The following is a 54,950-nucleotide window of genomic DNA, read 5'->3' on the forward strand; positions in this document are numbered from 1 at the left end:
CCCGAGGGGAGAGGGGCTTTACGCCGCGTCGCGCGGATGCGCCACGACGGCCTGGCGTTGCTCGCCCAGGCCTTCGATGCCCAGCCGCATCACGTCGCCCGGCTTCAGGTACACCTGCGGCTTCTGCCCCAGGCCCACGCCCGGCGGCGTGCCGGTGCTGATCACGTCGCCCGGCAGCAACGTCATATAGCGGCTGATGTGGCTGACCAGCTCGGCCACGCCGAACACCATCGTGCGGGTGCTGCCGTTCTGGTAGCGGTGGCCGTTGACCTCCAGCCACATCGACAGGTTCTGCGGATCCGGCACCTCGTCGGCGGTGACCAGCCACGGGCCGATCGGGCCGAAGCCGTCGCAGCTCTTGCCCTTCACCCACTGCCCGCCGTGCTCGAGCTGGAACGCGCGCTCGGACAGGTCGTTGATCACCGCATAGCCGGCGACATGCGACAGCGCCTCGTCCACCGACACGTCGCGCGCGGTATCGCCGATCACCACGCCCAGCTCCACTTCCCAGTCGGTCTTGAGCGAACCGCGCGGGATCGTCACGGTGTCGTTGGGGCCGCTGATCGCGCTGGTGGCCTTCATGAACAGCACCGGCATCTCCGGCACCGCCATGCCCGACTCGGCGGCGTGGTCGGCGTAGTTCAGCCCGACGCAGATGAACTTGCCGACGCGGCCGACGGCGGCGCCGTAGCGCACCTCGCCGTCCACCTGCGGCAGCGTGGTCGGATCGAGCTCGCGCAGCCTGGCCAGGCCGGCGGCGGTGAGATGCTCGCCGGCGACGTCGTCGATCACCGCCGAGAGGTCGCGCAGGTGGCCGTCGGCATCGAGCAGGGCCGGGCGTTCGTGGCCGGGTTCGCCGTAACGCAGCAGTTTCATGGGGAAATCCTCTGTCGAAAAGGGGAAGGCGCGGTCAGTTCGACCAGCCGCCGTCGATGATGTGGGTCTGGCCGGTGGTGAACGAGGAGTCGTCCGAGGCCAGGTACACCACCAGCTGCGCGATCTCGCGCGGGTCGCCCAGGCGGCCCATCGGCTGGCGGTCGGTGAAGCTCTTCCACACCGCCTGCTCGTCGCCACCCAGCGCCTTGACCCGCTCGCCCAGCGACGGCGTCTTGATCGTGCCCGGGCAGATCGCGTTGCAGCGGATGCCCTTGGCCACGTAGTCGGCGGCGATGGCCTTGCTCAGGCCGATCACCGCCGCCTTGGTCACGCCGTAGGCAAAGCGGTTGGGCACGCCCTTGATGCTGGACGCCACCGAGGACATGTTGACGATGCTGCCGCGGCCCTGCGCGAGCATGCCCGGCAACACCGCCTGGCACAGGTAGTACATCGCATCGACGTTGATCGCGAACGAACGCTTCCAGGCCGGCGCGTCGCAATCGAGGATGCTGCCCTGGTGCACGTAGCCGGCGCAGTTGAACAGCACGTCGAAGGTCGGCTGCGCCGCCACCAGCGCCTGGATCGCGGCGGGATCGGTGACGTCCAGCGTCTGCGTGACGATGCCGTCGGATTCCGCGGCCAGCGCCTGCAACGCGGCGGCGTCGATGTCGGTGGCCAGCACCTGTGCGCCTTCGCGGGCGCAGGCCAGCGCGCTCTCGCGGCCGATGCCGGCGCCGGCGGCGGTGATCAGGCAGCGCTTGCCTTGCAGACGGCCGCTCATGCGCGGCTCCCGAAAATGCACGCGAAGGTGGTCATGGGGCGGGACTCCAGGTGGGGGAGGAAGCAATCGGATCGGACAGGCGATAGACGCGCCGCGCAGTGCCAGCGAACACCGCCTCGGCGTCATCGACGGCATGCTGCGCGACCCAGGCCTGCGCCAGCGCCATCCACGCGGCGTAGTCGGCGCGCTGGGTCAGCACCGGCCAGTCGCTGCCCCACAGCAGCCGCTGCGCGCCGAAGCAGGCGAACAGGTGCGCCACGTAGGGGGCAAGCGCAGGATCGTCGATGACGGCGCCGGCCGGCAGTTCGGTGAGCAGGCCGGACAGCTTGCACACCACGTTGGGGTGCTGCGCCAGTTGCGCCACGCCGTCGGCCCAGGCCTGGAAATCTGCCCCGCCGATGGACGGCTTGGCGGCGTGGTCCAGCACCACGCGCAAGTGAGGGTGGCGCTGCAGCCGTGCCAGCAGCGCCGGCAGGTGCGGCGGACGCACCAGTGCGTCGAACGCCAGGTCGTGCTGCAGCAGCGCGTCGAACGCCGCATCCAGCTGCGGCCGCGCCAACCACTGCGGATCGGCCAGGCCCTGCACCATCGGCCGCAGCCCCTTGAGGAGGCCGGCGCCGTCGGCGCACAGCGCGGCGATGCGCGCGGCGACGTCGGCCGCCTCGAACTCCACCCAGCCGACCACGCCGACGATGCGCGGCTCGGCCCGCGCCAGTTGCAGCAGGTAGCGCGTTTCCGCCTCGCTCTGCGCCGCCTGCACCGCCACCAGCGCGGTCACGCCCTGCGCGTCGAGCGTCGCGGCCAGGTCCTCGGGCAGATAATCGCGGTACAGCACGCCCAGGTCCGGGGTCAGCCAGGCATAGTCGCCACGCGCCAGGCGCCAGAAATGCACATGGGCGTCGATGATGGTCACGGCGTCGGCACCGGCGCGCGCAGCAGGTCGTCGTCGCGCAGTTGTTGCCACAGCGCCGCGGGAATCGCCGCGCGCAGGCGCGTGGCGGCGCTGGCCACTTCGGCCGGCGTGCGCATGCCGGCGACCACCGCGCTCACCGCAGGATGCGCAAGCGGGAACTGCAGCGCCGCCGCGCCTACGTCCACGCCGTGTGCCGCACAGGCCGCGAACAGGCGCTGCGCGTGCTGCAGCGTGGCTGCATCCACCGGTGCGTAGTTGTAGGTCTCGCCCGGCCCGCGCGCGTCGCTCAGCAGGCCCGAGCTGTACGGCCCGGCGACCAGGATGCCGATCTGCCGCTGCAGCGCCTGCGCCATGATCCGCTGCGCGGCGTGCTGTTCGAGCAGGGTGTAGCGGCCGGCCAGCATCACGCAGTCGAGCGGGAACAGCGGCATCAGTTCCACCGCCACGTCTTCCTCGTTGACGCCGATGCCGATCGCCCGGCACGCGCCCTGCGCCTTCAGCGCGGCCATCGTCGGCAGCGCTTCGTCCAGCGCCTGTCGCAGCATCGCCGGATGGCGCTCGCCGTGGGTCAGGCGGCCGATGTCGTGCAGCAGCAGCACGTCGATGTGATCGGTGCCGAGCCGTTGCAGGCTGCTCTCGAAGGCACGCAGCACGCCGTCGCGGCTGTAGTCGAACTCGGCGCGGCGCCCGGCCACGGCGAAGCCATCGCGCCCGGGCGCGGCCGCGGCATCGTCGTAGACGCAGCGGCCGACCTTGGTCGAGAGCGTGTAGCTGGCGCGCGGCAGCCCGCGCAGGCCCTGCCCCAGGCGTTGCTCGCTCAGCCCGTAGCCGTAGTACGGCGCGGTGTCGAAATGGCGGATGCCGGCGGCATAGGCGTCGGCCACCGCGGCCAGCGCCACCGCGTCGTCCACCTCGGCGTACAGATTGCCGATCGGCGCGGCGCCGAAGCCCAGGGTGGACAGCTGCACGCCACTGCGGCCCAGCGCGCGCGGCGCCAGGGCGGCGTCGGCGGCGACAGCGCTCAGCGCCATGCGCGCACATCCGGAACGACGGCCACAGCGGATCGCCCACGGACGCGCGAGGGACGGAAGTGGCTGGGGTCACGCATGGCACGCCTCTGCCCGGGGTCGGGCGCGATGAAGGAAGGCCGCAGCATGCACGCCCGGGATGGCGATGGCACGGCGACTGTTCGCATATGAATATAGCAATCACAAGTGAACAATCAACCTGCAGCGCAGCAATTCCGCTCGGCGTTCGGCCGCGCCAGCCGGCGTATGGCGGGGCCGACGTCCGCCCGATGGCACTCGGCGCCCCTGGATTCCGCGGCGTCGGTGGCGGCGCATGCCACTGGCACGCCGAGGACAGTGGGATGGCGCGAGGACGTGATCCACAGGTCCCTTCGCCCCGTGCGCCTCCGACGGTCTGCTTGCGCCGATAGGCTCAGCGCGCAGCCGGCCGCGTGCCGAAGGCCAGGCGGGTCGCCTTGCGGTCGAACTGCAGCGCCACGCGAATGCGCCCCTCGGTCATCGGCCGCACGATCCAATGCACCTGCGCCTTGCCGAAGCCGGACGTCACCACCGGAATGGCCAGGAACCCGCTCGGTCCCGGCCCGACGCAGTACCAGAACGCATCGGCGGTCTGCAGCGCGGCATCCGGCGCGATCGAATACACGTGGCCGTCGCTGCTCTCGATGGTCTGCCTGGATCGCTTGACCACGGTCAGGTCGCTGCCGCGCAGCGGGCCATGCGCGCCAGGAAACGCCTGCGCGCGGAACGAAGCCTCCAGCAGGTCGGTCACCTGGCGGCGCCCCATGCGATACACCGCTCCGATCAGCGTTGCGGCGCTGCCGAAAAAGACGATCGCGATCGCCGCACCGATCGCGTAGGACAGCCACATCAGCCGTCTCCGCTCATGGCCGCGCCTGCACCGCAGGCGGCTGTGCGCAGGCATCCGGGCCAAGCACCAGCGCCGACAGCGCGGCCGGCCGCTGCAGCAACGGCAACGGGGTATGCGGCTGCAACGCGGCCGGCAAGGTGTAGCCCCAGGCCACGCCGGCAAACGCGATGCCGGCCTGGCGCGCGGCCTCGGCATCGCGGATCTCGTCGCCCACGCACAGCGCCCGCGCGGCGGGAACGCCGCAGGCACGCAGGCTGGCGCGCAGCTTGCGGCGCTTGCCCAGCACCGCCGCGCCGCAGCGCACGTCGCGGAACTGCGCGAGCAGCGCGGGGCCGAGCACCCGCGCGACGTTGGCGCGGCTATTGGACGTAACCAGGGCCAGGTGCACGCCGGCCTGCGCCAACTGCGCGAGCAACTCGGCGACGCCGTCGAACAGCGCGATGCGCTCGATCTGCGCGCTCATCAGCGTGCGCATGCGTTGCGCCACCGCCGGCACCCGCCACCAGCGCAGGCCGCTGCGCGCCATCAGCTCGCGCGCGCTCAGGCTGCGGATTTCGTCCAGTCGCTCCACGTCGAAGCGGCGGAAGCCGAATTCGTCGGCGACGCCGTTGATGGTCGCCAGGAACCAGGGAAACGAGTCGGCCAGGGTGCCGTCGAAATCGAAGATGACCAGATCGTAGTGGCGCATGCGGCGCCAGCATGCCGGAGCGCTGGAGTCGGCGCCAGCGGCGAGCGTGCCAATCGCGATGGCAAGGCGCACGCATCGGCCCGTCTTTCATCCGTCCTTGGCATGCGCTTCACCCGCACGCGCTGCCATGGCGCGCACGCTGGAGCGCCATCGCACGGAGAGGCTCATGCACATGCAATCCCCCAATCCTGGCCAGGACCCGCAGCAGCCACCGAACGAGGTGCCGGGCCAGGTGCCGAATCCGGGCGTGGATCCGACCCCGGACCGCCCGATCGATCCGATCCCCGACCAGCCGACCGATCCGACCATCCCGCCGATCCAGGACCCGGTCGGCGACGTCGACTCCCCGGTGCCGGGTCCGCGTGGGCCGACGCAGTACGTCTGAATCCTTCGCCGTTGCCGGGAGTGCGCGCAGGCTCGGCCGCAGCGGCGTTTGAACGACGGTGAGCGGCCTTTCGCGAGAGCGCCCGGCGCGGCGGAAGCCGCTCGCACAGGGAAGGGGCAGGACACCTTGTGGGAAAGGCACCCTTGTGGGAGGGACTTCAGTCCCGACGACGGAAGGTGTCCATCGGCTTTCGATTTCGCGTGTCGCAGCGGCATCACCGCTGACGCCCACCAGGTTCGGTGCGGCGGCTGGCGACTGCCGCCTTCGGCAGTCGCCTCGCACAGGGAAGGGGCAGGACACCTTGTGGGGGGGGACTTCAGTCCCGACGACGGAAGGTGTCCGTCGGCTTTCGGTTTCGCTTGTCGCGGCGGCAGTCGCAGCGACGAACAACGCCTCGGCCCACAGATGCAAAGGAGCGGACGCAGCCCCCGACTGCCCTGCGCGACCGCCTCAGCGAATCCGGAACCCCATCGTCGCCTCCACCGCCTGCTGCCAGCCGGCATACAGCGCTTCGCGACGCTCGGCCGGCATGTCCGGCTCGAAACGGCGGTCCACCGCCCATTGCTGGGCGATCTCCGCACGGTCCTTCCAGAAGCCGGTGGCCAGGCCGGCCAGGTAGGCCGCACCGAGCGCAGTGGTCTCGGCCACCTCCGGGCGCAGCACCGGCACGTCCAGGATGTCGCTCTGGAACTGCGCCATGAAGTCGTTGGCGATGGCGCCGCCGTCGGCGCGCAGTTCCTTCAACTCGATGCCCGAGTCGACCTGCATCGCGGTCAGCACGTCGCGCGTCTGGTAGGCCATCGACTCGATCGCGGCGCGGATGAAGTGCTCCTTGGTGGTGCCGCGGGTCAGGCCGAACACCGCGCCGCGGATGTCGCTGCGCCAGTACGGCGCGCCCAGGCCGACGAAGGCCGGCACGAAGTACACGCCGTCGTTGTCGCCGGCACGCTCGGCGTAGGCCTGCGAGTCGCTGGCCTTGCCGAGCATGCGCAGGCCGTCGCGCAGCCACTGCACCACCGAACCGGCGACGAAGATCGCGCCTTCCAGCGCGTACTCGACCTTGCCGTCCACGCCCCAGGCGATGGTGGTGAGCAGGCCGTTCTTCGACGCCACCGCCTTCTCGCCGGTGTTCATCAGCATGAAACAACCGGTGCCGTAGGTGTTCTTGGCCATGCCCGGTTCGAAGCAGGCCTGGCCGAACAGCGCCGCCTGCTGGTCGCCGGCGATGCCGGCGATGGGCACCGCATGGCCGTAGAAATACTGGCCCTGGGTGTTGCCGTAGATCTCGCTGGACGAGCGCACCTCCGGCAGCATCGAGGCGGGGATGTCGAGCAGTTGCAGCAGTTCCTCGTCCCAGCGCAGCTCGTGGATGTTGTACAGCAGCGTGCGCGAGGCGTTGGTGTAGTCGGTGACGTGGACCTTGCCGCCGGTGAGGTTCCAGATCAGCCAGCTGTCGATGGTGCCGAAAGCCAGTTCGCCGCGCTGCGCGCGTTCGCGCGCGCCGTCGACGTGGTCGAGGATCCACTTGACCTTGGTGCCGGAGAAGTACGCATCGATCAGCAGGCCGGTCTTGGCCCGCACCATGTCCTCGTGGCCGTCGGCCTTGAGCTGGTCGCAGATGTCCTTGGTCTGCCGCGACTGCCAGACGATGGCGTTATAGATCGGCTGGCCGGTGGCACGATCCCACACCACCGCGGTCTCGCGCTGGTTGGTGATGCCGATGCCGGCGATGGCGCTGGCGTCCACCTGGTGGTTGTTGAGCAGCTCGGTGATCGTGGTGTAGACGCTGGTCATGATCTCGCGCGGGTTGTGCTCGACCCAGCCCGGCTGCGGGAAGATCTGCGAGAACTCGCGCTGCGCCATGCCGACGATGCGGCCCTGGCGGTCGAACAGGATCGCGCGCGAGCTGGTGGTGCCCTGGTCGATGGCCAGGATGAACTGCTTTTCCATCGGAGACTCCTGCAGGATGCACGCCGCGCGCACGGGCGCGGCGCCAACGGGGAATTAGGGAGGCGCGCACGCCGCGCGCGGAAACGAACGCGCTGCCGGCGCGCTAGCCGCGGCGCGCGGCGGCCTGTTCTTCTTCCAGCGCTTTCACCCGCGCCGGCAGGAACGGATAGATCAGCCACTGGTAGGCGGCACCGCCGATCACGCCGCCGATCAGCGGGCCGACGATCGGGATCCACCAGTAGTTGTCGGCCGACGGCAGCGCCGAGGAGCCCCAGCCGGCGACGTAGGCGAACAGGCGCGGGCCGAAGTCGCGGGCCGGATTGATCGCCCAAGCTTCCAGATAACCCATCGAGGCACCGATGGTGGCCACCAGCAGGCCGATGATCAGCGCACCGGAATTGGCGGTGGGCGCGGCCTCGTTGTAGCGCTCGGTGATGGCGAAGATGCCGAAGATCAGGAACGCGGTCAGGATCACCTGGTCGCGCAGCGCGTGCATCGGCGTGATCGCCAGGCCGGGCGCGGTGAAGAACACCCCGGCCGCGCCGCCGCCGGCGCGGGTGAGATGCTGGGCCTGGTTGTAGTGGTCGATCACTGGCGCGAACAGCAGGTAGACGATCCACGCGCCGAGAAACGCACCGATCACCTGCGCCACCCAGTACGGCAGCACCTTGGGCCAGGGGAAGCCGCGGTACAGCGCCAGCGCCAGGGTCACCGCCGGATTGGCGTGGGTGCCGGACACCGAGCCGGTGACGTAGATGGCGATGGTCACCGCCAGGCCCCAGGCGATGCACACGCCCCAGTAGGCGTGCTGGTAGGGGCTGGGGTCGTAGAGCACGTACATGCATGCCACCGAGCAGCCGAAGGCGATGATGATCAGCATCGCGATCGCCTCGGAAATCAGTTCGCCCACCAGTTGCCGGCTCATGCCCATGCCTCCCGGCCTGCCGTCGTTGCCGCTGTCGATCCACCCATGCCTGCCACCCTCCACGGTTGCGTCCAGGTTCCTGCGCCGCGGCGGGGGCCGGGCGCAGCGCGATTGTGCACGCGCCGCCGCGGCCCGAACCGGGCCGGCGGCAGCGTTTTGATCATGCCGGTGCCGCGGCCAGGGTGGCGGGCGCCTGTTGCAGGTAGGCGACCAGGCGCTGGCGTCCGGCGGGGTCCACGCGCAGGCCGAGCTTGCTGCGCCGCCACAGCAGGTCCTCGGCCTCCACCACCCATTCGTGCTCGCGCAGGTAGTCGACCTCGGCCTGGTACAGGTCGGCGCCGAAGTGCTGGCCCAGGTCGTGCAGCGAGGCGGCATCGCCCAGCAGTGTGTCCGCGCGGGTACCGTAGTTGCGTGCCAGCCGCTGCGCGGTGGCCTCGGCCAGCCACGGCCGCGCCGCGCGCAACTCGCGCGCCAGCGTGGCGATGTCGTTGCGCTCGCCGCCCGGCAGCGGCGCACCGTGCGCGGTCCAGGCCGGCGCCTTGCGCCCGGCATGCGCGGTCAGCCGGTCCACCGCCTCCTCGGCGAGCTTGCGGTAGGTGGTGAGCTTGCCGCCGAACACATTGAGCAGGGCCGCACCATCGCGCGTGTCCAGTTCCAGCAGGTAGTCGCGGGTGACCTCGGCAGCGTTGTCCTCCTCGTCGTCGAGCAGCGGGCGCACGCCGCTGTAGCTCCACACCACGTCGTCCGGGGCGATCTGCTTGCGGAAGTAGCGGTTGGCCGCCTCGCACAGATAACGCGTCTCCTCGCCGTCGATGCGCGGTGCGGCCGGGTCGGCGTGGTAGTCGACGTCGGTGGTGCCGATCAGGGTGTAGTCCTGCTCGTACGGAATGGCGAAGACGATGCGCCGGTCCGGCTGCTGGAAGATGTAGGCATGGTCGTGTTCGAACAGCCGCGGCACCACGATGTGGCTGCCCTTGACCAGGCGCAGCGCGTGGTCGTGGCCGACGTGCGCCACCTCGTCCAGGAACTGCACCGCCCACGGACCGGCGGCGTTGACCAGCGACCGCGCGCGCAGTTCCTCGCGGCGGCCGTCGGCGTGCTGCAGTTGCACCTGCCACACACCATCGACGCGGCGCGCGCCGACGCAGCGGGTGCGGGTGAGGATGCGCGCGCCGCGCTGCGCGGCGTCCATCGCATTGAGCACCACCAGCCGCGCGTCCTGCACCCAGGCGTCGGAATAGACGAAACCGGTGCGGAACTCCTCGCGCAACGGCGCGCCCACCGGGTGCGTGCGCAGCGCCAGGCGTCGCGAGCCCGGCAGGGTGCGACGGCCGCGGCCCAGGTGGTCGTACAGGAACAGGCCGGTGCGGATCATCCACGCCGGGCGCAGGTGCGGCTGGTGCGGCAGCAGGAAGCGCAGCGGCCAGATGATGTGCGGGGCCAGCCGCAGCAGCACCTCGCGCTCGGCCAGGGCCTTGCCGACCAGGGCGAACTCGTACTGCTCCAGGTAGCGCAGGCCACCGTGGATCAGCTTGGTGCTGGCGCTGGAGGTATGCGCGGCCAGGTCGTCGCGCTCGCACAGGCACACCGACAACCCGCGGCCCACCGCGTCGCGGGCGATGCCCACGCCGTTGATGCCGCCACCGACCACCAGCACATCGTAGGTCTCACGCATAGCCGACTCCGGAAGTGTCGTGTCCGGCTCGGCAACAGTGGCCGAGCGCAGAACTGAGGACGAAAAGATCGTAAACGAACATTTCCGAACATATCACGCTGCACTGCAGCGTGGCGTCGACGGCATCCTGCAAACCGGCCGTAACCGGCCAGCGGCTTAGCTCAGAGACAGCCGGGCGGGCGCGCGGGGCCGCTGCGGCGCGATGACCGCGCCACATCACGCAACATTAACGAAACAATCCGAACACACGCCCTGTGGCCACCCCGGCGGCGGCAAGGCCGGTCTCGCTCAGTCCGCGGCCGCATCCAGCGCCGGCGCGCCCCGGTCGGCCGCATCGCCCTCGGCGACGAACACGCGGGTGCCGGCCGCCTCCAGCACCGCGGCCAGCTCGGCCGGCGGCGCGCGGTCGGTGAACCAGGCGTGCACCCGCCCGATCGGTCCCAGCCGGACCATGGCGTTGCGACCGAGCTTGCTGTGGTCGGCAGCCAGGAACACCTGCCGCGAGTGCTCGATGATCGCCTGCGCCACCCGCACCTCGTGGAAGTCGAAATCCAGCAGGGTGCCGTCCGGATCGATGCCGGAGATGCCGATCACGCCGAAGTCCACCTTGAACTGGCGGATCAGCTCGATGGTGGCCTCGCCGGTGACGCCCTGGTCGCGGCCGCGCACGCGCCCGCCAGCCACCATCACCTCGAAGCTGGGGTTGGCGCTCATCATCACCGCGACGTTGAGGTTGTTGGTGATCACGCGCAGGCCGCTGTGGCCCATCAGCGCGCGCGCCACGTCCTCGTTGGTGGTGCCGATGTTGATGAACAACGAGGCGTCGTCGGGAATGTGCTGCGCCAGCAGCGTGGCGATGCGCCGCTTCTCCTGCGCCTGCAGCGACTTGCGCGCCGTGTAGGCCAGGTTCTCCACGCTGGACGGCAGGCTCACCCCACCGTGGTAGCGGCGCAGCACGCCGGCCTCGCACAGCAGGGTCAGGTCGCGGCGGATGGTCTGCGGCGTCACCTCGAAGCGCGCCGCCAGCCCTTCCACCTCGGCATAGCCCTGCTGGCGCACCAGCGCCACCAGTTGCTCCTGGCGCGGATTCAGCGCGGACACCGCGCTCGGCTTGGGAATCGAATGGTCCATGCATGGATGATGGCGCATGCGCCCACGGATGCAACCGCGCCGCGTGCACACCCTCGGTGAACCGCAGCCATGGCCCGGGCCTGCGCGGTCTACGCGCCGATGCGGGCCAGCGCCTAGACTAGCGCCCCTCGCCGGGCCTCCCGCACTCCCACACCCGCCATGCTCAACAACGACATCCTGCGCTCCATCCGCTACATGCTCGACCTGAGCGACCAGAAGATCGTCGATCTGGCGCACCTCGCCGATCCCGCATTCCCGATCGACAAGGCGCAGATCCCGGCGTGGCTGAAGAAGGAGGACGAAGACGGCTTCGTCGAATGCAGCGACGCGGTGCTGGCGCATGTGCTGGACGGGCTGGTGTTCCACTACCGCGGCCGCGACGAGAGCCTGCCGCCGCGCCCGGTGGAAGCGCGCATCACCAACAACGTGGTGCTGAAGAAGCTGCGCGTGGCGTTCCAGCTCAAGGACGTGGACATGCACCAGATCTTCGACGCCGCCGGTTTCCCGGTGTCCAAGCCGGAACTGTCGGCGCTGTTCCGGCAGCCGGAGCACAAGAATTTCCGCCTGTGCGGCGACCAGTTGCTACGCAACTTCCTCAAGGGCCTGACCCTGCGCGTGCGCGGCGCCGGCTGAGCCGCGTCCTTGGCTGCACCAGGGCGCGGCCGTCGCCGCGGGACCGGTCTTCCACACGCCGGCCATCGCGAATCGGTAGGATGCGCGCATTCCGCCACCGTGGCGGCGCGGCCGGCTTCCGGTCCTGCCGCCTCCCGTTTCGTTCCGAGGGTCCCCATGAAGCTAGAGGCGCTGTTCGACCAGTTGCACACCCTGCCGACCATTCCCCAGGTGGCGCAGGACCTGATCCTGCAGTTCGATGCGCCGGGCACCAGCCTGGACGCGGTGGCGCGCAACATCGAGCGGGACCCGGTGATCGCGGCCAAGGTGCTGCGGCTGGCCAATTCGGCGCGCTTCCGCGGCGCGCGCGACTCCACCACGGTGGAAGACGCGGCGCTGCGCCTGGGCTTCAACACCTTGCGCACCCTGGTGCTGGCCTCCTCGGTGACCGGCGCGTTCCATGCCCCGGCGCATTTCGACCTGCGCGCGTTCTGGCTGCACAGCTTCGAAGTGGCCGGCGTGTGCCGGCTGCTGGCGCGGCAGAAGGGCCTGGACGCGGAGACCGCGTTCACCTGCGGCATGATGCACAACATCGGCGAACTGCTGATCCAGACCGGCGCGCCCGACTACGCCGCACAACTGCACCCTGACGCCTCCTCCAGCGGCCGCGCTGCCGACGAGACCGTGCAACTGGGCTTCGGCTACCCGGAAGTGGGCGCCGAGCTGGCGCGGCGCTGGCACCTGCCGCAGGTGATCCAGACCGCCATCGCCTTCCAGGCGCGGCCGCTGCAGGCCCCGGAAGGCGAGCCGATGCCGAAGGTCGTCGCCCAGGCCGCGCTGGTCGCCGACGCGCTGGAGCGCCACGGCGGCGCCAACGACCAGGCGCGGCAGGCGGTGACCGGCCCGTTGCTGGACGACGTGGATCTGGACGCGTTGTTCGCCGCGCTGCCGGACGTGATCGAGGCCGATCGTGCGTTTACCGAGATGTTGAAGTAAGGGAAGACGTGCCGCCGCGTCGGTCACACCGCCCGACGGCATAGCGGGAAACTGCGTCTTTCCGATTCTGCCGTACCCTCATCCGGCGCTACGCGCCCCCTTCTCCCGGTGGGAGAAGGGGTGGTTTGCGGCGTTTGCCACCGCGCGAGGGCGTCGGCGGCACCGTGGCGGCAGCGCGCGGCTTGCGCGCTTTCGGCGTCTTGGCGGTTGCCGTTTTTGTTGCGCCTTTCTTTTTTGTTGCCGGCGCTGGCGTCGTCGACTTCGCCTTGGTCCTGGCCGTCGCCTTGTCCTTGGTTCGCGCTGCCGCCTTCTCCGCCAACGACGTCGCGCCAGATGCGGAGGTGCGTGTGGTCTTCTTCGCCTTGGCGCCCTTCGTGTTTCCTTCAGCGCCCGCGTCACCGCGCTTCGGCTTCGCCGGCGACGCAGCTGCACCGCGGGCCGGCGCCGCGCCCAGAGCGACCCAGGTCGGCGCATGGTCGCTGGCATGCGGCAGGTCGCGCACCCAGCGGTCCACGCCAGCATCGCGCAGGCGCGCGGCCAGCGGTGGATTCAGCAGCAGGTGGTCGATGCGCAGCCCGGCATCGCGCTGCCAGTGCTGGCGGAAATAATCCCAGAACGTGTACACGCGGCGCTCGCCGTGCACCTGGCGCAGGCTGTCGGTCCACCCCTGCGCCAGCAGCTCGGCATAGGCCTGGCGGCTTTCCGGTTGCAGCAGCGCATCGCGCCGCCATGAGGCCGGGTTGTAGATGTCCGCATCGGTGGGCACCACGTTGAAGTCGCCGATCAAGGCGACCGGATGCGGCAGCGCCACCAGGTGCTGCGCATGCCGCTGCAGCCGCGCGAACCAGTCCAGCTTGTAGTCGAACTTCGGCCCTGGGCGTGGATTGCCGTTGGGCAGGTACAGACAACCGACCAGCACGCCGTGCGCCATCGCCTCGATGTAGCGGCTCTGGGTGTCGCGCGGATCGCCGGGCAGACCGCGCCGGCTCTCGACCGGATCGCAGCCCCTGGCCAGCAGCGCCACGCCGTTCCAGCTCGACTGCCCCATCCACACCGCGCCGTAGCCGGCGGCATGCAGCTCGGCCAGCGGAAAGCCGGCATCCACGCTCTTGAGCTCCTGCAGCCCGACGATGTCCGGCGCCTCGCGCTGCAACCACTGCAGCAGTTGCGGCAAGCGGCCGCGGATGCCGTTGACGTTGTAGGTGGCGATCTTGAGCGTCTTCATCCAGAGCGCCTGCAGAACCTGCCATCACCTTGGCCCCGCTACCCTCGTCGCATCGTGAAAACGGGAGCCGCCGCATGACCCCGCTCGACAGACCCCTGCGCCGCGCACTGGAGATCGGCGGCGTGCACTACACCCTGACCGTGGACCCGGACGGCCTGAAGCTCACCGAGAAAGGTCGTCGCAAGGGCCTGGACTTGCGCTGGAGTGCGCTGGTCAGCGGCGACGCGGCATTGGCGACCGCGCTGCAGGCCTCATTGGCCGATCGCCCGGGCAAACGCTGAGCGCGAGCGCGGCCGGCGACATGCCCGGGCCACGCGGGCAGGCATGGCCACCGATGGTGCTATCGTCGCGCCATCGGCAACCAGCAGGGAGCGGGCGGATGCGCAAGCGCAGCGATGATGCGTTCGAAAACGGGCACACGCGCCCCCGGCACGCACGATGGGGCATGGGCGCGCTGCTGCTCGCCCTGCTGCCGCTGGCGGCTTACGCCGCGCCGGACGTGCCGGACAGCCTGCGTGTGTCCAGTACCAACACCTACGCCGCGGGCACGCCCGAATGGCGGCAGGTGCGCGATTGGCTGGCGCAGCATCGGCCATCGGACGCCGGCCCGGCGCGGGCCCAGAACCTGGAGCGACTCGGCCCGCTGGTGCTGACCTACGCACGTGCGCTGCACGGCGTGCCGACCCAGGCGCCGGTAGCGCTGCCGCTGCCCGACCAGGGCGCGCCCGGCGACAGCATCGCCATCGCCAGCTGCATCGACGGCCTGCGCCAATCGTGGATCTACGGCGTTGAGGAAGCATCCATGCATGACTGGACGCTGACATCGTTCGCCATCTCACAGCGTGCGGACTGCACACAGGCGACAGCGCGTGCTGAGCCGGCGACCTCAGCAGACTCTGCAGGCGCGGCATCGGCGCACCGCTAGTCACTTGCCATGGCTCGGTGAGCGCGGTTGACTCGCAGGAGCGGCTTCAGCCGCGACGAACGAAGCAGGCCAGCCATCCGTTCCTGAAAGCAGTCGGGACTGAAGTCCCCCCACAGTGCCCCCAGCCAGCACATCGCCAGTCCCTGTGGGAGCGGCTTCAGCCGCGACGCGCGGAGCAAACAGCACGCCGGACCGCAAGCAGGTCACCCGTGGATGCTGAAGTACACACGCCTCGGCTACCATCGCCGCGGGCGCGCCGCCGCGCGTGCCGACCGTGTCCTCACCTGCGATCCCGATGCCTTCCGCTTCGCCTCGACATGCTGCAGACGCCCCGACTGGCCGCGTGCGCGCCATCGTCCGACTCGCCGTCTGCATCGCGGCCAGCGTGCTGCTGATCCCCCCGCAGTGGCTGCTGATGCGCTTCACCCGCGGCCGCGCCGCGTTCGTGCTGCCGCGGCTGTGGTTCGGCTGCCTGCGGCGCGCGTTGGGCATTCGCGTCGAGGTGGTGGGCACGCCGCGCGACGCGGGCGGCACGCTGTTCGTCGGCAACCACATCTCCCACTTCGACATCGTGGTGCTGGGCAGCCTGCTGCGCGCGCGCTTCATCGCCAAGAACGATATGGAACGCTGGCCGGGCATGCGCCACATCGGCGCGCTGGCGCAGACCGTGTTCATCAGCCGGCGCCGCCAGGATGCGGCCGCGGTGGCCGCCGCCGTGGCGGCGCAACTGCGCCCGGATCACGACGTGGTGCTGTTCGCCGAGGGCACCACCTCCTCCGGCGAGCGCGTCGCGCCGTTCAAGTCCAGCCTGTTCTCGCTGTTCCTCAGTGCCGATCCCGACGCGCGGCACTGGACGCTACAGCCGTTCACGCTGGAGGTGCGCAGCGTCGATGGGCAACCGCTGGCGCAGGGCGGCGATCGCGATGCCTACGCCTTCTACGGCGAGATGCAGGCCGGTGCGCACGTCGCGCACTTCCTGCGCCTGTCCGGTGCGGTGGTCAGGGTGACCTTCCACGCGCCGATCGCTGTGGCGCCGGGCAGCGACCGCAAGGCGCTGGCTGCGCAGTTGCACGGCATCGTGGCGTCGGCGCTGCCCAGCGCGCCGGCGGATGCCGCTGCGGCCTCGTAGGCCGCCACTACCCAACACTGGGCGCGCGCTTGGGCAGCGCACGATGACGCGTCAGTGCGAGGTGTCCGGCGCTACCGGCTCCGGCAGGCGCACCACCGCGTACTGCTTGCGGAATTCCATGGCGCCCAGTGCCGGCCAGGTCTCGGCATAACGGCGCAGGCAGGCCACGCCGTCGGGAAAGTCCTCGCCGTTGACCCGGCAGTCGGCCGCGACCTCGCCGTCGGCGTCGCGCGAGGCGAACAGACGGATCCCGAGCATGCGCTGATCCCGCTGCAGCAACGGCATCAAGGCGTCCAGGCTGTTGGTGAACAGGCAGCACGGGCAGAACGCGTGCTCCGTGTCGTCGCCCGCCGCGGCCCGCGCGGCGTCGCCATTCATGTGCGCCACCGGCCCCAGCACCACCGTGCGCCGCAGCGCCGACTCGGCCGTGGCCGAGGCGGGGAACTCCATCTGCAGCGTCATGCAGCGCGCATCGGCCGGCGCGGCCACCGCCTCCGACAGCGCCACCAGATCGGTGCGCGCCCAGGTCGTGAAGCCCGAAGCCAGGCTCGCGTCGGTGTCCTCGCCGATGGAATGCTGGAACTCGACGATCCCGTCGGGGAACAGGCTGCGGTGATGCACGCGAATGCAGCTGGCTGTGCGCACGCCCTTGCGCAATTCGGCCAGATCCACCAGTTCGGTGAGCAGTTGCAGGCCGTTGCCGAGCGCGACCACCTCGTCGTGCAGGGTCGCCGCATGCCCCTCGCGCTGCAGCACCTGCAGCAAGAGCTGCTGCAGTGCATGGCGCGGCTGCGCCTCGGGCGCGGGCTCCGGCGCTGCAGCCTCGTGGGTGGTATCGGCCCCGCGTGGCGAGGTGCGGGACAACAGGCGTCGCAGTCGATCGATCATCCTTGCTCCAGGGCGTCCAACGCGCCATTGATCGCCGGAAGTATGCGCAGTCGCCCGCGGCCACGGCAACCGGCGACGCCACGCCGCCCCGGCGACCAGCGGGCCATGGAACGGCGCCAGGGGCCTTGGCGTCTCTCGCGTCGCACGCCAACCGCAGCACATCCACGGCCACCGCGCCGCGTCTCGCAGCGGCGGACGGCCCCCGGTGCAGCGGCCATCGGCGCGCCGCACCGACACAGCGTCTGTCAGCGCCTGGCCGCCTCGCACAGCTTGCGGTTGAACCAAGTGGACTTGGCGATCGGCAGGTAGGCGTCCCAGTCGCTGGGCGGCAGCATGGTGCTCTGCTTTTCCAGTTCCGCCTGGAACGAGGCCTCGTCGTGGCTGCGGCCGGCCAGGGTGCCGTCCAGCGTCGCCAGGCATTCCTGCGGCCGGCCCAGGCGCAGCAACGTGATGGCGCGGTCGTTGGCGAAGCGGTCGCGATCGAGCCAGTTGAGGAAGCCGCCGCACTCGCCTGCGAACGCCTGCATGCCGGCAAGCGCCTTGTCGTAGCGCTTGCCGCGATAGTCCTGCAGATACGCCTCGCGCCGCCGGCTGCTGGCCGCGGCGGTACAGCCGGCCGGCAACTGCAGGTAGTCGCCCTCGAAGCTGGCGCGCATGCCGCAATAGTCGCGGCAGCTCTCCTCGGTCAGCGCGGCCACGTTGAACCCGCCCGGCACCGGCTTGAAGGCGAGCTTGCACGGCACGTCGCCAGCGTCATTTACCTCCGCCTTGTCGCCCTGCAGCGTGCCCGACAGCGAGCAGGTGTGGCCGTTGGCGCCGACCGACAACAGGTCGAACTGGCGCGCCCCACCCTTGTCGGTGACCCGCATGCTGCCCCAGCCTTCCTTGGTGCTGTATTCGCCGGGGGTCGGGCCGGCCGCCGCCGCGGTGAACGCCACCAGCCCCACCAGCATCGCGCTCCATCCGTATCGCCGTGCCATCGCCTGTTCCTGCCTTCGATCAGAGCCGGCAAGTGTGCGGCATCGCCGCGGCGGCGGACCAGTACCGATATCGCATCCCGACAGCAACGGCCTGTGCGACTCAGCGCAGCGGCACGCGCGAGCGGAACTCGGACAGAAACAGGCCGCGGAGCCACCGGTGCGCCGCATCGTGCTCCAGGCGCGGATGCCACAGCATCGATACGGTGATGGGCTCGGTGACCACCGGCAGCGCGAACCTGCAAGCAGGCTCGCGCAGCATGTCGGGCTGCGCCGCCATGAACGAGGCCGGCACCAATGCGATCAAGTCCGAGCCGCGCGGCTGGGTGCGCACCGACATGGGCGGGCCGCAGGCGCGCCTGTCCATCGACGACAGCATCTTGCCCCTGCTCGACACCATCGATGCCGCCCACGGCCGCGGCGGCCTGCACTACCTGGATTACCTGGGCCGCGTGGTGCCGTGGTAGAGGACGCCGCGTGATCGGCCGCAGGCCTGCATCGGCGAAGCTTTCGATCGATCGCGCCGCGCCTGCAAGGACGAACCGCGGCTCAGCCGGCGTCGGACAGCGCCAGGGCCAGCGCCGCATCCTCCGACAGCGGCCGTGACAGGAAATACCCCTGCACCAGATCGACCTGCAGCTCGCGCAGCGCGTCCAGTTCCTGCGCCGTCTCCACACCTTCGGCCAACACCTGGGTGCCGATCTCGTGGGCGAAGTTGGTCAGCCCCTTGGCCAGCGCGCGGCGGCTGCGGTCGGAATGGATGCACTGGGTGATGCTCATGTCGAGCTTGATGACGTCCGGCTGCAACTGCAGGATGTGACGCATGCTGGCGTAGCCGGCGCCGGCATCGTCCACCGCCACCTGCGCGCCGCGCTCGCGCAGCGATGCCAGCGCCTGCGCCAGCGTCTGGTAGTTGCGCACGATGGCGTGCTCGGTGATCTCCAGGGTCAGCCGCGCCACCTCGGCATCGGCGCCCAGCACGCCCGCCAGCGCCGCGGAGGTCATCAGTTCCGGCGACAGGTTCACGCTGAGCCGGTACTGCGGCGGGAACCGCCGCAGATGGGCCAGCGCCTTGGCCAGCACATGCAATTCCAGGCGGATGCCGACCCCGGCCAGCTCGGCCTGCTGGAACCATTGCGCCGGCCCACGCTGCGGCGCCACGTCGAAACGGGACAGGCACTCGAATCCATGCAGGCGCAGCTCCTGCAGCGCGAATACCGGCTGGAACACGATGCGCGGCGCGCCCGCGGCCAGCGCGCCATCGATCTCGTCGATCATCGCCTGCCGTTCCAGCTTGTGCGCCTCCACCTCGTGCAGGCGCAGCGCGAAGATCTCGGCGAACGCACGCAACATGCCGATGTCGCGCTCGCCCAGATCGTGCCGCGGCAGGAAACTGAAGCAGCACAACGTGCCGTAGATCCGCCCTCCCACCTGGATCGGCACGCTCATGTGCGCACCGATCGGAATCTCCTGCGTCGCCGGAATGCACTGCGCCGCCGGCAGCAGCGAGGTGTCGGGGATGAGTTGCGGCAGCTCGCCCTGCGCCACGCCCATACAGTAGCCATCGGCGAACGGCAGGATCTGGCCCTCGTGGATCGGCCCGTCGGGCGGCCCGTCCACGTGATCGAGCACGCGATCGGTCTTGCGGAAGCGCGACAGGAACGCCACGTCCATGCCCAGATGCCGACGCACCACGCGCAGGCAGCGGCGCAGTTCGCGGTCGCTGATCTCGCCCGACAGCAGCTCGAACAACGGATGCGGTGCTGGTAGATCCTCGGTCGACGCCATCCCGCTTCTCCCCTGAAAGCGTTGCGGCCCGTGCGGCGCGCACCGCGCACGGCGCTGCGCCGTAGGCGAGGTGATCGAGCGGCCGGAACCCGGACCTTCCCCGTTGTCCAGCGGGCGACACGTCCGTGTCATTCGACTCTAAAGCGTGACGTATAGCCGCGAAAGCGCAGGCCCGTTCAGGAATCAAGCTGTCTACGGCAGCGACCGCTTCGGTGAGTCCGCCGCCGCGAATCCAGCCAACGGGCGGGCGACCACCGGCGCTGGAGTGATCAGGCATGGTGGCCGACGCCGTGTCGTCGATGGAATGGGCGGCCGGGCTCGCGCATGCCGACGCTGCGACCAGGCGGTGCACGTCACCCTGCCGGCGCGCGCGCCCAGCGCATCAGACGTAGACCATCAATCCCAGCAAATCCAGCGCGGCATGCGCCACGATCGCCGGCCACAGCCGCCCGGTGCGCGCCACCCACCAGCCCAGGATCAGCCCTATCACCACGATGGCGATGGTGCCGACCGGCCCCTGATAGAGGTGGTACGACGCGCGGATCGCCACGCTCACGTTCACCGCGAATGCCGGGCTGTGCCGCCGCTCCAGCGCGCGGATCACGTAGGCGCAGACGAACACTTCCTCGAAGATCGGATTGAGCAGCGAGACCAGCACCACCACGCCGGCCGACAGCGGCCCGGCCACCATCGCGTCCATCGACGGATTCACCTCGGCCGCCACGCTGTCGTTCAACAGGTTCAACGGATAGGTCGCCACCACGCAGGCGGCCAACAGCGCCAGGCCCACGCCGATGTCGCGCGCCTGCCACTGCAGCCCCAGCACCTGCGCCGTCCAGCCACGGAACCACAGCGTCGGCAGCAACAGCGCCAAGACCAGCAGCTCGTAGAACACCATGCCCCACAGGCTCGCGTCGGAGAACGCAGGCGCCGCCACCGGCGCCAGCACCGCCAGCGCACTCCAGTAGATCGGCAACCCGAACGCCACTGCCGTGACCAGCAGTAGTTCACCCCAACCGCCTGACGGTTCCCCACGTCCCTGCATCCACACCCCCCTGTCGTTCGCTGCGCGCCGGAACGGCGTCGTCGCCGCTTCCCACCAGGGGCGTACCGTAGCAGGGTGGCATGACCGGGGACATCGGTGGCGGCGTCATGCGGCGGCGTGCAGTTCAACCCGGCGCGGCGTTATGCGCGCGGCACGGCGCGCATACCAATCCAGTCAAGCTAGTACAGCGCGTCCCGGGTGCGCTGCGGCAGTTCCCGGTCGTAGGTCTCGGCGTCGAACGCGCCATCGGCCAGATGCGCGTGCATGGTGCCGGGGCTGGGCAGGCGATCGCGCGGCAGGTGCCGCGCTGGGTCCCACAGCTGCGAGCGCACGATCGCCTTGGCGCAGTGGAAGTACACCGCCTCGATGTGCACCACGATCACGCTGCGCGGCAAACGCTCGCCGACCGCGAACCGCACCAACAGCTCCGGATCGACCCGGATCTCCGCACGGCCATTCACGCGCAAGGTTTCGCCGATACCGGGAATCAGGAACAGCAACGACAGCCGCGGATCCTGCAGCAGATTGCGCAGGGTATCGATGCGGTTGTTGCCCGGCCGATCCGGCAGCGCCAGCGTGCGTGCATCCAGCACCTGCACAAACCCGGGCGCATCGCCGCGCGGCGAGCAGTCCAGACCCTCGGTGCCGGCCGAGGCCAGCACCACGAACGGCGATGCGTGCACGAACGCCTGGTAGTCGGCGTTCAGGTGGTCGAGTTGCTTGCGCACCGCGCGCTCGACGGGTTGGCCGTATAGGGCTTCGAGTGCGTCGAGGCTGGTGATGCGATGTGCGGGTCGACCCTGCGGCGAGGTGGGCGATGCCGCCTCGCTCGCGACATCCACTTTGGCAGCACCCGCAGATGCAATCGCCGCAGCAAGGACGCTTTCATAAAGGTGCAGACGCAAACGGAACTGAGCGCCCAGCCAACTGATCATCCACAGGAACGCGGCGAACAGCGCCAGAATCGACAGCCATGCAGGCAAGGCCAGAAGATCGCGCCAATTGCGCAGGACGACGAATAACGACAGGCACAATGGCAACAACCCGAGCTTATCCAGGCTGCCGACCAGCAGCCCGAGCTTGGCAGCCAATCGTTCCTGCGACATGCGCGCGTAACGCAATTGGTCTTCCAACACGTCGCGCGGATAGCCCAACAACCACTGCGACAACTTCCGCAGCTCGCCGACATCATGATCGTGTTGCACGATCAACTGTCGCCGCGCTTTGCTGAATTCGTAAATGATGAGCCAAACCGTGCGCAGGAGATACGGCGCAAAGGCGATCGTAAGCGCCAGCCCCACTCGTGACAGGGTCACCATCCACTGCTGCGGTGCAAGCCATAGCAACAGCAGTGACGGCAGCAAACCGATGACGATTCCTACCCATCCCACCGCATTGAGCACGCGCATCCAGCGCGGCGAAGACAATGCAGACACCGGCCCTTCCGGCATCGCCTCGATCTTCTGCTCGAGCAGCGCGAACGTCAGTGGTGGCGAGGCGGCATCCATGGCGGCGATTTCCTTTAGCCAAGCGGGGGAGGCATGGCTCGTGCGGCATCATCCTACTTCTTACACGCTTCACCCAACAGCTGAGATATGGGCGTCACTCGGCCTACTCTCCTCACCACGAGCAGAACATGCTCCAACTTCTTTTCTTTAGGGGCGGGTGGTTGAAATCCGGTGCACCCTGTACCCCGTTATTCCAGCGACGGTGGTGGGCTCTTCCGGATTGCAATAAATATCAACCGCCTTGGACGTCGCATAGAGACTATAAACCAAGGCAATCATATTCTTTTCATTGGAAGGAATGAAGCAATACGACTCCTGCGACATTTGAATAAAGACCGGATTATCACCCTGCCATTCCATGATCGACAGAATTTTGGCTCCACCAAAGTACGTCAAATCACCCGCATTAGCTTGTCCTACCATCAGCAGAAGAAAAAACAAAAACCAGCGCACAAGCCCCCCCTTGAGAAAATAACCCCTGAAAACATGCACCTTCTATCGACCAATTGATGGCCTCATACAAACCATACGTTGCCCGGATCGGACGTCACGCTAGCGTGGTCGCGCGTCATCCCAAACTTCACCCGCACTTCGAATACCCACAATTCAAGCACGTCGCACACCCGTCCATGATGACCAGCGCCTTGGTATTGCACTTGTGGCACATCGTGGCCGACGGCGGGAAACTCGCGCCGTCGCCGGTGACGGCGATGTCCTCTTCGTGGTCGGCGGTGGAGTCGGCGGACACCGCACCCTCATCCGCCCTGCGGGCACCTTCTCCCGCAGGAGAAGGAACCGCCTTGCCTACTTCACTGTTTTTTTTTGAGCGTTCTTCGTACTGCTTGCGCTTCTCGGCGATCAGCGCGCGCTGGTGGTCGCTCATTTCCGGGTCGTGCAGCAGGCCGATCGACTTCATGTGCTCTTCGACGATGCTGCCCAGTTCGGCGACCAGCGACGGCATGTACACGCCGCCGGCCTTGAAGTAGCCGCCCTTGGGGTCGAACACGGCCTTCATCTCGTCGACCAGGAAGGTGACGTCGCCGCCCTTGCGGAACACGGCGGACATGATGCGGGTCAGCGCCACGATCCACTGGAAATGCTCCATGGACTTGGAGTTGACGAAGATTTCGAACGGGCGACGCAGTTCGTGCTCGGTACCGGCGTTGAGCACAATGTCGTTGAGGGTCACGTACATGGCGTGTTCCACCAACGGCGATTTGATCTTGTAGGTGCTGCCGATCAGCACGTCCGGGCGCTCGATGCGCTCGTGCATGTGGATGATGTTGTCCGCCGGCGCTTCGGCCTCGGCGGTGGCACGGTCGATCGACGAGGCGGGCACCGCGGCAGCGGCGTCGCGCGCCTTGTCCTCGGGGGTGACGACGGCGTAGCCCTTGATTTTCTGGTCGATCTTGATGGCCATGAGGCGTGCGTTCCTGGAAGGCGGAGCGGGACGGGCGTGGGCCCGGCCTCTCTCCCGCGCACGGGAGAGAGGGTGCGACGGGACGGCTTACTTCTTGGCGCGGGTGGCCGCGGCCTTCTTGCCGGCGGCCTTGCGCACGGCGGTCTTCTTCACGGCGGCGCTCTTCTTGGCGACCTTGGCGGTGCTCTTCTTGACCGCCTTGGCGACCTTCTTCACCGCTTTCTTGGCGACGGCCTTCTTCGCTGCAACCTTCTTCGCCGCTTTCTTCACTGCCTTCTTGGCAACGGCCTTCTTGGCGGCGACCTTCTTGACCGCCTTCTTCGGCGCGGCCTTCTTGGCGGTCACTTTCTTGGCGGGAGCCTTCTTCGCAACGGCCTTCTTGGCAGCGGCCTTCTTCGCCGGCGCCTTCTTCGCAGCCGCCTTCTTGGCGGTCTTCTTGCCGCCCTTGGTCAGCGCGGCCGCTTCGGCCTGGGCGCTGGCCTTGGCCGCTTCCAGCTTCTTGCGCGCGCTGGCGACGGTCTTCTTGACGGCCTTGCCGGCCTTCTCGGCGCGCTTGGCCACGGCCTTCTCGGCCTTCTTCACCGCCTTGCGGGTCTTGGCGACCTGGTCCTGCACGCGCTTCTGCACGGTCTCGGCGGTCTGCTTGACCGTGGCGACGGCCTCGCTGGCGGTGGCGGCGATGGTCTCGCCGACGTTGGTGGCGGTTTCTTTCACGTTCTCGGCGACCTGCGTCAGCGTCGCCGTGACGCCATTCCCATTGCTCATAAAACCCTCCTCAGGGTGTCAGTGTTTATGTCACGCGGGCGATGCTATACCGATTGCAGCGAAGCGGGGAGCCGGAAACGGCGACATTCGGCGGACGGTGGGGAAGCGTTGGGGAAGCACGGCGTGCCGCGCTCCAGGGCTTCCACCGCCGCCCTCCCCTCCGCCGGCGCGAAGGGGGAGACGGGACGGCGTCAGAACTTGCCGTAATACCCTTCTTTCAGCGCATCGAACAGGTTGGCGGCGGTGTGCATCTCGCCGTCATATTCGATCTGTTCGTTGCCCTTGACCTCGACCACGCTGCCGTCTTCCAGCTCGAAGCGGTAGGTGGTGTTCTCCAGGTCCGCCTCCTTCACCAACACGCCCTGGAAGGCGGCCGGGTTGAAGCGGAACGTGGTGCAGCCCTTCAGCCCCTGCTGGTGGGCGTAGCGGTAGATGTCCTTGAACTGCTCGTAGGGATAGTCGGTGGGGACGTTGGCGGTCTTGGAGATGGAGCTGTCCACCCACTTCTGCGCGGCGGCCTGCACGTCCACATGTTCCTTGGGGTGGATGTCGTCGGCGGCGATGAAGTAGTCCGGCAGGCGCGCGGCCGCGTCCTCGGCGAACGGCATCGCCTTGGCGTTGACCAGGTGGCGGTAGGCCAGCAGCTCGAAGGAGAACACGTCCACCTTCTCCTTGCTCTTCTTGCCCTCGCGGATCACGTTGCGGCTGTAGTGGTGGGCGAAGCTCGGCTCGATGCCATTGGAGGCGTTGTTGGCCAGGCTCAGCGAGATGGTGCCGGTGGGGGCGATGGAGCTGTGGTGGGTGAAGCGCGCGCCCACCTCGGCCAGTTCCTCGACCAGCGCCGGCGCCACCTCGGCGATGCGCTGCATGTAGCGGCTGTATTTGGCGTGCAGCAGCCGGCCTTCGATACGCTCACCGACGCGCCAGCCGTCGCGGGCCATCTCCGGGCGCTGCCGCAGCATCGCCGCGGTGACCTCGAAGGTCTCCTGCATGATCGGCGCCGGGCCCTTCTCCTTGGCCAGCGACAGCGCGGTCTCCCAGCCGGCCACGGCCATCTCGCGGGCGATGGACTCGGTGAACTCGCACGACTCGGCGCTGCCGTACTTCATGCGCAGCATGGTCATGGTCGAGCCCAGGCCGAGGAAGCCCATGCCGTGGCGGCGCTTGCGCATGATCTCGTCGCGCTGCTGCTGCAGCGGCAAGCCGTTGACCTCGACCACGTTGTCGAGCATGCGGGTGAACACCCGCACCACTTCCTTGTATTCCTCCCAGTCGAAGCGGGCGCGCTCGGTGAACGGCTCGCGCACGAAGGTGGTGAGGTTGATCGAGCCGAGCAGGCAGGCGCCGTAGGGCGGCAGCGGCTGCTCGCCGCAATTGTGGGCGTGCAGGCCGTTGCCGTCGAAGGTGTTGATGCCGGGGACCTGCACGTCGTAGACGTCTTCGATGCCATCGGCGGCCACCGACTGCACGGTCGCCACGAAGCGCTCGCGGTTCAACTGGCGACGGTAGCCGGACAGCAGCGCCTTGAGGCGGTTGGCCTTGGCGGTGTCGGCAAAGCCCACCCGTTGGGCGAAGGCATCGAGGTTGTCGCCGCTGACGACCAGTTCGTGCTGCGCCTTGGTGGCGTAGACACGCGTGCCGCCGTGCCCGTCGGGCAGCAACGCCGTGCCGGCGGAGCGCCGGTCGCGGTAGATCTGCGAGGCGATGCCCAGCCGCAACAGCATGCGCTGTGCTGCCTCCAGCCGCGCCAGGTCGGACTGTGCCAGGCGCACGCTGACGCCCTTCTCCTGGCTGTCCTGCACCGAGCCGTCGGTGTCGAACAGGCCACGCAGGAAGCCGCGATGGAAATCGCTGGAGGTCTTCTCGACGGCCGGGGTGATCGCCTTGTCGCCCGGACGCAGGCCCAGCTCCAGCGCCAGATCGCGCAAGGCGGCCGACTTCAGGCGGTACTCGCCACGGTCGCGCACCTCGCTCCAGCCGGCGAAGTCGGCACGGTGCGGCAGGCTGCGCGCGCAGCGCAGGGCTTCGTCCATCAGCGCCATCGGTGCCAGCGGCGCCGCATTGACGGCGGCGGCCTGCGGCCAGACAGACAACACGGCGGCGTCCTGCTTGAGCGTGCCGTCGCCCACCAGCATGCCGAGGAGGAAACCCTCCTCATAGCTGCGTGCGCCGCCCCACTCCGCACCGGCACGGTGATTGTTGAGCAGCACCCGGTCGCCTGCGACCAGTTGGTCCGCCTGGCACCATTGGGTGTCCAGCGACCAGCGGGTCTGCCGCACCACGCGCCGCACGCGGTGGTCTGCGGTCAGACGCAGCGCGTAACCTTCCTGCGTCTGCAGTCGCACCACCTGCTTGTGCGCGGTCTTGAAGAAACCCTCCGCACCGGTGGCATGGTCGCCGCCATCGACCCGCGCCAGGAACGGCGTTCCCAGCAGATCGGCGACCTGACGCGGCCCCTCGGCGGTCTGCACCCAGGTGTCGGCGGTCACGCAAGGATTGGTCGCGCGGATGTTCTCGCACCACCAGTTGTTGTTCATTTCGTTGACGCGGTCGATCAGGATGAAGCCCGGCTCGGCGTAGTCGTAGGTGGAGACCATGATCATGTCCCACAGGTGGCGGGCGCGGATGTGCCCGTACACCTTGCACGCGACCAGGCCGTCGTCGCGCACGATGTAGTCCTTGTGGGTGGGCCAGTCGCGCCAGACCACGGCGCTGGCGTCGGCCAGGTCGACGTCGGCCTCTTCCTTGCGGTTCACCGGGAACACCAGCGGCCAGTCGGCGTCCTGCTCCACCGCCTGCATGAAGCCGTCGGTGATCAGCAGCGACAGGTTGAACTGGCGCAGGCGCCCGTCCTCGCGCTTGGCGCGGATGAAGTCCTTCACGTCCGGGTGGGACACGTCGAAGGTGCCCATCTGCGCGCCGCGGCGGCCGCCGGCCGAGGACACGGTGAAGCACATCTTGTCGAAGATATCCATGAACGACATCGGCCCGGAGGTGTAGGCGCCGGCGCCGGCCACGAACGCGCCGCGCGGGCGCAGCGTGCTGAACTCGTAGCCGATGCCGCAGCCGGCCTTGAGGGTCAGCCCGGCCTCGTGGACCTTCTCCAGGATGCCGTCCATCGAGTCGGTGATGGTGCCCGACACGGTGCAGTTGATCGTGCTGGTGGCCGGCTTGTGTTCCTGCGCGCCGGCATTGGAGGTGATGCGCCCGGCCGGGATCGCGCCGCGGCGCAGCGCCCAGGCGAAGCGCTCGAACCAGTGGGCGCGCTGCTCCTCGCCGGTCTCGGCATCGGCCAGCGCCCGCGCCACGCGCAGGTAGGTGCCGTCGATGTCGGCATCCAGCGGATCGCCCTGCTTGGTCTTGAGCCGATACTTCTTGTCCCAGATGTCCTGCGACGCCGGCTGCATCGGGATGGGGTCGTGCTTGGATCCGGTCTGGACGACTTCCAGGCGCACCGTACTCATTCTGCTGTGTTCTCCTCGAACCTGTCCCGATGGGGCGGATGGGTGGTCATCCGCCGTGTGTCTTGATCTATATCGCACTTGCGCTGCACGGCAGCGACGGCCGCGGCAGCGCGCGCGGCGCCTGCCCTCGACCGACCGAAATTCCCCGAATCCGCGACGTCCCCTGTCACCGTCCCGTCATGCACTGCCGAGCGCGCCCCTGGATGTGAAGTCCTGGTGAAGAAAACCCTAGTTCTAGTGCCGTACCGAATCGATACCGCTACATGTAGTGGCTAATGCAAGCGTGAACGCTAACGCCGGGCAGGCCGACTGTCAACGTCGTCGCGCGCCGATCACGTGACATCGAGCGGGTGTGCACGCGGGGTGCCGTGGCGGCCTTGCGCAGGCGGCGTCGGAACGCTTTCACTGGCGGTTAAACGCCGCGCGTTCATCTTGATTTACGCGCACGCGCGCCCATCTGCCCCACGTCTCCCGCGTTCCCCGGAAACCGACCTCATGCGACCGCTGCCCACGCTGCTGACCCTGACCGCCGCCGCTGCCTTCGGCGGTTTCGCCGCCACCGCCATCAATGCGCAACTGGACAACCGCGCCGAGGCCGCGCCGGTCGCGGCGCCGCCGCTGTCCGGGGCCGCGCGCCTGCCGTCCGCGGTGGCCGGCGAGCCGCTGCCGTCGCTGGCGCCGATGCTGCAGAAGGTGATGCCGGCGGTGGTGAGCATCAACACCAAGCAAGTCGTGCGGGTGCGCAATCCGTTCTTCAACGACCCGATCCTGCGCCGCCTGTTCCCGGACATCCCGCAGGAGCGCATCAACGAGTCGCTGGGTTCGGGTGTGATCATCGACGCGAAGAACGGCTACGTGCTGACCAACCACCACGTGGTGGAGAACGCCGACGACGTGCAGGTGACCCTGGCCGACGGGCGCAGCTTCAAGGCCGAGTTCATGGGCTCGGACGCGGACACCGACATCGCGCTGATCCGGATCAAGGCCGACAACCTCACCGAGATCCGCCTGGGCGACAGCGACAAGCTGCGCGTGGGCGATTTCGTCGCGGCCATCGGCAACCCGTTCGGCTTCACCCAGACCGTCACCTCCGGCATCGTCTCGGCGATGGGCCGCAACGGCATCCGCGGCCTGGGCTACCAGAACTTCATCCAGACCGACGCCTCGATCAACCCCGGCAACTCCGGCGGCGCACTGGTGGACCTGCGCGGCGAACTGGTCGGCATCAACACCGCCAGCTTCAACCCGCAGGGCAGCATGGCCGGCAACATCGGCCTGGGCCTGGCGATCCCGTCGAACCTGGCGCGCGCGGTGGTCGACCAGTTGATCAAGAACAACGGGGTGATGATCCGCGGCACCTTCGGCATCGAGACGCAGAACCTGACCACGCAGATGGCGCAGGGCCTGGGCCTGTCGGCGCCGCGCGGGGCGCTGGTGACGCGGGTGCTGGCCGGCTCGGCGGCCGCGGCCGCCGGGCTGCAGCCGGGCGATGTGATCACCGGCGCCAACGGCGAGCGCCTGGACAGTGCCGAGGCGCTGCACAACTACGAGGGCCTGCAGCCGGTGGGCAGCACGGTCACCCTGGACGTGCGCCGCGACGGCAAGCCGCTGCAGCTCAAGGCCACGCTCAAGGAACAGCCGCGCGCGATCAGCGGCGAGTCGCTGGATCCGCGGCTGAGCGGCGCCACCTTCGCCGACCTGCCCGAATCGCTGCGCCAGTCCGGCATCTCCGGCGTGCTGATCGGCAACGTGGCGCGGGGCAGCCGTGCGGCGCGCAACGGCCTGGCCAGCGGCGACATCGTGGTGGCCGCCTCGGTCGGCGAGTTCGCCGACCTGGCCAGCTACCGCGCCAACTTCGCGCGCAAGCCGGCGCAACTGGTGCTGCGCGTGGTGCGCGGCGGCGCGCAGGCCGACCTGGTCATGCAGTGAGCCGGCGCGCTCAGTCCAGGCGCGCGGCGTAATCGTCGCGCACGTGCTGGTTCAAGTAGGTGGTGAGACCGCGCCCGGCGGCGGCCAGGCGCTGCATCTCCATGACCTGGAGCAGGCCGGGATGCTGACGGTCGTAGCGGTAGGTGGCGCCGTCGGCGAAGCGCAGCACGATCCAGTCCGGGCCGCTGGCGTAGGCGACCACCCCGGCATGGCCGCTCCGGTTGCCGTACGCGTGCATGACAGTCACTCCGGGACTTGGCCGCTCGGCGGCGAGCGCCGACACTATGGCGCACTGCCTGCGGCGACGAGCTAACACCCCGTACACCCCGCCGATGGTATTGGTGTCGCCCGTTCTGCGCAGCGTCCGCATCGGCGGACGGCAGGCCCCCAAACCCCAGAGGAGACATGCCCATGAATGCCAGCCCGACCAATACCGAGAACCTCAAGGACAACCTGAGCGAAGCCGGCGCGCACCTGAAGTCCGCGGCCAGCTATGCCGGCGATGCGATCAAGGGCGCTGCCGGTGCCGCCGGCGAAGAACTGAAGCTGGGCAAGGCCAACGTCAAGGCCGAGCTGTCCGACAGCGCGCTGTCCGGACTGGCGGCAGCCGAGTTCGGCGGCGCGGCGGCGAAGGAGCAGGTGGACGTGCTGCTGGACAAGGGCCGCGACCTGATCGACAGCGCGGCCGAGCTGATCCGCGAGCGTCCGCTGGCCTCGTTCGGCGTGGCCTTCGCCACCGGCTGGATCATCGCCAAGCTGGCGCGCAGCGGCGGCGACAAGTAAGCCGCGCGTGAGCGAGGAGCAGGCCCGCACCGACGGCGCCCCGGCAGACGCCGCGGCCGCACCGTCGCTGGAGGAATCCTTCCGCGCGCTCGGCACGGCCGGGCGCGAAGGACTCAATGCCACCCTGGACACCGGCCGCGCGCTGCGCAAGCTGGTGGCCGCGGACTTCGCCCTGGCCCGCGCCGCACTGGCGCGGGCACTGGTGTGGCTGACCGTGTCGGTGGCGTTCGGCGCCTCGGCCTGGATGCTGCTGATGGGCGCGATGATCGCCCTGCTGCAGCGCATGGGCTGGTCGTGGCTGGCGTCGATCTCGGCGACTGCGGCCTTCAGCCTGGTGGTCACCGCGCTCGGCGCCTGGCAGGCGCTGCGCTACTTCGACATGAGCAAGCTCGACGCCACCCGCCGCCAGTTGGCCAAGCTGGGCATCGGCGGCGACGACGAGGACGGCGACGAGGATGTCGCCAAGCGCGAGGCCACGCCATGACCCTGCGGCAATTGCAGCACCGCATCGCCCGCGCCGAAGCGGTGCTGGAAGGACGCCAGGAGCAGGTGCGCACGCACTGGACGACCCTGCAGCAGGTCTGGCGCGAAGGCTGGACACCGTGGCGGATCGTGATCGTCGGCCTGGGCACCGGCTTCCTGGTCGGCCGCGCCGAACCGGCGGCGGTGGTCGGCAAGCTCGGCGGCGCGCGCTGGCTGCAGATGCTCAGCGCGCTCTCCAGCCTGATCAACGCCACCACCGCCAAGAGCGCGTCCGATGACGCCGAGCGCGCCTCCGACGATGCCGAGGAAGCGGCGGACACCGCACAGGATGCGGCCGTGGATGCCGCCACCCAGGCCCCGCCTCCCGTTGCACCCGTTCCCCCATCCGCTGTCCGCCCGCAGCCGCCGCGGCCGCCGATGGCCTCGCGCCCCGGGCAACCCGCCGCGGCCGAAGCGGCCACCGACCTGTCCGAGCGCCAGGGCAAGGACTGACGTTCCTGGGATCGGCGCGTGGCTGGCCTGGGCCGCCACGCCGCGCGCACGCGGCGGCCACGCCGCCTTGATATCGCGCCGGCCACGATCCGGCCTACACTTCGCTTCCTTTTCGACGCCGTTCGGCGCGTGCACTGCGGCGCGCGCCGCGGCCACTGCATCGCAGGTCCGATGAGCACAGTTCCCGATCCCGCGGTCGTCGCCGACGACGCCCCGCACGGCCCCCTGCCGCCGCCGCCCGCTCCGCGCCCGCGCGGACCGGTCTCGCTGGTGGTGCTGGCCACCCTGGCGGTCTGCTACACCCTGTGGGCCGCACAGGACGTGATCCTGCCGATCCTGCTCGCCGCCTTCTTCGCCCTGGTCGGCAACCCGATCCTGCGCATGCTGCAACGGCTGTACCTGCCGCGCTTCCTGGCCGCGCTGCTGGTGCTGCTGTCGGGCATGGCGGTGGCGACGACGCTGACCGTGCAACTGGCCGGTCCCGCCGCCGAGTGGGCGCAGCAGGCGCCGGCGCAGCTGCGCCACCTCGCCACCCAGGTGCGCGACCTGACCAAGCCGATGCAGCAGGCCAACCAGGCCGCGGAGAACTTCGCCCGCGCCGCCGGCGGCGAGAGCGGACGCCGCGTGCAGGTGATCCGCACGCAGATGGACGACCCGTACAAGGCGCTGGTGCGGACCCCGCGAGTGGCCGCCTCGGCGCTGGCGGTGGTGTTGCTGACGTTCTTCTTCATGGTGTTCGGCGAGAACCTGCAGCGCCATGCGATCGCGCTGCTGCCCAGCCGCCAGCAACAGAAATTCACTACCGAGATCCTGCGCTCGATCGAACGCGAGGTCTCGCGCTACGTCCTGACCATCACCGTGATCAATACGCTGGTCGGCCTGATCTTCGCCGGCATTTTGATCCTGCTGGGCATTCCGCCGCAGGAAGCGCTGCTGTGGGGCACGGTGGTGGCGCTGCTGAATTTCGCGCCCTACGTGGGGCCGCTGATCGGCGCGGTGCTGATGCTGCTGATGGGCTTCGTCGCCTTCCGCGAACCGCTGAGCGCGGCGCTGCCGGCGATCCTGTACCTGGCGCTGCACACCCTGGAAGGCCAGGTGGTGACGCCGATCGTGCTCGGCCGGCGCATGGCGATCTCGCCGCTGATGCTGATCCTGGCGCTGATGCTGTTCGGCTGGCTGTGGGGCATGATCGGCCTGCTGCTGGCGGTGCCGCTGCTGGTGTGCATCAAGATGGTGCTGGCGCGGGTCGAAGGCATGCAGCGTTGGTCGCGGTTGCTGGAGTGAGGCCGGGATTGGGGAGTCGGGATTGGGGATTGGCGGAAGCGCGCGAGTGCTGTCTACCGGGCCCGGCCCGCGGCGGCGGCGACGCTTGGCGTAAAATGCGCCGGTGACTTCCATGCCCTCCTTCCCCGTCCGCGCGATCACGCTGGATCTGGACGACACCCTGTGGCCGTTCGCACCGATCGGCGCGCGCATCGAGCAGGTGCTGCACGACTGGCTGCTGCAGCACAGCCCGGCCACCGCCGCGCGCTTCCCGGTCGCGGCGATGCGGCAGTTGCGCGAAGCGGTGTTCGCCGCGCATCCGCACCTGCACCACGACCTCAGCGAACTGCGTCGGCTGACCCTGCGCCGTGCGCTGCAGGACAGCGGCGCCGATGAAGCGTTGCTGGAACCTGCGTATGCGGTGTTCCATGCCGCGCGCAATCAGGTGGAGTGCTACCCGGACAGCATCGCCGCGCTGGAGCGCATCGCCGCGCGCGTGCCGGTGGTGGCGCTGAGCAACGGCAACGCCGACCTGGCCACGATCGGCCTGGACCACCATTTCGCCTTCCAGCTCAGTGCCCGCGAACACGGCGCGGCCAAGCCGGACCCGGGCATCTTCCGCGCCGCCTGCGCGCGCCTGGGCCTGCCCTGCGCACAGGTGCTGCACGTGGGCGACCATATCGAGATCGACGTGGTCGGTGCGATGCAGGCCGGCCTGCGCGGTTGCTGGATCAACCGCGAGGCGCAGGCCTGGCATCCGCCGACCCCACCCGATCTGCACTTCGACACCCTCACCGGCCTGGCCGACTGGCTGGACGCGACCCAGCCGGCCGACGCGGCGCGCGCCTGATCCGCGCCCTCTCGCCCACCGGTCTTCTCCCTCTTCCAAGGATCCGCTGATGTCCCTGCCGACCGGCTTCACCGACGCCTCCACCCATGCGCTGCCGCTGTACGTGCTCGACCGCGAGCACCTGGCCGAATGGCGCGCGGCGCAATCGCCCGCGTGGGTGGCGTGGATGGACACCCAGCAGTTCATGGCCGCGCCGGGCAGCGTGCTGCTGCTGCCGGGTGCCGACGGCGTGGCGGCCGCGGTGCTGGGCGTTGGCGATCGCGGCGATGCGTATGCCTACGCGCATGCGCCGTTCGCGCTGCCGGCCGGCAGCACCTGGCGCGTGGACAGCGCGCTGGACGCCGACACGCTGGCGACCCTGCACCTGGGCTGGGGCCTGGGCAGCTATCGCTTCGCCCGCTACAAGCAACCGCCGCGGCTGCCGGCACAGTTGCTGGCCACGCCGCAGACCGAAGTGTGCGACCTGATCGCCGCCAGCCTGCGCGTGCGCGACTGGGTCAACACGCCGACCGAGCACATGGGGCCGGAGCAACTGGAAGAGGCCGCACGCGCGATCGCGCAGGAACACGGCGCGCAGTTCGAGAGCATCGTCGGCGACGCGCTGCTGGAGCAGAACTTCCCGGCGATCCACGCGGTCGGCCGCGCCTCGCACCGCGCGCCGCGCCTGCTGGTGCTGCGCTGGGGCGAAGAGGCGCATCCGCACGTGGCGCTGGTCGGCAAGGGCGTGTGCTTCGACACCGGCGGCCTGGACCTGAAGCCGGCCGACGGCATGCGCAACATGAAGAAGGACATGGGCGGCGCCGCACACGCGCTGGCGCTGGCCGGGCTGGTGATGGCGCAGCGCCTGCCGCTGCGGCTGACCGTGCTGCTGCCGGCGGTGGAAAACGCCGTCGGCCCGAACGCCTTCCGCCCGGGCGAGGTGATCGCCACCCGTCAGGGCACCAGCGTGGAGATCGACAACACCGACGCCGAAGGCCGCCTGGTGCTGTGCGATGCGCTGGCCTACGCCGGCGAGCAGCGCCCCGACGCGATCCTGGATTTCGCCACCCTGACCGGCGCGGCGCGCATCGCCCTGGGTCCGGATCTGCCGGCACTGTTCTGCAACGACGACACGCTGGCGCAGGCCTGGATCGCCGCCGGCGAGCGCACCCGCGACCCGGTCTGGCGCATGCCGCTGTGGCGTCCTTACCTGCGCTATCTCACCAGCTCGGTCGCCGACCTGGCCAACGCCGGCTCGCGCATGGCCGGCGCAGTGACCGCCGCCCTGTACCTGGAGCGCTTCGTGCCAGCGCGGCAGGCCTGGGCGCACCTGGACGTGTACGCCTGGAACGACAGCGACCGCCCCGGCCGCCCGGCGGGTGGCGAAGCACTGGCGCTGCGTTCGGCATATGCCATGCTGAAGGCGCGTTACGCGGGGTAAATCCGGCAGGAGCGCGGCGCGCGACCTAGATCTTGTCGAGCACAGCACCTCGCGCCATCCGTTTCGAATTCCGAGGCGCGGAACCGGTCATGCCGCCAGCGCGTCCATCAGAGATTTAGCTGTCGACACAATCATAAGATCTGCGTTCTCGACCACATCCTCTTTTGTTCCATGGCCGAGACTGAACAAATAGAGTTGCGCGCCTTCCCGACGCGCAAACTTCATTGCAGGAATGAAGTCACTGTCTGCCGTGACAAGTACGATGACTTCCACATGCTTTTTTAGAGTCAAGGCAGCGATATCCATGCCGATACGCATGTCCACGCCTTTTTGCTTGATGACCGGTTTCAGGTCCGAGCTTTTCAGCTTCAACGTGTCAGACCCGGCATCGTAGTTCCCCGCGCTCTTCAGCGACTTGAACTTTGCCATCCAACCATCGTGGCTGCATTCGCCCTGACGAAGCGCAAATGGGGAAGCTTGGCAACATCCCTCACCAAGGCCACGTTGGATTGGAACACAGGCGTCTTGTCGTACTCGATGACCTCGCCAGTGACAGGCTGCTCAACCGATCTTCCAAGTGGCGCAGCGTCGTAGTAGTAGACGCGATGCAGAAGGCAATCCTGAAGGCATTCGTGCTTGCGAATTGCCTCTACAAGTTGCTGTATGCGGTTGGCGGAAACTTCACCGCTCGACTTCAATTTTCTTTTGATGAATCCCGCATCCAGCAGGACGGCAAAGCGCCGATGCATGCCCATCTCCCTAGGCAATAAGATGGCCGGATGCAGGTGGGGGGCAAGCCCCGCTTATATGTCACCTGCAAACGGCCGGTTTTCGGTTCAAATACTGATACCAATCGACGGTACCGTCAAGTGAAACCCTTACCAGTGACGCCGGCAGTTTCAAATCAGGCGACATCATTGGTGGTGCAACCAAACCTCGGACATCCAGAGACAAGTAGCCACGACGTCGGACATCGTCCTTGTCTTACCGCCGTTGACAACAGGAACACAGCTGTCAACCCGCCAACGCCTCCAGCGAATCGCGCTCGATACCGGCGTAGATGGCGAACTCGTCGTGCACCGTCGCGCCCAGCGCCTGCTCGAACGCGGCGCGGTTGGCGTGCGCGGCGTAGGCGCGCTGTTCGCCGCCGCCGAGGTTGGACTGGAAGATGCCGGCGGCGCTGACCGGCAGGAAGTCCTCATAGACGATCGGGTCGGCGCTGGCCAGGCCGTCGGCGATCAGCGCTTCGGCCGGCTTTCCGGCCAGGGCCTCGGCGCCGGCGGCGCGACCGGCGTCGGTCAGTGCGTAGCGGAAGTAGCCCAGGCCCTCGCGGCGCAGGGTGGCGTAATCGTCCGGGAAATCGGCGAAGGCCGCCTGCAGGCGCGTGGCGTAGTCGGCACCGGCGCTGCCGTCGGCGGCGCGTGCGCGTTCCAGCAACGCGTCGTACAGCGCGCGGCCCTTCGGCGTCAGGGCCAGCCCGCGCTGCTCGATCTCGCCGAACCGCGCGGTGTGGGTGCCGGCCTCGGCGTCGTCCGCGCCGGCGGGGAAGCGCACGGTTTCCTCCAGTGCCTTGAAGCTGGTCTGGCGCAGCAGGATCGGGCAGGCGCGACGCGGCGGGCCTTCGATCACCGCCTTGGCATCGATGCCCCGGCGCAGCATTTCCGCCTGCGCCGCGTCGATGTCCAGGGTACGCGGGGTCAGGTGGTTGATGTGCGGGCCATGGAAGCTGACCACGTCGGCGATCAACTTGTGCGCCTCGCTCAGCGCGCGGTAGGTCGGCAGGCTCACGGTCGCGTCGCTGTGCCAGCGGAAGGTTTCCAGCGCCTCGGCGACGAAGCGCTGCGCGTCGGCGTCGGCCAGGCCGCCGTCGCGTTCGCACTGCGCGATCAACGCGAGCGCGCCGTCGGTGAAGATGCGCCGCTTGGCGAGGATCTGCGCCGCCTGCTCGCGCAGCGCCGGGTCTTCGATCAGCTCCAGCCGCAGCAGCGAGGTGAACACGCGGAACGGATTGCGCGCCAGCGCCGCCGCCTCCAGCGGGCGGAACGCGGTGGAGTGCACCGGCACGCCGGCCACCGACAGGTCGTAATAGCCGACCGGCGCCATGCCCATCACCGCGAACAGGCGGCGCAGCGTGGCCAGTTCCTCGGCGGTGCCGACGCGGATCGCGCCGTGCCGCTCCTGGTCCAGGCGCGCGCGTTCGTCGTTGCGCTGCAGCTGCGCCTCCAGTGCCGGGTCCGCGGCCAGGGTCTGCGCATTGACCTGCGCCACCAGCTCCATCAGCGTGCCGTACAGCGGCACCTCGGTGCGGTACATGTCGGACATGGCCTGCGCGAACAGGCTGCGGATAGCGTCGGGCGAAACGAAGGCATTGGTCATCGGGCGGTCCGGGACGGCGGTGGCGCCGGCGGCAGGACCGGCAGAACGCCTATTCTCGCGCTGTGGCGGCGGCGCGGCCAGTGCGGATGAATGCGCGGCGCGTACCGGTGCGGCACGCGAGTGGCCGGCACCGCTGTCTCCTTCTCCCGCCGGGAGAAGGTGCCCCGCAGGGGCGGATGAGGATCCGGGCGCAGCCTTGTGCACCCAAACTGCCTGGGGCGCTGCGCGCCCCGACCCTCACCCCAACCCCTCTCCCGGGGGGAGAGGGGCTTGTGTGCGCTGACGTTGATGCATACCGGTGCCTGCATGCCGTGCAGGGCAACGGGACGTTCGCGCAACGACATGGGCGCACGTGCAGGCGGCCGCTCTGTGTCGTTGTGCTGCACCGCGCTTATTGCGTACGCGTGGATCCGTCCTGCGGCTGTGCCGCGGCGCGATCGCGTGCGGCGCGGTCGCCCAGTTGCCGGCGCAACAGCGCGTCCAGCACGATCGGCCGATCCCAGTGGTCGTAGCTGGCGACGATGGCATGGCGCAGCGCGCGGTAGGCCAGCGAGCCGGGCGGCGCGTCCATGTCGCTCGCCACCACTGCCCAGCCGGCAGGGACGCCGGCCGCGGTGCGGGCGCGCACCACCTCGCGGTAAGGCCGTCCCGCGGCCTTGGCCAGGAACGCGGCGACATAGACATCGCGCGGCGGCCAGCGCCGCTCGCGCAGCAGCACCTCGGCATAGCCTCGCGGCATCTGCGCGTAGCGCGCCACCTCGTCCAGGAAGCTGTCGGGGTAGCGCGCGGCGTAGCGGTCGATGTCCAGCAACTGCCGATCGATCCAGGCATCGTCGGTACCGGGCACCTCGACCGGTGCCGTTTCCCCGCTCTCGAAGGCAGGGGCGCGCGCGGGCGCTACCGTCCCCTGCGCCATGGCCGGGCCGACAGCCAACAGGGCAGCGCACAGGAACAGACCGGCAGGAGACGGAAGCGGAGGCATGCGTCGATTCTGCCGGAGGCAGTGGGCGCTGTCAGCGCGGCAAGCTGGCAGGGATGTGCACCGCAGGCTCGGCGGTGTCGCGGCTGAAGCCCCTCCTACGCGACAAGGCCAGAGGCCGGTACGCCACGCCGCCTGACGCGGCAGCGGCTCAGCCCCGCTGCAGGCTCGCCGCATGCCGGTTGAGATCGGCCACCGCCTGCGGCCAGTCCGCGGCCGCGGCCACTTCGCGCAGGCGCGGTTCGTCGGCCGACAGCCCGTGCTCGGCCTCGTGCGCCCAGGTGGTGGTGTACGGCGTATGGATGCCCCAGCCGCCGAGCGCGATCACCGGCTCCACGTCCGAGCGCAGCGAGTTGCCGATCATCACGAAGCGCTCGGCGCCGATACCGAACTCGGACAGCACCTTGGCGTAGGTCTTGGGATCCTTCTCCGACACCACCTCGATACGCGGGAACAGCTCGCCCAGGCCGGACTGCGCGATCTTGGCTTCCTGATGGAACAGGTCGCCCTTGGTGATCAGCACGATCTCGAACTCGGCCGCGATCGCCGCCACCGCCTCGCGCACGCCGGCGATCACCTCCACCGGATGCTGCAGGGTGGCGCGGCCGATCTCGACGATGCGCCCGATGTCGTGCGCGGAAATGCGCGCCTCGGTCAGCTCGATCGCCGCTTCGATCATCGACAGGGTCATGCCCTTCACGCCATACCCGAAGACCTTGAGATTGCGGCGCTCCACCGCCAGCAGATGCTGCAGGGTGCCGGCGTCCTGCAGGTCCAGGTACTGGCCGAGGATGGCTTCGAACGCGGCCTCGGCGTCGCGGTAATAGTCCTCGCTCTTCCACAGGGTGTCGTCGCCGTCGAAGCCGACCAGGGCGATGGGAGAGGAACGCAAGGCGGTAGGTGTCGGCATCATCCGCCAAGCATAGCAGCGGGTCGCCGACCAATAGACGACAGGCACTGTCCTGCAGCACAACGCACGACGGCGGCCCAAGGCCGCCGTCGTGGTGAAGCGTCAGCGTGCACCACGAGGCTCGTGGTACACCAGGGTCGCTCGTGGTACACCAGGGTCGGCCCCGGCCAGGCGGCGCGCGTCCTCATCGCCGCGCGACCGCCTTGCCGGTACCGCTCCGGTTACTGGCCGCCGTTGCTGTCGCTGCCGGTCGCCGCGCCGCCCTGCTGCTTGGCGACGTAGGCCTTGTACTCGTCCGGGGTCAGCTTGCCGTCGTGGTTGGCGTCGGCCTGCGCGAAGATCTGGCTGAGGCCGGCGTTGACCTGCGCCTCCTGCTTGCTGATGGCGCCGTCCTTGTCGGCGTCCACGTCGGCCCAGGTCTGGGCGCCGCCGGAGGCCGCGCCGGCCTGCCCGCTCTGGCCGGTGGCGCTGGTGGACGACTGCGTCTGCGCCTGCGCGGCGGCATCGGCCTGCGCGTCCTGGGCGAACGCCGGCAGGGCCAGCGCGGCGGCGAGAAGGGCGGCGGTACCGATCAGCGGGGTGCGGGTGCGAATGTTCATGGGTGGATTCTCCTTGGCTCTCTCGGTGTGGCATGTCCGGTCGATTCCGGAACACGGCGCTACCGTGCCGGTCTCAGACTGAATCCATTCCCTGTCGAAATTCGCCGCAAAACGCTTCGTTAACCACGGCGTGCGCGCAGCACGCTACCGCGCTGGTTAGGGATCGGTGAGCACGCGGTAAGGCGACCATTCAAGACGTTTGGATTGCAGAAAGAAAACGTCTGTTTCAGCGTGTTTCGTGACCGCCGTCGCCGGCGTTTTCGCTTGAACGCGCCCTGAATACAACCCACGCGAGGGCCACGCCGGAGAGGGCGCCGGCCACTTCCAGCACCACCCGCGAGCCCAGTTCGTCCGGATCGTGGATGCTGGCCAGGGCGATGCGCGCGTACAGCGGCGACTCCAGGCGCACGATGCTGGTGTAGAACAGGTTCCAGCAGTCGATCCCGGCCGACACCGCCACCGCGATCAGGCAGGCGCCGCCGAGTTGCTGGCCCTCGGACCAGCCCAGCCGCCGGCCCAGCCATTGCCACAGCGCATACACCAGGAAGCCGACCGCCAAGGCGATCAGCCCGGCTTCCAGCGAGCCCAGCAGGCCGAAGTGCAGCGGCAGGTTCATCGGGTGTCCTCGGTCGGCAAGGCCGCAAGTCTAGAGGCTGTCGCGCATCGGCGTGCGCCGCGCCACGTCAGCACGCGAATCAACTGGCGTTTTCGGCGATCGCGCTCACCACCGGCGCGCCGTCCTCGTCCCAGCGCACCGTCATCAGCATCGGCTTGCAGCACACCTGGCAGTCCTCCACGTACTGCTGCACGTCCACCGACGGATCCAGGGCGACGTCGATCCATTCGCCGCAGTAAGGGCATTGCAGGTCGACGAACTGGTGCGTGCCGGTCATGGGTGGTCCGTGGCGAAGACGAGGAGGCGCTAGCGCACCGGCACGTCGAAGGCGACGCCGGGGCTGGGCTCGGGCTGGAAGGTGTAGTGCCACCATTCCATCGGATAGTTGACGAAGCCGCGCGCGGCCATCGCCTTCAGGAGCTGCTGACGATGCCCGCGCTGGGTGGCGTCGATGGCCGGCGTGTCGGTGTGCGCGCTGGGGTCGAAGAAGTCGAAGCCGGTGCCCATGTCCACTGCGCGGCAAGCGCCCTGGCGGCAGTCCAGCAGACCCAGATCGACGGTGGCGCCACGGCTGTGGCCGGAGTGTTCGGCGATGTAGTCGCCGAGCAGCACGCCCTTGTCGAGCTTGGGGTAGTAGCGCGCCTTGGCGACCTGATCCTGCGGATCGCGCGCCCAGGCGACGAAGGCGCGGACCGAGCGCTGCGGCCGATAGCAGTCGAACACCTGCAGGCGGTAGCTCTTGGCCTGCAGGTCGCGTTGCACCTGCGCCAGGGCCTTGGCCACCGGCGCCAGCAGATAGCACTTGGGCGCGTCGTAGCCGGGCACCGGGCGACCGGTGAAGTTGTCGTGGCCGGCGTAGCGGATGTCCATCGCGATGTCCGGCGCCAGCGTGTGCACGTCGACCAGTCCCGCCTGTTCCGGCGTGGTCGCCGGCGAGGTGGTCGGTTCCACCGCGAACGTAGCAGGCACGACGGCGAACGCGAGCGTCAGGCCCACTGCGCGCAGCGCGCCAGCCCGGCGCCCGGGGCGCGACGGAGAAAGGTGGCGGCAGAAGCGGTCATGCGGCATGTGTGCAGCATAGGCCATGGCCGCGGCCGCTGTCCTGCCGCGCGCCTGCAACGACGCGCGATGCGAACTGCGCAAGGCAGGGCGGCCAGCGGCGCGTGCCGATGACCGCCCTGCGCGGGGCGACTCAGCGCCCGGGGGCTTGCGACTGGGTCTGGGTGCGCTGCTGGTCCTGCACCTGCCGCTCCTGCGCCTGGCGCTGGGTCTCGGCCGCCAGTTGCTGCTGGCTCTGCTCCAGCGGCACGGTCGCCGCCTGCTGACGATCGACATACGCGCGATGCACGTCGTGCGCGTTCTCCGGATTGCGCTGCACCGCGATCATGCCGCGGCCATCGGTGCTGGCGACCAGGTCGTCGATGCGCGACATGCCGCTGACCTTGGCCTCGAACGCCAACTGCCCGGCCGCACGCTGCATGGACTCGCGGTCGCCGTAGCCACCGTTGCGGCCCTGCTTTTCCAGCTGCGCGACCGCCTGGTCGAACAGCGGACTGTCGCGCCGCAGTTGCTCCAAACCCTGCTGCCGCTGCACGCTGCGGTCGAGCGCGCCCAGCGTCTCCGGGCCGGCCTTGCCGTCCACGCCCTTCAGGTGCTGGTCCTGCTGGAACTTCTCCACCGCCGCTTCGGTCTTCGGGCCGTAGGTGCCGATCGCATCCTTGGCCTCCAGGTAGCCGAGCGTGGCCAGTTTCTCCTGCAGGCCCTTCACCGCCTCGCCCTGCGCATTGCGCGCCAGCACGCCGTTGTGCGCGGCCGGCTCGCGATGGCCGTCGTGCGGCTTCGGCGCGGTGTGCCCGTCGCGCTGCTCGCCGGGCTTGGCCACGGTCTTGCCGAGGTCGGCCAGCTTGAGCAGGTCGGCCTTCTCGTTCTCGGCGCGGTTCTCCAGCGAGTCCAGGGTCTTCTGCTTGTGCACGCGCGGGAACAGCTCCTTGACGTGCTCGGCCTTGTAGTCCTGCACCGCGCTGACGATCTCCTTGTCGGAAATCTTGGACAGATCCGCCTGCTTGCCGAACTTCTCTTCCATGGCGCGCAGGAACACGCCGGACCCGCCCGGCTTCTTGTCGCTGCCCGGACCGTACTGGACCGCGGTGCTCCACATCGCGTCCTGCACCGCCGGGCCGCGGTCGGACAGGTCCATGCCCTTGTCCTTGAGCCGGTCGACCAGTTTGTCGAAGTGGGTGCGCTTGATGTAGTCGTGCTGTTCCTGGCCGAAGCCAGGGTCGGTCTTGGCCAGTTCCTTCCACTTGGCGCTGAACTCGGCGGAACCCGGCTTGAGGCCGGCGAAGTCGTCGCTGTACTTGCTGTCCTTGACGAACGCGGCGACGGTGCCGCCGTTGATGACCTTGCCCTCACGGGTCGTCGTCTGCGAGGTCATCTGGTACGAGCCGTAGGACACGCCGCCCGGGTCGTCGACGCCGGAGGACACGGTCGACGCGCCGCGGCCGCCGGTCTCGTAGTGTTTGGAGGTCTGGCCCAGTTCCCAATCCTTGTCGCTCATCGCGTTCTCCTTGGCAGGACGCGCGGCGTGGAAAGCGCCGCGCGTCGGGTTCGATACAGGGGTGGTCAGTGCGCTTCGAGTTCGTCGGCGCGGTGCGCGGTCATTTCCAGCCGGCATTCGGCCGCATCCACGCGCTCGGCCTGGCCGCCGTCCGGATCGGCGACGCACTTTTCGTCGCGCTCGGCGATCCACTTGCGCTGCCGCTCGCGCAGCGCGTGCTGCTCGGCCTCACTCAGTTTGGCCATCGCCGCCTTGTAGGCGGTGTTGAGGCGCTGGTCCTGGTAGGCGTGTTCGTCGGAAATGCAGTCCAGCATCGCCGGGGTCGCGCCGCCGGCGGCGGTGATGCAGGTGTCGTAGGACGGTCGCAGCACGGGGGATTCTCCTGAAGCGGTGGAAGGGGTGGGCGCCGCAGCCGGTGCAGCCGGCGTGGCCGCGCCCGCATCGCCCTGGGTACCGGCATCGTGCGCGGCGGCAGGGGACGCGGCGGCCGCAGTGTCCGCCACCGGAGCGGCCGGTGCCTGCGTCTGGCTGGGGGTGGAAGACGGCGCACTGCACGCGGCGGCGGCCACGCACAACAGCAGCAGGGAAGAGTGTTGGAACGCCTTGGCGATGGCCATGGTCGGAATGCGTCCTTGTCGTTTGCGCGAGCGGGAAGGCGAGGTTCTAATCGATCGTCGTGCACACTGTCCATCGCACGCCGCGATGGCAGGCGATCGTGTTTGGCCGGCGTTGGGCAATGTCGCGCCGGCGCATGCGCGGCGGTCTTGCGCAGCGCTCGACATCGCCACGCACGACCACCGCCGCGCAACGCGCGACGGCGGCCGTTGCCGCGAGACCGATCAGCGCGGCGCCTGGGTCTTTTCGCGCTGCGGATCCGGCTGCTGCGCCTGCTCCTGCGTCTGCCGCTGGGTTTCGGCGGCCAGCTGCTGCTGGCTGCGCTCCAGCGGCACCGCCGCGGCCTGCTGCCTGTCCACGTAGGCACGATTGACGTCGTGCGGATTGTCGGGATTGCGCTGCACGGCGATCAGGCCGCGGCGGTCGCCGCTGAGCACCAGGTCGTCGATGCGGTTCATGCCGCTGACCTTGGCCTCGAACGCGACCTGGCCGGCGGCGCGCTGCATCTCTTCGGCGCTCTTGAAGCCGCCGTTGGGTCCCTGCTTCTGCAGGTGGTCCATGGCCTGCTTGTACAGCGGGTTGTCGGCCAGCGCCGCCGCGTCGGACTTGGCCTGCGCCGGCTGCTTGGCGATCGCCTCCAGGGTGGCCTTATCGGCGATGCCGGTCGGCGCCAGGCCCTTCTCGCGTTGCAGGTTGGCGACCACTTCCTTGGTGCGATCGCCGTAGTAGCCGGTGCCGCTGAGCAGCTTGCCCTGGTCGTCCTTGACGCCCAGTTCGATCAGGCGCTGCTGCATCGCCTTGACGTCGGCGCCCTGCTCGCCCGGCTTCAGCGCCGTGCGCGGCTCCTGCGCGCCCTGCGTCTGCGCCTGGGTCTGCTGGCGGTCCTGCAGCAGGTCGCGGCCCTTGGCCAGCGGATCGGAGGCGAACAGCTTGGCGTTCTGATGCGTGGCCAGGTAGTCGTCCAGCGGCATGGTGTTGACGCCCTTGCTGCCGGTGGACTGGCTGACCAGCAGTTCGCCGCTCTTGGGATCGCGCACGACCATCATGATGTGGTCGATGCCCTTCCAGTGCTCGTGCGCGGTCTTGCCTGAATCCACGCCGATGACCATGCCTTCCTTCAGCGCGCCGGGCTTGAACACGTCCTTGCCCTCCAGCAGCACGCCGGAGCTGTCGTAGGCCTTCTTGACGATCTCGCCGGAGCCGGTCATGCCCTGCACCAGCATGTCCTTCTGGGTGAACACGTCGCGACCGGCCTTGCGGTTGATCTCGTTCATCGTCGCGTTCTGCAGCTCGGTGACCCAGCCGGAACAGTCGATGTAGCCCTGCGACAGATGCTTGCCGTCCACGCCGGGGTGGTAGTACTTGCTGCTCTTGACGTTGATCGCGTACTTGACGTCGTCGTGCTTGACGCCCAGGTCGTAGGCGGCGGTCAGCGCGATGCCGTCGTGGCCGCCCTGCTTGCCGCCGGCCGGTGCCGGCGTGCGCGCGGGCGCCTGGGCGGCCTGGCCCTCGGCGAGCGGCTTGATGCCCTTTTCCGGGATCGCGATGTGGTCGTACTTGGCGTCCCAGTACTTCACGAAGGCCTTGGCCATGTCCTGGTCGGACAGCTTCTTGAAGTCGGCCAGCGAGGTGCCGGTGTAGGCCTGGAACTGGCGCGCGCCCTGCGCATCCTTTTCGCCGGGGACGTTGTTGAGGATGTTGGCGCGGGTGCCCTTCAGCTCGAAGTGGCCGGTGGCGATCGCGGTCTGGATCGAGCGATAGCCGCCGGCGCCCTGCTGGTGCGCCATGTACATGTCCAGGCCGTCGGGCTGCGCATTGCCGGACAGGTAGGGGCGGCCGTCGCGCTCGTGCTGGCGGGTCAGGCTGTTGCGGTTGTCCTGGTACATGCGCGCGGCGGCATCGGTGTTGGCCACCGCGTCGAGCTCGCGACCGCGGATGCCGTAGGCGCTGGCGGCGCCGGGCGTGAACTGGAACAGGCCCTTGGCGCTGTTGGGACCGCGGCTGGCCTGCTCGTCGAAGCGGCCGCCGGTTTCGATGTAGGCGAAACGCATGAAATCGTCGACCGGAATCTGCCGCTGCCTGGCTTCCCGCTCGATGATGTCGAGATTCTCTGCCTTGGTGGTATCGCGTGCCATCTCGTGTAACTCCTTGAGGTTGAGGTACGGCCATCGCGGCCGCCTGGGTCAACCGAGCTCGTCCATGAGCTTGTTAGTGCGCGGTCAACAGAACGATTGCGTACTGCGGAACATCGGGTGCTGCGTCACCGGCGCGCCGCCGCGCGCCGTGGAGTCATGCGACGGGCGTCGGCTGATACTGGCCGCTGTCCGGGTCGTAGGCGTACTGCAGGACGTCGCTGCCATCGAGCAGGCGCGCGCGGCCGGGACCGGCGATCGCGGTGCCGTGCAGCGCCACCCGCAGCGCCGGCATGTGCTGGCCGGGCACCGCCTGGAATTCCAGAGCACCGTTGCTGGACACGTGCGGCACCACGCCGTCCGGGTCGCTGGCCGCCTCGTTGTCCTCGCCGGCCGCCACCGTGCCGCAGTAGACCCAGCTACGGTAATCGCCGAGGTCGTGCCGGTTCGGATCGAACACGAACATGGCGAAACCGGCTTCGGTGATGCCGTTTTCGAAGCGGGTGGTCGGCACGGCCAGCAGCAACCGGCCATCGCCCAGCGCATGCTGCTGCGGCGCGCGGGTGGTATCGAACGCATCGGCGCGCGCGTAGGCGCCGAAGCTGCCGACGTAACGCTGCGCATGCAGCACCATCCACGGCCGCTCGCCGCCCGGGGTGGTCAGCTGGAAGGTCGCGGCACCGAGCGAGACGCCCTCGCCGGGGTTCGGGAAGGTTTCCGCATCGTCGATGCCGTACCGGCCCGGCGTGGCGTAGCTGAAACCGGTGTAGTACCGCTTGCCGTCCAGCTCGAAATGCCGGCCGCCCCAGAAATTCACCACGGCACCGTTGTCGATCTCGTAGGACACGGCGCCATCGCCGTCCCAGCCGTAGATCAGGTACAGCACGCTGCCCGCATCGGGTGGCACTTCGGGAGCGGCGCGCTTGTTGTCGTTCGACATGTCCAGAACATCCTGTATTCGGTGAAGAAGCCGGAAGAACCCACCTGCACATTCCGATGCGCCCCGCTACCGCGGCCGGCGTGACCCAGGCGGCGCACGACGCGGACGCGGCGCGCTGCACGGAGAGCACACTCCCCGCAGGCGCAGCTTCGGACGGAACAAGGTGACGTGCACGCCGGCCCCGAGCAGGGGCGGTGATGGCGGTCGCGCATGGCGAACCGCACGCCGGCAATCCACGCCGGCATTTCGGGCGAGTGCAGCATCCCATGCCGCTCGCGAATGACTCGCCTGATCATCAGGCCCCGTGGGGCGCATCTTAAACCAGGTCCTACGCCCGAAACCACCGCTGCCGCGCGCGCCGCGTCACATCCGCGCGCCGTCCGTTCAGCGGTCCAGCGGCGGGGTGTACTGCTGCTTGGCGGAGTCGTAGGTGTAGGTGACGGCATCGGCGGGGCCCAGCGTGCGCACCTTGCCCGGCCCTTCCACCGCCGTGCCCTGCAGGGCGATCCGCAGCGACGGCACATTGCCGCTGGCCGGCGGCACGAAGCTCAGCGTGCCGGTGCTGGTGGCGCATTTCATGGTGCCCTGGTCGTCGCAGGCGGCGCTGTTGTCCTCGCCGGCGGCGGCCGTGCCCAGGTAGACCCAGCCCTTGTAGTCGCCAAGGTCGTTCTTGTTCGGGTCGAAGGTGAACACCGCGAAGCCGGCACTGGTGATGCCGTCGGCGAAACGGGTGGTCGGCAGCGCCAGCAGCAGGTGGCCATCCTTGGTCTCGGTGCTCTGCGGCTTGCGCTGTTCGTCCAGGGTGTCGGCCTTGCCGTCGGAGCCGAAGTCGCCGGCCCAGCGCTGCGCGTGGAACAGGGTCCAGGCCGGCTTGCCGCCGGCGCTGTCGAGCACGTAGGTGGCCTGGCTGATGCTGACGGTCGCGGCCGGGTCGGGCATGTCCTGGTCGCCGGCCGGGTCCCCGGGCTTGGCGTACTTGCCGCCGGTGGCATTGGCGAAACCGGTGTAGTACTGCTTGCCGCCGAGGTCGAAGCGGTAGCCGTACCAGAAGCTGGCCACCGCGCCGTTGTCGATGGCATAGGACGCCGAGCCGTCGCCCTTGGCGCCGTAGATGTCGGCCAGCACCTGGCCCGGCGCCGGCACCTCGGCGGCGGCCGGCTGCGCCGCGGCGCTCGCGTCGGCGGGCGCGGCGGATGCGGGCGCGCTCGCCGTCGCCGGGGTCTGCGCCGCGGCCGGCGCATCGGCGGCCTTGTCCTTGCACCCGCCCAACAGCAGGAAGGTTGCCGCCCACAGGGCCGTGGTTCCTCGCCTCATCGCACTGCGTCCTTTGGAGTCCGTTGGCGCGCGATGCTACCAAGAACCGCGGCGACGCCAAGTGACAGGCGTGCACGCCGTCGGGACCGGCACCCAGGCCGCAGCGCCCCGGCTCAGGGCGCGTCCGGCTCCATCGCCGGCACCGGCTGCGGGCGCGCCAGCAGCGGCTGGGTCAGCGCGTACAGGATGCGCAGGTCTTCGGCGTCGAAGGCGGTGGCGTCGTTGCCGCGGTAGTGGTGGTGGAAGGCGCGCAGGGTCGCCGCCCGGTCGTCGACCGGATAGCCGATCAGCGCCAGCGCCTGCCACGGATCGAAGCCGGGGGGCGCCGGCGGCGTGTCGGCGGCCGGCCAGCGGCCGAAGCCGGCCTCGGCCAGACGCTGCCAGGGGAACAGCGGGCCCGGGTCGACCTTGCGCGAGGGCGCGAAATCCTCGTGCCCGACCACCTGGGTGCGCGGGATGCGCAGGCGCGTGCACAGGTCCTCGAGCAGCACCAGCAGGCTGGCGATCTGTTGCTGCGCGAACGGGGTCTTGCCGTCGTTGTCCAGTTCGATGCCGATCGAGGCGGAGTTGATGTCGGTGATGGTGCCCCAGCGTCCGGCGCCGCCGTGCCAGGCGCGGTCCTGGTCGGCGACCAGTTGGTAGCGCGTGCCGTCGCGGCCGATCAGGTAGTGCGCGCTGACCTTGCCTTTGCTGTTGTGCGAGCGCAGCGTGTCCAGGCTCTGCTGTACCGAGTGCTGGTCGGTGTAGTGGATGACGATCAGGATCGGCCGGCGCGTGTCGTAGTTCGGCGACGGCACCCAGGTGGCCAGCGGATTGCGCTGCGGCGCGTGCGCGCAGGCCCCGAGCAACGCGAGCGTGGCCAGCAGCAACAGCCGGCGCACAGCGGACAGGGACGGCACGGGAACACGGGTCATGGACACTTCCTGGTCGGCGACGCACAAGCGTACGCAATCGGCGCGGCGACGTCGTGCAGGGACGCGCCGACGCTCACCGGCGCGCACTCAGAAGCGGTAGTTGAAGTTGACGGACCACTGCCGGCCGATCGCGCTGTACACCCGCGGGAAGTACGGCCAGCTGGTGTAGGTGTCGTCGCGCGGGTGCAGCGCGTCGAACACGTTGAGCACGCTCAGGCCGATGGTCGCCTTGTCGGTGATCTGCTTGGCGAGGTCGAGGTTCCACGCCAGGTAGGGTGCTACCCGGCCGCGCTCGGCGTAGTCGGGCCGCGAGCCGTAGCGGTAGCCGTACACGCTGGCCGACCAGTCGCCGCGGCTCCAGTTCGCACGCCAGTTGCTGCGCGTGCGGAACGCCAGGTAATCGACGTCGTTCATCACGTCCACCGGGCGGGCGCCGGCGAACTGCGCCACCTCCATCCGCAGCACCCGGGTCAGCCCGCCCTGCAGGCCGAGCGTGCCCCAGGCGCCGAGGTCGAGGTCGTAGCGCAGGCTGGCGTCGACGCCGTCGGTGCGCATCAGCGACTGGTTGATGGGGAAGGTCTTGAACGCGGTGATCTGGCCTTCGCTGGTCAGGTCGGTGCCGGGGCTGCGCGTCACCGCGTCCAGGTAGAAGCGGCAGGCCGCCGAGGCGGTGTCCACCGCGGCGCCGGCGCGGTCGCGGCCGAGCAGGCAGTTGGCGTTGTTCTCCAACAGGGTTTCGCTGGAGATGGCTTCGACCCGGCCCTTGAGTTCGATGCGGTAGTAATCCAGGCTCAGCGACAGCGCCGGCAGCACATCCCACACCGCGCCGAGCGTGGTCGACTTGCCGGTCTCCTCGCGCAGCAGCGGATTGGAGGCCTGGGTGGAGAAGGTCTGATACTCGTGCGCGCTCGCGCAGGCCGCCGACAACGGATCCAGACCGTCGCGGCGGCACAGGTATTCGTCGACCACGGTGGGATTGTTGGCGCTGGTGCCGGCGTAGATCCACAGCAGGTCAGGCGCGCGGAAGCTGGTGGCATGGCTGCCGCGCAGCAGCAGCGTGTCGAACGGGCGCCACTCCAGTCCGGCCTGCCAGGTCGCTGCGCCATCGACCGCGGTGATGTCGTCGTAGGCGTCGTAGCGCGCGGCCAGGGTGGCGCTGAGCCGGCTGGCGATCGGCACGCGCAGTTCCAGGCCGGCGGCGTAGCGCTTGCGCGGACCGCCGCCGGGTGTCTGGGTAAGGTTGTAGATGCGCTCGCTGCCGGTGTAGTCGACGGTGGTGCGCGGATCGGGCTGCAGGTCGTAGGTCTGCCGCGCGGCTTCCAGCACGGTGGCGATCTGCACCATGCCCGCCGGCAGCTCGAACAGGTCGCCACTGACCACGAACTGCGCCTGGTCGGTGGCCGATTCGCCGCGGCTGACCACCTCGGTGGTGAGCTGCTGGTACAACGCCGGGCTGCCGGGCGCGAACAACCGGTCCGGGCGCACACGGCGGATTTCGGTGCCGTCCGGCCGATAGCCCAGCACCGGCCCGAAGTAGTAATCGCGCACCGCGTTGGTGAGGAAGCGCGGGCGCCGCGTGGTGATGTCGTAGCGTGACAGCGACACACTGGCATCCCAGTCGAAGCGCCCATCAAAGGCCTTGCCGCGCACGCCGGCGTTGAGGTTCCAGGTGCGCTCGTCGTAGTCGATGGTCTTGATGCCGCCGACCTCGTCCGGCAGGAAGATGCGCTGCGCGGTGACCAGCCCCAAGTCCGGATCGTAGGCGGTGAACGCGCCTTCGCCGATGTAGTAGTGGGTCTGGCTGGAACTCTTGTCCTGCGCGCGGTTGACCAGCAGTTGCGCATAGGCGACCACGTCGTGGCCGAGTTCGGCATCGCCGGCCAGGTAGGCCGAGGTCTTGCCGTAGCCGTTCTGCACCGAGCGCCCGGCGTAGTAGTCGAACGCGCCGCAGCGGTTGGGCGCGGCCAGGCTGTCGCTGGTGCGGTACGGACGGAACGCCGGATTGGTGGCGGCGCAGGCCGCGGCCAGCGCCTGCGGGGAGGTCGACAGCGTGCCCGCCTGCGGCCACAGATAGGTGGTGCCGCGGCGCAGATACACGCCGGAGATGGACACGTTGGGCGAGCTGGGGTCGGCCTTGTTGGCGGGATGGTCGTCGTAGGAATCCATGAAGTCGCGCTGGCGGGCGACGATGGGTTCGCGATCCAGCCGCTCGAAGGCGTAGGTGACGCTCCAGCCGTCGCCGCGGCGCCCGCCGGTCCACTGCAGTTGCCCGCTATCGCCGCCGCCGCGGGTGGTGGTGCCGGCACGCACGCGCAGACTGTCGCCCTGGAAATCGCGCTTGGTGATGATGTTGACCACGCCGGCGACCGCATCGGAGCCATAGATGGCCGAGGCGCCGCCGCTCATCACTTCGATGCGTTCCACCGCCGCCGCCGGAATGCTGCCCAGGCTGACCGCGGTGCCGTTGGCGCCGTAGGGCTGCGGATAATCGGCCATGCGCTTGCCGTTGAGCAGGATCAACTGGTAACCCGGCCCCAGCCCGCGCAGGTTGAGATACTGGCCGTTGGGCGAACTGCCGGTCTGGTCGCTCTCGTTGAAGGTGCTGCCGCTGAACTGGGTCAGCGTGCCCAGCGATTCCCACACCGTGGCGAAGCCCTGCTTGCGGATGTCCTCGGCGGTGATGACGGTGACCGGCGCCGGGCCTTCCACCTGCGCGCGGGCGATGCGCGAGCCGGTCACCAGCACCGCATCGAGATCGCGCGGCGTCGCCGCCTGTTCCTGCGCCGCGGCCGGCAAGGCCGCGACCAGCGTCGTCAGCGACGCCAGCGCCACGCGCACGGACCGCAAGGGAAAAGGACGACGAACGATTCGCATGGGCACGCGGCTCTCCTGCTGGCGTGGGTGGATGGCGCGAACGCCGCGGGCGCGGCCACGGCCGAGCGCCTGTCCCTGGCGTCCACGCACACGGCGATGGCGCGTGCGCGGCACGCGGCCATCGTGTTGCGGGTTCCTGCATCTTGCCGAGCGGACGCGGCGCTGCCGTGCGCTGCCTGCACGTTCCCCAGCGCCATCGCCACGCGCCCCCTGTGCAGTCGGATGTAACACGCGCTCGCAAAACCTGTCAACGCAGCGCCTTGACAGAAAAAAACCGGGAATCGAAGATCCTGGCGTCGGCGTGTAGTACACGCCGACCTTCTTTCCAGACAGTGGGTTCCCATGATCACGATGCGCGGCCTGTGCCTGTTGCTCGCCGCGGCGGCGAGCGGCGCCATCGCCACGGCACGCGCCACCGAGGCCATGCCGCTGCAGGCACAGCCGGCGCAGTTGCAGGCCGCGCACTGGATCGCGCGGCTGCCGGCGGCGTCGGCACCGCTGCTGGAGGCGACGCAGCGCGCCGCGTTCAACGCCCGGCTGCTGCGCGACGACCCGTCGATGCACGACCTGACGGCGCTGCCGACGCAACTGCCCGCCGCGCAGGTGCGCGCGCAGATCCTGGCGCTGTCGGCGCCACCGTCGCGCACGCTGTACGACAGCCAGGGCGGCGTACTGGACGCCGCGCGATTGCAGGCGCTGCAGCGCGCGCTGGCGCTGGACGCGCTGCCGGCGCAGGTGCAGCCGCGCTATGCATTGGTGGTGCAACGCGCCGACCTGCGGCGCTTCCCGACCGCCGAGCGCGTGTTCAGCGACCGCGACGATCGCGACATCGACCGCTTCCAGGAATCGGCGCTCTATCCGGGCACTGCAGTGGCGATCCTGCACGCCAGTGCCGATGGCCAGTGGCTGTTCGTGCTGGCGAACAACTACGCTGCCTGGATCGCCCGCAACCACCTCGCCGAGGGCGACCGCGCCAGCGTGCTCGCCTACGCGCAACGCACGCCGCGGCTACTGGTCACCGGTGCGCGCGCGGCCACCGTGTTCACCCCGGAACTGCCGGCGGCCTCGCAGGTGGCACTGGACATGGGCAGCGCGCTGCCGCTGTTGCGCGGCTGGCCGCCACAGAACAGTGTCAACGGCCAGTCGCCGCTGGCCGCCTACGTGGTGCAGTTGCCGCTGCGCGACCGTGACGGTCGCCTGCACCTGGTGCCAGCGCTGATACCGCGCAGCGCCGACGTCGCCGAGGCGCCGCTGCCGGCCACGCCGCAGATGCTGCTGCAGCAGGCGTTCAAGTTCCTCGGCGAGCGCTACGGCTGGGGCAACAGTTACGACGCGCGCGACTGCAGCGGCTTCGTCGTCGATCTGCATCGCAGCCTCGGCATCGAGTTGCCGCGCAACACCGGCGACCAGGCGCGCAGCCCCGCACTGACGGCGGTGCCCTACACCGCCACCGATCCGCTGCCGCAGCGGCGGCAGGCATTGGCGCAACTGCGCGTCGGCGACCTGGTCTACATCCCCGGCCACGTGATGCTGGTGATCGGCCACGAAGACGGCCAGACCTGGGTGATCCACGACGTGGCCGGCGCCAGCTACCGCGACGCCGCCGGGCAGGTGCAGCGCGTGCGCCTCAACGGTGTGTCGGTGACGCCGCTGGAACCGCTGCTGCTCGGCGACGGCACGCCGTTCATCGACCGCATCACCCGCATCCAGCGCCTGCGTGCGCCGACCGCCGAATGAAGATCACCGAGATCCGCCTGGGCATGCTGCGCGTGCCGCTGAAGACCCCGTTCAAGACCGCGCTGCGCACCGTGCAGGCGATCGAGGACGTGGTGGTCATGGTCCACACCGACGATGGCCGGATCGGGCATGGCAGCGCCCCGGCCACGCCGCCGATCACCGGCGACACCCATGGAGCGATCATCGCGGCGATCGAGCGCTGCCTGGCACCGCGCCTGATCGGCGAGGACATCGCCGACCTGCAGCGCCTGCGCGGCCTGATCCAGGGCGCGCTGGAACACAACAGCAGCGCCAAGGCGGCGCTGGAGATCGCCGTGCACGACCTGTGGGCGCAGCAGCACGGCGCACCGCTGTACCGCCTGCTCGGCGGCGGCACGCCGCACCTGAGCACCGACCTGACCATCAGCGTGAATGCCGTGGACACGATGGTGGCCGACGCGCTGTCGGCGCTGGCGCGCGGGTTCGTGGCGCTGAAGATCAAGATCGGCACCGATCTCGCCGAGGACATCGCACGGGTCAAGGCGATCCATGCCGCGGTTGGCGATCGCGCGCAACTTCGGCTGGACGCCAACCAGGGCTGGACGCCGAAGCAGGCGGTGCAGGCGATGCACGCACTGGAACATGCCGGGGTCACGCTGGAACTGCTGGAGCAGCCGGTCAAGGCCGGCGACGTGGACGGCCTGCAGTACGTGACCGAGCGCGTGCAGACCCCGGTAATGGCCGACGAAAGCGTGTTCTCACCGGCGCAGGCGATCGCGTTGCTGCAGCGGCGCGCCGCGGACATCGTCAACATCAAGCTGATCAAGGCCGGCGGCCTGTCCAACGCGCTGCGCATCGCCGATATCGCGGCGGTGTACGGGGTGCCGTGCATGATCGGCTGCATGCTCGAATCGAGCATCGGTGTGGCCGCAGCGGCGCACCTGGCGGTGGCGCGCGCGGACGTCATCACCAAGGTGGACCTGGACGGGCCGTCGCTGGGCGCATTCGATCCGGTGGTGGGCGGGGTGCAGTTCGACGAGGCGCAGATCCGGATTGGCGATGCGCCGGGACTGGGGATTCGCGAGATCCAGGGGTTGGAGCTGTTGCCGCGGTCGGTGTAATGGCGCCGCGCATGGCTGGCTGTCGCAATTGTGGGAGGGACTTCATTCCCGACTGCTGTCGCAATCGGTCATTGGATGGCTTCACTCGTCGCGACTGAAGGGCAC

At 69.3% G+C, this 54,950-nt stretch carries 54 protein-coding genes; 16 read left to right on the forward strand and 38 right to left on the reverse strand.

Annotated features, from left to right (window positions below; translation table 11 throughout):
* Window positions 1–18: 18 nt before the first annotated feature.
* From CEK66_RS11615 to CEK66_RS11640, 6 genes are all read right to left on the reverse strand, one after another.
* The gene (locus tag CEK66_RS11615; protein WP_152237012.1) at window positions 19–876 is read right to left on the reverse strand and encodes a fumarylacetoacetate hydrolase family protein; all 858 of its coding nucleotides are present in this window, start codon (window positions 874–876) and stop codon (window positions 19–21) included.
* Window positions 877–910: 34 nt separating this feature from the next.
* Complete coding sequence (locus CEK66_RS11620; protein WP_152237013.1) at window positions 911–1,657, reverse strand: SDR family oxidoreductase; 747 nt, start codon at window positions 1,655–1,657, stop codon at window positions 911–913.
* A gap of 31 nt (window positions 1,658–1,688) precedes the next feature.
* Complete coding sequence (locus CEK66_RS11625; protein WP_152237014.1) at window positions 1,689–2,570, reverse strand: amidohydrolase family protein; 882 nt, start codon at window positions 2,568–2,570, stop codon at window positions 1,689–1,691.
* Window positions 2,567–3,601, reverse strand: a complete 1,035-nt coding sequence (locus tag CEK66_RS11630) for an aldo/keto reductase (RefSeq protein WP_152237015.1) — start codon at window positions 3,599–3,601, stop codon at window positions 2,567–2,569. The genes CEK66_RS11625 and CEK66_RS11630 overlap by 4 nt, the downstream gene beginning before the upstream one ends.
* 409 nt (window positions 3,602–4,010) lie before the next feature.
* A complete protein-coding gene (locus tag CEK66_RS11635) occupies window positions 4,011–4,466 on the reverse strand; it encodes a hypothetical protein (RefSeq protein ID WP_152237016.1) in 456 nt (151 codons plus the stop codon).
* Window positions 4,467–4,479: 13 nt separating this feature from the next.
* Entirely contained in the window at window positions 4,480–5,154 is a 675-nt protein-coding gene (locus CEK66_RS11640) for an HAD hydrolase-like protein (protein WP_152237017.1), read from the reverse strand.
* 166 nt (window positions 5,155–5,320) lie between these two features.
* Here CEK66_RS11640 and CEK66_RS11645 point away from each other — a divergent pair, with 166 nt between their 5' ends.
* On the forward strand, window positions 5,321–5,539 hold the full coding sequence (locus CEK66_RS11645) for a hypothetical protein (protein ID WP_026143701.1): 219 nt from the start codon (window positions 5,321–5,323) through the stop codon (window positions 5,537–5,539).
* 450 nt (window positions 5,540–5,989) lie between these two features.
* Here the strand turns inward: CEK66_RS11645 and glpK are convergent, their stop codons facing one another.
* The 4 genes from glpK to CEK66_RS11665 all read right to left on the reverse strand — a co-directional run bounded on the left by glpK (window position 5,990) and on the right by CEK66_RS11665 (window position 11,238).
* Window positions 5,990–7,489: a glycerol kinase GlpK gene (gene glpK, locus CEK66_RS11650; RefSeq protein ID WP_010342417.1), complete on the reverse strand. Its 1,500-nt coding sequence runs from the start codon at window positions 7,487–7,489 to the stop codon at window positions 5,990–5,992.
* Window positions 7,490–7,592: 103 nt separating this feature from the next.
* A complete protein-coding gene (locus tag CEK66_RS11655) occupies window positions 7,593–8,414 on the reverse strand; it encodes an MIP/aquaporin family protein (RefSeq protein WP_017916383.1) in 822 nt (273 codons plus the stop codon).
* Between the two features lie 160 nt (window positions 8,415–8,574).
* Complete coding sequence (gene glpD / locus CEK66_RS11660; RefSeq protein WP_152237018.1) at window positions 8,575–10,089, reverse strand: glycerol-3-phosphate dehydrogenase; 1,515 nt, start codon at window positions 10,087–10,089, stop codon at window positions 8,575–8,577.
* A 288-nt stretch (window positions 10,090–10,377) separates the two neighbouring features.
* Entirely contained in the window at window positions 10,378–11,238 is an 861-nt protein-coding gene (locus CEK66_RS11665) for a DeoR family transcriptional regulator (protein ID WP_343193333.1), read from the reverse strand.
* A 141-nt stretch (window positions 11,239–11,379) separates the two neighbouring features.
* On the opposite strand from CEK66_RS11665, the gene CEK66_RS11670 reads away from it, so the two are divergent.
* Together CEK66_RS11670 and CEK66_RS11675 are read left to right on the forward strand one after the other, a co-directional pair.
* On the forward strand, window positions 11,380–11,853 hold the full coding sequence (locus CEK66_RS11670; protein ID WP_017913175.1) for a DUF1456 family protein: 474 nt from the start codon (window positions 11,380–11,382) through the stop codon (window positions 11,851–11,853).
* Between the two features lie 156 nt (window positions 11,854–12,009).
* Window positions 12,010–12,828, forward strand: coding sequence for an HDOD domain-containing protein (locus CEK66_RS11675; RefSeq protein WP_017907477.1), 819 nt, complete (start codon window positions 12,010–12,012; stop codon window positions 12,826–12,828).
* Between the two features lie 88 nt (window positions 12,829–12,916).
* On the opposite strand, the gene CEK66_RS11680 is transcribed toward CEK66_RS11675, so the two are convergent.
* The gene (locus CEK66_RS11680; protein ID WP_152237020.1) at window positions 12,917–14,053 is read right to left on the reverse strand and encodes an exodeoxyribonuclease III; all 1,137 of its coding nucleotides are present in this window, start codon (window positions 14,051–14,053) and stop codon (window positions 12,917–12,919) included.
* 74 nt (window positions 14,054–14,127) lie between these two features.
* Here CEK66_RS11680 and CEK66_RS11685 point away from each other — a divergent pair, with 74 nt between their 5' ends.
* The 3 genes from CEK66_RS11685 to CEK66_RS11695 all read left to right on the forward strand — a co-directional run bounded on the left by CEK66_RS11685 (window position 14,128) and on the right by CEK66_RS11695 (window position 16,107).
* Window positions 14,128–14,334 carry a hypothetical protein gene (locus CEK66_RS11685; protein ID WP_152237021.1) on the forward strand — a complete coding sequence of 69 codons (207 nt, stop codon included), beginning with the start codon at window positions 14,128–14,130 and terminating at the stop codon, window positions 14,332–14,334.
* A gap of 98 nt (window positions 14,335–14,432) precedes the next feature.
* Window positions 14,433–14,978: a hypothetical protein gene (locus tag CEK66_RS11690; RefSeq protein ID WP_226978582.1), complete on the forward strand. Its 546-nt coding sequence runs from the start codon at window positions 14,433–14,435 to the stop codon at window positions 14,976–14,978.
* Window positions 14,979–15,321: 343 nt separating this feature from the next.
* Window positions 15,322–16,107, forward strand: a complete 786-nt coding sequence (locus CEK66_RS11695) for a lysophospholipid acyltransferase family protein (protein WP_152237022.1) — start codon at window positions 15,322–15,324, stop codon at window positions 16,105–16,107.
* Window positions 16,108–16,158: 51 nt separating this feature from the next.
* Here CEK66_RS11695 and CEK66_RS11700 read toward each other — a convergent pair whose 3' ends face one another.
* The 3 genes from CEK66_RS11700 to CEK66_RS11710 all read right to left on the reverse strand — a co-directional run bounded on the left by CEK66_RS11700 (window position 16,159) and on the right by CEK66_RS11710 (window position 18,252).
* The gene (locus CEK66_RS11700; protein WP_152237023.1) at window positions 16,159–16,995 is read right to left on the reverse strand and encodes a DUF6348 family protein; all 837 of its coding nucleotides are present in this window, start codon (window positions 16,993–16,995) and stop codon (window positions 16,159–16,161) included.
* A gap of 245 nt (window positions 16,996–17,240) precedes the next feature.
* On the reverse strand, window positions 17,241–17,975 hold the full coding sequence (locus tag CEK66_RS11705) for a hypothetical protein (protein WP_193312641.1): 735 nt from the start codon (window positions 17,973–17,975) through the stop codon (window positions 17,241–17,243).
* Window positions 17,976–18,075: 100 nt separating this feature from the next.
* Entirely contained in the window at window positions 18,076–18,252 is a 177-nt protein-coding gene (locus tag CEK66_RS11710; RefSeq protein WP_226977708.1) for a hypothetical protein, read from the reverse strand.
* Between CEK66_RS11710 and CEK66_RS11715 the strand changes: the two genes are divergently transcribed.
* Window positions 18,251–18,439: a hypothetical protein gene (locus CEK66_RS11715; protein ID WP_226977709.1), complete on the forward strand. Its 189-nt coding sequence runs from the start codon at window positions 18,251–18,253 to the stop codon at window positions 18,437–18,439. The genes CEK66_RS11710 and CEK66_RS11715 overlap by 2 nt on opposite strands.
* 82 nt (window positions 18,440–18,521) lie before the next feature.
* On the opposite strand, the gene CEK66_RS11720 is transcribed toward CEK66_RS11715, so the two are convergent.
* The 7 genes from CEK66_RS11720 to CEK66_RS11750 form a co-directional block, all read right to left on the reverse strand.
* A complete protein-coding gene (locus tag CEK66_RS11720; protein WP_152237024.1) occupies window positions 18,522–19,760 on the reverse strand; it encodes an EAL domain-containing protein in 1,239 nt (412 codons plus the stop codon).
* A 382-nt stretch (window positions 19,761–20,142) separates the two neighbouring features.
* Window positions 20,143–20,748 carry a CPBP family intramembrane glutamic endopeptidase gene (locus CEK66_RS11725; RefSeq protein ID WP_226978583.1) on the reverse strand — a complete coding sequence of 202 codons (606 nt, stop codon included), beginning with the start codon at window positions 20,746–20,748 and terminating at the stop codon, window positions 20,143–20,145.
* Window positions 20,749–20,984: 236 nt separating this feature from the next.
* Complete coding sequence (locus tag CEK66_RS20635) at window positions 20,985–22,313, reverse strand: pyridoxamine 5'-phosphate oxidase family protein (RefSeq protein ID WP_226978584.1); 1,329 nt, start codon at window positions 22,311–22,313, stop codon at window positions 20,985–20,987.
* A 147-nt stretch (window positions 22,314–22,460) separates the two neighbouring features.
* On the reverse strand, window positions 22,461–22,766 hold the full coding sequence (locus tag CEK66_RS11735) for a hypothetical protein (protein ID WP_193312642.1): 306 nt from the start codon (window positions 22,764–22,766) through the stop codon (window positions 22,461–22,463).
* Between the two features lie 127 nt (window positions 22,767–22,893).
* The gene (locus CEK66_RS11740; RefSeq protein WP_152237027.1) at window positions 22,894–23,733 is read right to left on the reverse strand and encodes an NrdJb; all 840 of its coding nucleotides are present in this window, start codon (window positions 23,731–23,733) and stop codon (window positions 22,894–22,896) included.
* Window positions 23,734–23,820: 87 nt separating this feature from the next.
* Window positions 23,821–24,498 carry a hypothetical protein gene (locus CEK66_RS11745; protein ID WP_017913189.1) on the reverse strand — a complete coding sequence of 226 codons (678 nt, stop codon included), beginning with the start codon at window positions 24,496–24,498 and terminating at the stop codon, window positions 23,821–23,823.
* 191 nt (window positions 24,499–24,689) lie between these two features.
* The gene (locus CEK66_RS11750) at window positions 24,690–27,962 is read right to left on the reverse strand and encodes an LAGLIDADG family homing endonuclease (protein ID WP_152237028.1); all 3,273 of its coding nucleotides are present in this window, start codon (window positions 27,960–27,962) and stop codon (window positions 24,690–24,692) included.
* 495 nt (window positions 27,963–28,457) lie between these two features.
* Between CEK66_RS11750 and CEK66_RS11755 the strand changes: the two genes are divergently transcribed.
* Window positions 28,458–29,891 (forward strand): Do family serine endopeptidase, encoded by a 1,434-nt coding sequence (locus CEK66_RS11755; protein WP_017913191.1) that lies wholly within the window; start codon window positions 28,458–28,460, stop codon window positions 29,889–29,891.
* A gap of 10 nt (window positions 29,892–29,901) precedes the next feature.
* Here CEK66_RS11755 and CEK66_RS11760 read toward each other — a convergent pair whose 3' ends face one another.
* Window positions 29,902–30,129: a hypothetical protein gene (locus CEK66_RS11760; protein WP_152237029.1), complete on the reverse strand. Its 228-nt coding sequence runs from the start codon at window positions 30,127–30,129 to the stop codon at window positions 29,902–29,904.
* Between the two features lie 173 nt (window positions 30,130–30,302).
* On the opposite strand from CEK66_RS11760, the gene CEK66_RS11765 reads away from it, so the two are divergent.
* The 6 genes from CEK66_RS11765 to CEK66_RS11790 all read left to right on the forward strand — a co-directional run bounded on the left by CEK66_RS11765 (window position 30,303) and on the right by CEK66_RS11790 (window position 35,182).
* Entirely contained in the window at window positions 30,303–30,674 is a 372-nt protein-coding gene (locus CEK66_RS11765) for a hypothetical protein (RefSeq protein WP_010340149.1), read from the forward strand.
* A gap of 7 nt (window positions 30,675–30,681) precedes the next feature.
* Window positions 30,682–31,158 carry a phage holin family protein gene (locus CEK66_RS11770; RefSeq protein WP_152237030.1) on the forward strand — a complete coding sequence of 159 codons (477 nt, stop codon included), beginning with the start codon at window positions 30,682–30,684 and terminating at the stop codon, window positions 31,156–31,158.
* Window positions 31,155–31,649 carry a hypothetical protein gene (locus CEK66_RS11775; protein WP_152180541.1) on the forward strand — a complete coding sequence of 165 codons (495 nt, stop codon included), beginning with the start codon at window positions 31,155–31,157 and terminating at the stop codon, window positions 31,647–31,649. The genes CEK66_RS11770 and CEK66_RS11775 overlap by 4 nt, the downstream gene beginning before the upstream one ends.
* 171 nt (window positions 31,650–31,820) lie before the next feature.
* Entirely contained in the window at window positions 31,821–32,933 is a 1,113-nt protein-coding gene (locus CEK66_RS11780; RefSeq protein WP_152237031.1) for an AI-2E family transporter, read from the forward strand.
* A 112-nt stretch (window positions 32,934–33,045) separates the two neighbouring features.
* Window positions 33,046–33,762, forward strand: a complete 717-nt coding sequence (locus tag CEK66_RS11785; RefSeq protein WP_017910744.1) for an HAD family hydrolase — start codon at window positions 33,046–33,048, stop codon at window positions 33,760–33,762.
* A gap of 49 nt (window positions 33,763–33,811) precedes the next feature.
* On the forward strand, window positions 33,812–35,182 hold the full coding sequence (locus CEK66_RS11790) for a leucyl aminopeptidase family protein (protein ID WP_152237032.1): 1,371 nt from the start codon (window positions 33,812–33,814) through the stop codon (window positions 35,180–35,182).
* Window positions 35,183–35,269: 87 nt separating this feature from the next.
* Here the strand turns inward: CEK66_RS11790 and CEK66_RS11795 are convergent, their stop codons facing one another.
* The 16 genes from CEK66_RS11795 to CEK66_RS11870 form a co-directional block, all read right to left on the reverse strand.
* The gene (locus CEK66_RS11795) at window positions 35,270–35,611 is read right to left on the reverse strand and encodes an NYN domain-containing protein (protein ID WP_152237033.1); all 342 of its coding nucleotides are present in this window, start codon (window positions 35,609–35,611) and stop codon (window positions 35,270–35,272) included.
* Window positions 35,590–35,931, reverse strand: coding sequence for a hypothetical protein (locus tag CEK66_RS11800; protein ID WP_152237034.1), 342 nt, complete (start codon window positions 35,929–35,931; stop codon window positions 35,590–35,592). Before CEK66_RS11800 ends, CEK66_RS11795 begins: the two co-directional genes overlap by 22 nt.
* 265 nt (window positions 35,932–36,196) lie before the next feature.
* On the reverse strand, window positions 36,197–37,558 hold the full coding sequence (locus CEK66_RS11805; RefSeq protein WP_152237035.1) for a VOC family protein: 1,362 nt from the start codon (window positions 37,556–37,558) through the stop codon (window positions 36,197–36,199).
* Window positions 37,559–37,949: 391 nt separating this feature from the next.
* Window positions 37,950–38,540 carry a hypothetical protein gene (locus tag CEK66_RS11810; protein ID WP_226977710.1) on the reverse strand — a complete coding sequence of 197 codons (591 nt, stop codon included), beginning with the start codon at window positions 38,538–38,540 and terminating at the stop codon, window positions 37,950–37,952.
* A 148-nt stretch (window positions 38,541–38,688) separates the two neighbouring features.
* Window positions 38,689–39,447 carry an HAD family hydrolase gene (locus tag CEK66_RS11815; RefSeq protein ID WP_039729194.1) on the reverse strand — a complete coding sequence of 253 codons (759 nt, stop codon included), beginning with the start codon at window positions 39,445–39,447 and terminating at the stop codon, window positions 38,689–38,691.
* A gap of 221 nt (window positions 39,448–39,668) precedes the next feature.
* Window positions 39,669–40,046, reverse strand: a complete 378-nt coding sequence (locus CEK66_RS11820) for a hypothetical protein (RefSeq protein WP_017910738.1) — start codon at window positions 40,044–40,046, stop codon at window positions 39,669–39,671.
* Window positions 40,047–40,272: 226 nt separating this feature from the next.
* A complete protein-coding gene (locus CEK66_RS11825) occupies window positions 40,273–40,662 on the reverse strand; it encodes a membrane protein (RefSeq protein WP_017916398.1) in 390 nt (129 codons plus the stop codon).
* 79 nt (window positions 40,663–40,741) lie between these two features.
* The gene (locus tag CEK66_RS11830; protein WP_010340161.1) at window positions 40,742–40,939 is read right to left on the reverse strand and encodes a CPXCG motif-containing cysteine-rich protein; all 198 of its coding nucleotides are present in this window, start codon (window positions 40,937–40,939) and stop codon (window positions 40,742–40,744) included.
* A 29-nt stretch (window positions 40,940–40,968) separates the two neighbouring features.
* Entirely contained in the window at window positions 40,969–41,658 is a 690-nt protein-coding gene (locus CEK66_RS11835) for a M15 family metallopeptidase (RefSeq protein WP_152237036.1), read from the reverse strand.
* A gap of 196 nt (window positions 41,659–41,854) precedes the next feature.
* Window positions 41,855–43,219: an XVIPCD domain-containing protein gene (locus CEK66_RS11840; protein ID WP_152237037.1), complete on the reverse strand. Its 1,365-nt coding sequence runs from the start codon at window positions 43,217–43,219 to the stop codon at window positions 41,855–41,857.
* A gap of 65 nt (window positions 43,220–43,284) precedes the next feature.
* A complete protein-coding gene (locus CEK66_RS11845; protein WP_017910734.1) occupies window positions 43,285–43,590 on the reverse strand; it encodes a lysozyme inhibitor LprI family protein in 306 nt (101 codons plus the stop codon).
* A gap of 468 nt (window positions 43,591–44,058) precedes the next feature.
* Entirely contained in the window at window positions 44,059–45,969 is a 1,911-nt protein-coding gene (locus CEK66_RS11850; protein ID WP_152237038.1) for a peptidoglycan-binding protein, read from the reverse strand.
* Between the two features lie 154 nt (window positions 45,970–46,123).
* On the reverse strand, window positions 46,124–46,906 hold the full coding sequence (locus CEK66_RS11855) for a hypothetical protein (protein WP_152237039.1): 783 nt from the start codon (window positions 46,904–46,906) through the stop codon (window positions 46,124–46,126).
* A gap of 384 nt (window positions 46,907–47,290) precedes the next feature.
* The gene (locus tag CEK66_RS11860) at window positions 47,291–48,220 is read right to left on the reverse strand and encodes a hypothetical protein (protein WP_152237040.1); all 930 of its coding nucleotides are present in this window, start codon (window positions 48,218–48,220) and stop codon (window positions 47,291–47,293) included.
* A gap of 113 nt (window positions 48,221–48,333) precedes the next feature.
* The gene (locus tag CEK66_RS11865; protein ID WP_152237041.1) at window positions 48,334–49,134 is read right to left on the reverse strand and encodes an N-acetylmuramoyl-L-alanine amidase; all 801 of its coding nucleotides are present in this window, start codon (window positions 49,132–49,134) and stop codon (window positions 48,334–48,336) included.
* Between the two features lie 87 nt (window positions 49,135–49,221).
* Window positions 49,222–52,008, reverse strand: coding sequence for a TonB-dependent receptor (locus CEK66_RS11870; RefSeq protein WP_226978585.1), 2,787 nt, complete (start codon window positions 52,006–52,008; stop codon window positions 49,222–49,224).
* A 342-nt stretch (window positions 52,009–52,350) separates the two neighbouring features.
* Here CEK66_RS11870 and CEK66_RS11880 point away from each other — a divergent pair, with 342 nt between their 5' ends.
* Entirely contained in the window at window positions 52,351–53,745 is a 1,395-nt protein-coding gene (locus tag CEK66_RS11880) for an SH3 domain-containing protein (protein ID WP_152237043.1), read from the forward strand.
* Complete coding sequence (locus tag CEK66_RS11885) at window positions 53,742–54,845, forward strand: dipeptide epimerase (protein WP_152237044.1); 1,104 nt, start codon at window positions 53,742–53,744, stop codon at window positions 54,843–54,845. Before CEK66_RS11880 ends, CEK66_RS11885 begins: the two co-directional genes overlap by 4 nt.
* The last annotated feature ends 105 nt before the right edge of the window (window positions 54,846–54,950 follow it).

The sequence above is a fragment of the Xanthomonas sp. LMG 12460 genome (genome assembly GCF_009192895.1).
GTDB classification, from domain to species: domain Bacteria; phylum Pseudomonadota; class Gammaproteobacteria; order Xanthomonadales; family Xanthomonadaceae; genus Xanthomonas_A; species Xanthomonas_A sontii.

What these genes read in the sequence shown, in the direction of transcription:
- CEK66_RS11640 (WP_152237017.1), bottom strand. Translation starts at nt 5,154, where the DNA reads ATGCGCCACTACGATCTGGTCATCTTCGATTTCGACGGCACCCTGGCC.
- CEK66_RS11765 (WP_010340149.1), top strand. Translation starts at nt 30,303, where the DNA reads ATGAATGCCAGCCCGACCAATACCGAGAACCTCAAGGACAACCTGAGC.
- CEK66_RS11715 (WP_226977709.1), top strand. Translation starts at nt 18,251, where the DNA reads ATGAACGAGGCCGGCACCAATGCGATCAAGTCCGAGCCGCGCGGCTGG.
- CEK66_RS11775 (WP_152180541.1), top strand. Translation starts at nt 31,155, where the DNA reads ATGACCCTGCGGCAATTGCAGCACCGCATCGCCCGCGCCGAAGCGGTG.
- CEK66_RS11665 (WP_343193333.1), bottom strand. Translation starts at nt 11,238, where the DNA reads ATGCGCCATCATCCATGCATGGACCATTCGATTCCCAAGCCGAGCGCG.
- CEK66_RS11795 (WP_152237033.1), bottom strand. Translation starts at nt 35,611, where the DNA reads ATGGCAAAGTTCAAGTCGCTGAAGAGCGCGGGGAACTACGATGCCGGG.
- CEK66_RS11850 (WP_152237038.1), bottom strand. Translation starts at nt 45,969, where the DNA reads ATGGCACGCGATACCACCAAGGCAGAGAATCTCGACATCATCGAGCGG.
- CEK66_RS11705 (WP_193312641.1), bottom strand. Translation starts at nt 17,975, where the DNA reads ATGGCACGGCGATACGGATGGAGCGCGATGCTGGTGGGGCTGGTGGCG.
- CEK66_RS11830 (WP_010340161.1), bottom strand. Translation starts at nt 40,939, where the DNA reads ATGACCGGCACGCACCAGTTCGTCGACCTGCAATGCCCTTACTGCGGC.
- CEK66_RS11750 (WP_152237028.1), bottom strand. Translation starts at nt 27,962, where the DNA reads ATGAGTACGGTGCGCCTGGAAGTCGTCCAGACCGGATCCAAGCACGAC.
- CEK66_RS11840 (WP_152237037.1), bottom strand. Translation starts at nt 43,219, where the DNA reads ATGAGCGACAAGGATTGGGAACTGGGCCAGACCTCCAAACACTACGAG.
- CEK66_RS11720 (WP_152237024.1), bottom strand. Translation starts at nt 19,760, where the DNA reads ATGGCGTCGACCGAGGATCTACCAGCACCGCATCCGTTGTTCGAGCTG.
- CEK66_RS11740 (WP_152237027.1), bottom strand. Translation starts at nt 23,733, where the DNA reads ATGGCCATCAAGATCGACCAGAAAATCAAGGGCTACGCCGTCGTCACC.
- CEK66_RS11860 (WP_152237040.1), bottom strand. Translation starts at nt 48,220, where the DNA reads ATGAGGCGAGGAACCACGGCCCTGTGGGCGGCAACCTTCCTGCTGTTG.
- CEK66_RS11620 (WP_152237013.1), bottom strand. Translation starts at nt 1,657, where the DNA reads ATGAGCGGCCGTCTGCAAGGCAAGCGCTGCCTGATCACCGCCGCCGGC.
- CEK66_RS11885 (WP_152237044.1), top strand. Translation starts at nt 53,742, where the DNA reads ATGAAGATCACCGAGATCCGCCTGGGCATGCTGCGCGTGCCGCTGAAG.
- CEK66_RS11635 (WP_152237016.1), bottom strand. Translation starts at nt 4,466, where the DNA reads ATGTGGCTGTCCTACGCGATCGGTGCGGCGATCGCGATCGTCTTTTTC.
- CEK66_RS11805 (WP_152237035.1), bottom strand. Translation starts at nt 37,558, where the DNA reads ATGACCAATGCCTTCGTTTCGCCCGACGCTATCCGCAGCCTGTTCGCG.
- CEK66_RS11680 (WP_152237020.1), bottom strand. Translation starts at nt 14,053, where the DNA reads ATGAAGACGCTCAAGATCGCCACCTACAACGTCAACGGCATCCGCGGC.
- CEK66_RS20635 (WP_226978584.1), bottom strand. Translation starts at nt 22,313, where the DNA reads ATGGATGCCGCCTCGCCACCACTGACGTTCGCGCTGCTCGAGCAGAAG.
- CEK66_RS11745 (WP_017913189.1), bottom strand. Translation starts at nt 24,498, where the DNA reads ATGAGCAATGGGAATGGCGTCACGGCGACGCTGACGCAGGTCGCCGAG.
- CEK66_RS11780 (WP_152237031.1), top strand. Translation starts at nt 31,821, where the DNA reads ATGAGCACAGTTCCCGATCCCGCGGTCGTCGCCGACGACGCCCCGCAC.
- CEK66_RS11790 (WP_152237032.1), top strand. Translation starts at nt 33,812, where the DNA reads ATGTCCCTGCCGACCGGCTTCACCGACGCCTCCACCCATGCGCTGCCG.
- CEK66_RS11760 (WP_152237029.1), bottom strand. Translation starts at nt 30,129, where the DNA reads ATGCACGCGTACGGCAACCGGAGCGGCCATGCCGGGGTGGTCGCCTAC.
- CEK66_RS11710 (WP_226977708.1), bottom strand. Translation starts at nt 18,252, where the DNA reads ATGGCGGCGCAGCCCGACATGCTGCGCGAGCCTGCTTGCAGGTTCGCG.
- CEK66_RS11880 (WP_152237043.1), top strand. Translation starts at nt 52,351, where the DNA reads ATGATCACGATGCGCGGCCTGTGCCTGTTGCTCGCCGCGGCGGCGAGC.
- CEK66_RS11755 (WP_017913191.1), top strand. Translation starts at nt 28,458, where the DNA reads ATGCGACCGCTGCCCACGCTGCTGACCCTGACCGCCGCCGCTGCCTTC.
- CEK66_RS11815 (WP_039729194.1), bottom strand. Translation starts at nt 39,447, where the DNA reads ATGCCGACACCTACCGCCTTGCGTTCCTCTCCCATCGCCCTGGTCGGC.
- CEK66_RS11675 (WP_017907477.1), top strand. Translation starts at nt 12,010, where the DNA reads ATGAAGCTAGAGGCGCTGTTCGACCAGTTGCACACCCTGCCGACCATT.
- CEK66_RS11820 (WP_017910738.1), bottom strand. Translation starts at nt 40,046, where the DNA reads ATGAACATTCGCACCCGCACCCCGCTGATCGGTACCGCCGCCCTTCTC.
- CEK66_RS11855 (WP_152237039.1), bottom strand. Translation starts at nt 46,906, where the DNA reads ATGTCGAACGACAACAAGCGCGCCGCTCCCGAAGTGCCACCCGATGCG.
- CEK66_RS11685 (WP_152237021.1), top strand. Translation starts at nt 14,128, where the DNA reads ATGACCCCGCTCGACAGACCCCTGCGCCGCGCACTGGAGATCGGCGGC.
- CEK66_RS11645 (WP_026143701.1), top strand. Translation starts at nt 5,321, where the DNA reads ATGCACATGCAATCCCCCAATCCTGGCCAGGACCCGCAGCAGCCACCG.
- CEK66_RS11825 (WP_017916398.1), bottom strand. Translation starts at nt 40,662, where the DNA reads ATGAACCTGCCGCTGCACTTCGGCCTGCTGGGCTCGCTGGAAGCCGGG.
- CEK66_RS11655 (WP_017916383.1), bottom strand. Translation starts at nt 8,414, where the DNA reads ATGAGCCGGCAACTGGTGGGCGAACTGATTTCCGAGGCGATCGCGATG.
- CEK66_RS11700 (WP_152237023.1), bottom strand. Translation starts at nt 16,995, where the DNA reads ATGATCGATCGACTGCGACGCCTGTTGTCCCGCACCTCGCCACGCGGG.
- CEK66_RS11870 (WP_226978585.1), bottom strand. Translation starts at nt 52,008, where the DNA reads ATGCGAATCGTTCGTCGTCCTTTTCCCTTGCGGTCCGTGCGCGTGGCG.
- glpD (WP_152237018.1), bottom strand. Translation starts at nt 10,089, where the DNA reads ATGCGTGAGACCTACGATGTGCTGGTGGTCGGTGGCGGCATCAACGGC.
- glpK (WP_010342417.1), bottom strand. Translation starts at nt 7,489, where the DNA reads ATGGAAAAGCAGTTCATCCTGGCCATCGACCAGGGCACCACCAGCTCG.
- CEK66_RS11630 (WP_152237015.1), bottom strand. Translation starts at nt 3,601, where the DNA reads ATGGCGCTGAGCGCTGTCGCCGCCGACGCCGCCCTGGCGCCGCGCGCG.
- CEK66_RS11865 (WP_152237041.1), bottom strand. Translation starts at nt 49,134, where the DNA reads ATGACCCGTGTTCCCGTGCCGTCCCTGTCCGCTGTGCGCCGGCTGTTG.
- CEK66_RS11785 (WP_017910744.1), top strand. Translation starts at nt 33,046, where the DNA reads ATGCCCTCCTTCCCCGTCCGCGCGATCACGCTGGATCTGGACGACACC.
- CEK66_RS11810 (WP_226977710.1), bottom strand. Translation starts at nt 38,540, where the DNA reads ATGCCTCCGCTTCCGTCTCCTGCCGGTCTGTTCCTGTGCGCTGCCCTG.
- CEK66_RS11800 (WP_152237034.1), bottom strand. Translation starts at nt 35,931, where the DNA reads ATGCATCGGCGCTTTGCCGTCCTGCTGGATGCGGGATTCATCAAAAGA.
- CEK66_RS11670 (WP_017913175.1), top strand. Translation starts at nt 11,380, where the DNA reads ATGCTCAACAACGACATCCTGCGCTCCATCCGCTACATGCTCGACCTG.
- CEK66_RS11615 (WP_152237012.1), bottom strand. Translation starts at nt 876, where the DNA reads ATGAAACTGCTGCGTTACGGCGAACCCGGCCACGAACGCCCGGCCCTG.
- CEK66_RS11690 (WP_226978582.1), top strand. Translation starts at nt 14,433, where the DNA reads ATGCGCAAGCGCAGCGATGATGCGTTCGAAAACGGGCACACGCGCCCC.